Below are 57671 nucleotides of genomic sequence, written 5' to 3'. Positions count from 1 at the left end.
ATCGGCAAGCTCGGCATGACCGAGGAGCGCGAGACGGCCCACCCGGAGTTCGGCCTGCCGCTGCGGATCTACTCGATCGACCTCACCGAGTACGAGGCCTGACGTCCCGGGTCCCGCACCCCTCAGTACCGCTCGGGAAGATCCCGCTCCGCGGGCAGCGACGTCACGTCACCGGCCGAGGGCGAGGCGGCGGCGCGGGAGGCCGCCGCCGCGGGCTTCTTCCCGCAGAACGCCGCCTCCAGCGTCCCGCCGAGCGCGGTGTTCGCGGCTCCGTGGTTCGAGGTGTTCGCCATCGCCGAGAGGCTGCGGCTGCCGTCACGGGTCGAGAAGGTGTACGTGTAGAAACCCTGCACCGTACCGGTGTGGCCGTACACCCGCGTACCGCACGACAGGTCGTAACGGCGCAGACCGAGCCCGTAGAACCGGGTGTTGGTGGTGTCCGTCGGCGTGACCGTCGTCATCGCGTCCATCATCGCCGGGGAGAGCAGCCGGCCCCGCATCAGGGCGGACGTGAACGTGTTCAGATCGGCGGGGCTGGAGATGACGGCCCCGGCGGACTGCGCCCAGGACACCGTCTGCTCCGTGGAGTCCACCAGTGCTCCGCCGTCCTCGTCGGGGTGCAGGTAGCCGCGTACGTGCGCGCCCTTGATACGGGTGTCGGGGTGCACGTACGAGGTCTTGCGCAGCTTCAGCGGCTCGAAGATCCGGCGCTCGTACGCGTCGGACAGCGGCCGACCCGTGGCCTTCTCGATGAGCATGCCGACCACGACGAAGTTGGCGTTCGAGTACTTGTAGGACACCCCGGGCTCGGTGGTCCGGGGTTCGCTCAACGACAGGTCGACGAGCTCCTGATAGCTGAACACCCGGTTCCGCACGGCCTCGAAGCCCGGTACGGTGTGCTCGAACATCGCGTTCGTGTAGTCGGCCAGGCCGCTGCGGTGGGTCAGCAGATGACGGACCGTGATGCGGTCGTCGGGGAGCAGACCCGGCAGATACGTGTTGACCGAAGCGTCCAGCTCCAGCTTGCCCTCCTGCACCAGCTGGAGCAGCACCACCGTGGAGAAGGTCTTGCTGACGCTGCCGATCCGGAAGCGGGAGTGGATGTCCATCGGCGCACCCGAGACACGGTCCTGGACGCCGGCGGTCCGGCTCCGGACCCCTTCGGGCCCGGTGAACCGGGCCATCGCCCCCGGCGCGCCGTTGGCCATGGCCGCGTTCAGGGCGGCGGTCACGCCCTCCATGTCGGGGGAGGGGACGACGGGCGCCTCGGCGGCGGCGCGGGACGCGGCGGTGGCGGTGGCGGGGGCGGGAGTGGCGAACGCGCTCGTGGCGGGGGCGACGCCCGCCACGAGCGCGGTGATCAGGGTGGCGCTCATGGCCAGGCGTCGGTGCGACGACAGGGGCACGGGAATCCTCGACTTCTTCCGGATCGTTCGGCACGGCGCACGACGAGGTGCGCCGGAGCGGGACCACCGGCCGTGACGGCCGGGTCCCGGTACTCATGGATCATGAGTGCCAACGCCCGGCGTCGGTTCCTGTCACGGCCCGCGGGATACGGAGAAGACGGTTCCGGCACGCCCGACCGCTCGGGTGAGGCCATATGCCGGACCGGCCGGCCGAAGGAATCGGCCGGCCGGTCGGTGGTGGATCTGGCGGGGATCAGACCGTGTCGAACCGGTCCAGGCCCATGACCCGGTCCCACGCGGAGACGAAGTCGGTCACGAACTTCTCCTTCGCGTCGTCGCTCGCGTAGACCTCGGCGAGCGCGCGCAGCTCGGAGTTGGAGCCGAAGACCAGGTCGGCCCGCGTGCCGGTCCACTTGACCTCGCCGGTGGCGCTGTCGCGGCCCTCGAAGGTGTTCGCGTCCGAGGACGTGGCCGTCCACGCCGTACCCATGTCGAGCAGGTTGACGAAGAAGTCGTTCGTCAGGGTGCCCGGGTTCGTGGTGAGGACGCCGTGCGCGGACTGCTGGTGGTTCGCGCCCAGGACGCGCAGACCGCCCACGAGGACCGTCATCTCGGGCGCGCTCAGGGTCAGCAGGTTGGCGCGGTCGACGAGCAGGTACTCGGCCGGCAGCCGGACGCCCTTGCCCAGGTAGTTGCGGAAGCCGTCCGCCTGCGGCTCGAGCGCCGCGAAGGACTCCACGTCCGTCTGGTCCTGCGCCGCGTCCACCCGGCCCGGCGTGAACGGCACCTCGACATCGACGCCGCCGTCCTTGGCGGCCTTCTCGACGGCGGCCGCGCCACCGAGCACCACCAGGTCGGCGATGGAGACCTTCTTGGCGCCCTTGGCGTCGAAGGAGGCCTTGACGCCTTCGAGCGTCCGCAGGACCTGCGCCAGCTCGTCCGGGTTGTTGACCTCCCAGTTGCGCTGCGGCTCCAGGCGGACGCGGCCGCCGTTGGCGCCGCCGCGCTTGTCGCTGCCGCGGAAGGACGAGGCCGAGGCCCAGGCCGCGGAGACCAGCTGCGCGACGGTGAGGCCGGAGCCGAGGATCTGCTCCTTGAGGGAGGCGATGTCCGCGGCGTCGACGAGCTCGCCCTCGCGCGCCGGCAGCGGGTCCTGCCACAGCAGGACCTCGGAGGGGACCTCCGGGCCGAGGTAGCGGACGACCGGGCCCATGTCACGGTGCGTCAGCTTGTACCAGGCGCGGGCGAAGGCGTCCGCGAACTCCGCCGGGTTCTCGTAGAAGCGCCGCGAGATCTGCTCGTACGCCGGGTCGAAGCGCAGCGACAGGTCGGTGGTGAGCATCGTCGGAAGGTGCTTCTTCGACGCGTCGTGGGCGTCGGGGATGATCGCCTCGGCGTCCTTCGCCACCCACTGGTTCGCACCGGCCGGGCTCTGGGTCAGCTCGTACTCGTACTCGAAGAGGTGCTTGAAGAAGTCGTGGCCCCACTGCGCGGGCGTGGTCGTCCAGGTGACCTCCAGACCGCTGGTGATCGCGTCGCCGCCCTTGCCGCTGCCGTACGAGTTCGCCCAGCCGAAGCCCTGCGCCTCGAGCGGCGCGGCCTCGGGGTCGGCGCCGACGTTGTCCGCCGGGCCCGCGCCGTGGGCCTTGCCGAAGGTGTGGCCGCCGGCGATGAGGGCGACGGTCTCCTCGTCGTTCATGGCCATGCGCCGGAAGGTCTCGCGGATGTCGCGGGCCGCGGCGATCGGGTCCGGGTTGCCGTTGGGGCCCTCGGGGTTGACGTAGATGAGGCCCATCTGCACGGCGCCGAGCGGGTTCTCCAGCTCGCGGTCGCCGGTGTAGCGCTCGTCGCCGAGCCAGGTGGTCTCGGGGCCCCAGTACACGTCCTCGTCGGCCTCCCAGACGTCCGCGCGACCGCCCGCGAAGCCGAAGGTCTCGAAGCCCATCGTCTCCAGGGCGACGTTGCCGGTGAGGATCATGAGGTCGGCCCAGGAGATGTTCTGGCCGTACTTCTTCTTCACCGGCCACAGCAGACGGCGGGCCTTGTCCAGGTTGCCGTTGTCCGGCCAGCTGTTGAGCGGCGCGAAGCGCTGCTGGCCGGCACCGGCGCCACCGCGGCCGTCGCTGATGCGGTAGGTGCCGGCGCTGTGCCAGGCCATGCGGACCATGAGCGGGCCGTAGTGGCCGAAGTCGGCGGGCCACCAGTCCTGCGAGGTGGTGAGCACCTCGGCGATGTCCCGCTTCACGGCCGCGAGGTCGAGGGAGCCGAAGGCCTCGGCGTAGTCGAAGTCCGCACCGAGCGGGTTCCCCACGGCGGGGTTGGTGGCGAGGATCTTCAGGTTGAGCCGCTCCGGCCACCACTGGCGGTTGCCGCCGCCCTGGGTCGGGTGCGCGGCACGGCCGTGCGCGACCGGGCAGCCGCCCGACTCCTGGGATGCGGAGTCGGTGACGATTGCGTCGTGGTTCTCGGACATGGGAATCCTTCCGGACGGGGCGGATCGTGGTGCTCAGCCGGGGCGGGCACCAGAGGGGTGTGGGCCCGACCGGAGCCGTGGTGTGCCTTGGCTATTGCCGGAAGCGATCCTACGATGGACAGAGTCCAAGTCAAGAACCACGCCAATCATAGGATGAGGTGAGCCGAAAATGAGCGACCTGCTGGAGCGCCTGCGTGCGCGTGGCTGGCGGATGACGTCCCAGCGGCGTGTCGTCGCGGAGGTCCTCGACGGCGAGCACGTCCACCTCACGGCGGACGAGGTGCACGTGCGCGCCGTGGCGCGCCTGCCGGAGATCGCGCGGGCGACGGTCTACAACACCCTGGGCGAACTGGTGGCCCTGGGGGAGGTGGTGGAGCTCTCCACGGACGGACGGGCCAAGCGGTACGACCCCAACGCGCACCGCCCGCACCAGCACCTGGTCTGCTCGAACTGCGGACTCATCCGCGACGTCCGGCCGACCGGGGACCCGCTCGACGTCCTGCCGCCCGCCGAGCGCTTCGGCTTCGCCGTGGCGAAGGCCGACGTGACGTACCGCGGACTCTGCCCGGCCTGCTCCTGAGTCCTCCGCGCACGAAAGGAGCCCCTCCACCGGGTCGGTGGAGGGGCTCCTTCCGGACGGCGCCGCGGTCCGGCGCGCGGCGGCTACTTCAGGACCGAGAGCGCGTCCTCGTAGCTCGGCTCCTCGGCGATCTCGCCCACGAGCTGCGCGTGCAGCACCTTGTCGTTCTCGTCGAGGACGACGACGGCGCGGGCGGTCAGGCCGGCCAGCGGGCCGTCCGCGATCTCCACGCCGTAGTTGGTGTGGAACTCACGGCCGCGCAGGGTCGAGAGGTTCTTCACGTTCTCCAGGCCCTCGGCGCCGCAGAAGCGGGCCTGGGCGAAGGGCAGGTCGGCGGAGATGCAGAGCACCACCGTGTTCTCCAGGTCGCCGGCCTGCTTGTTGAAGGCGCGGACGGAGGACGCGCACGTCGGCGTGTCGACGCTCGGGAAGATGTTGAGGACCTTGCGCTGACCGGCGAAGTCCTTCAGCGACTTGTCCGCCAGGCCCTCGGCGACGAGCGTGAAGTCAGGAGCCTGGCTCCCCGGGGTCGGCAGGGTGCCGTTGACCTGTACCGGGCTGCCCTTCAGCGTGACCTGGGCCATGGGGGATCTCCTTCGGACGAAGTAAGTGACAACGGGGGAATCGTACGGCGTACCGAGGAGCGCACCGGACCGGGCCACGGGTCCGGCGGTGGGGGAGACGGGCCGCGACACGCGACGCGGACGCCCGGGAGGAGCGGCGGCGCGCACGGCGGACCCCGTCGTCGATCCGGCCGGATCTCCATGTGCGGGGCGCGCCAGGCCTCTTGACTCCCCCTTACTTCACTTCTTAAATCATGGACGCGACAAAGGGTGATCCCCCCACACTCGACGGAAGAGAGAGTCATGTCCTCCTCCCGCTCCTCCCGACGCCCGCTGTTCACCGCCCTGGCGGCCCTCGCCCTGGCCGCGGCGGCGCTCGGACTCGGCCCCACCGACACCACCGCCGGCGGAGCCGGGCTCCGGCCGGTGGCCGAAGCCGCCGCCGTGACCTTCTCCGACGACTTCGACGGCGCCGCCGGCTCCGCCGTGAGCGGCGCCCGCTGGCAGACGGAGACCGGCGACAACGTCAGCAACCACGAACGGCAGTACTACACGGCCGGCAACGCCAACGCCGCGCTCGACGGCCAGGGCCATCTGGTCATCACCGCCCGCAAGGAGAACCCGGGCAACTACTCGTGCTGGTACGGCCGGTGCGAGTACACCTCGGCGCGGCTCAACACCGCCGGGAAGTTCACCACCCGGTACGGGCACGTCGAGGCCCGGATGAAGGTGCCGCGCGGCCAGGGCATGTGGCCCGCCTTCTGGATGCTCGGTGACGACCTCGGCCAGGTCGGCTGGCCCGCCTCGGGCGAGATCGACGTCATGGAGAACGTCGGCTTCGAACCCGCCACCGTGCACGGCACCCTGCACGGCCCCGGCTACTCCGGCTCCGGCGGCATCGGCGCCGCCTACACCCTGCCCGGCGGCCAGGCCTTCGCCGACGCCTTCCACACCTTCGCCGTGGACTGGTCGCCGGGCAGGATCAGCTGGTCCGTGGACGGCACCGTCTACCAGACCCGCACCCCCGCCGACCTCGGCGGCCGGACCTGGGCCTTCGACAAGCCCTTCTTCCTCGTCCTCAACCTCGCCGTCGGCGGCTACTGGCCCGGCGACCCGGACGGCTCGACCGCCTTCCCCCGGCAGCTCGTCGTCGACCACGTCCGGGTGACCACCACGGACGGCGCCACCACCGCCGGACCGATCACCGGGATCGGCGGCAAGTGCGTCGACGTCGCCGGCGCGAACAGCGCGAACGGCACCCCCGTACAGCTCTACGACTGCAACGGCACCGGCGCCCAGCAGTGGACCCTCGCGGCGGACGGAACCGTACGCGCGCTCGGCAAGTGCCTCGACGCGGCCTCCGGCGGCACGGCCGACGGCACGCCCGTCCAGCTCTACGAGTGCAACGGCACGGCGGCCCAGCGCTGGACGGCCAACAGCGCGGGGGACATCGTCAACCCGCAGGCCGGCAAGTGCCTGGACGCCACCGGCAACAGCTCCGCCAACGGCACCCGGCTCCAGATCTGGACCTGCGGAGGCACCGCGAACCAGAAGTGGACGGTGACGCGCTGAACCGACGGCGGCGCGGCGGGGCGCGGAAGGGCCGACCGTCCCACCCGGCGGCGGTTCACCGGGCCGCCGCCCCGCCGATCCGACGTCGGTCGGCCGTTTCGAGCAGCCGGTCCACCGACCCGCGTACGCTCTTCCCGTGCCGCCCACCCCCCGCCTCCACCGCGTCGCCGTCCTCGTGCTCGAAGGGGCGAAGCCGCTCGACGTCGGCATCCCCGCGCAGGTCTTCACGACCCGCGCGAGCATGCCGTACGAAGTGAGGGTGTGCGGCGCGGAACCCGGTCTCGTCGCCGGGGGTGACGGCCTCTCCTACGCCGTCGCCGACGGTCTCGACGCCCTCGCCTGGGCCGACATCGTCTTCGTCCCCGGCTACCGCTTCCCCGACCGCGAAGACCCGCCGCAGGCCGTCCTGGACGCCCTCGTCGCCGCCCACGACCGGGGCGCCCGGCTCGCCGCGATCTCCACCGGCGCCTTCGCGCTCGCCGCCACCGGACTCCTCGACGGCAAGCGGGCCACGACCCACTGGCACTACACCCAGGCCCTCGCCGCGAAACGCCCCCTCGTCCGGGTCGACGAGAACGTCCTCTTCGTCGACGAGGGAAGCGTGCTCACCTCCGCGGGCGCGGCCTCCGGCATCGACCTCTGCCTGCACATCCTGCGCGGCGACCTCGGCGTGGCCGCCGCGAACCACGCGGCCCGCCGCCTCGTCGCCGCCCCCTACCGCAGCGGCGGCCAGGCCCAGTACGTACCGCGCAGCCTGCCCGAACCGCTCGGCGAACGGTTCGCCGCCACCCGTGAGTGGGCGCTGCACCGGCTCGGCGAACCCCTCACGCTCGACCTGCTCGCCGAGCACGCGGCCGTGTCGGCGCGCACCTTCTCGCGGCGCTTCGTCGAGGACACCGGATACACGCCGATGCAGTGGGTGATGCGTGCCCGGGTCGACCTCGCCCGTGAACTCCTGGAGCGCTCCGAGCGGAGCGTCGAACAGATCGCCGCCGACGTCGGACTCGGCACCGGAGCCAACCTCCGGCTGCACTTCCAGCGCATCCTCGGCACCACGCCCAGCGACTACCGGCGCACCTTCACCAAGGGCGAATAGCCGTCCCGGACCCGCTCCCCGGGGCTCTTGGCGCGATCCTTGCGGACCGTGGCGATCCCGCCTCTGTCGGGGCGGCTCCCGGCGAGCGAACCTGGAGGCGACGCAGAAGTTGAAGGGACACCAATCATGACTCGCATCGCCATCAACGGATTCGGCCGCATCGGACGCAACGTGCTCCGTGCACTGCTCGAGCGCGACACCGACCTCGAGATCGTGGCCGTCAACGACCTGACGGAGCCGACCGCCCTCGCGCGACTTCTCGCCTTCGACTCGACCTCCGGCCGCCTCGGCCGCCCGGTGAGCGTCGACGGGGACACCCTCGTCGTCGACGGCCGCCGCATCAAGGTCCTCGCCGAGCGCGAGCCGGCGCAGCTTCCCTGGGCCGAGCTCGGCGTCGAGATCGTCCTTGAGGCGACCGGCCGCTTCACCAACGCCAAGGCCGCCCGCGCCCACATCGACGCCGGTGCCAAGCGCGTGCTCGTCAGCGCGCCCGCCGACGGTGCCGACGTCACGCTGGCGTACGGCGTCAACACCGACGCGTACGACGCCGATCTGCACACGATCGTCTCGAACGCCTCCTGCACGACGAACGCGCTCGCGCCCCTCGCCAAGGTCCTCGACGACCTCGCGGGCATCGAGCACGGCTTCATGACGACGGTGCACGCCTACACGCAGGAGCAGAACCTGCAGGACGGCCCGCACCGCGACCCGCGTCGCGCCCGCGCCGCCGGCGTCAACATCGTGCCCACCTCCACGGGCGCCGCCAAGGCGATCGGCCACGTGCTGCCGAACCTCGACGGCAAGCTGTCGGGCGACTCGATCCGCGTGCCCGTCCCGGTCGGCTCCATCGTCGAGCTGAACACCACCGTCGCCCGCGACGTGACCCGCGAGGACGTCCTCGCCGCGTACCGCACCGCGGCCGAGGGCCCGCTCGCCGGTGTCCTGGAGTACTCGGAGGACGCGCTCGTCTCCTCCGACATCACCGGCAACCCGGCCTCGTCGATCTTCGACTCGGAGCTGACCCGCGTCGAGGGCCGCCACATCAAGGTCGTCGCCTGGTACGACAACGAGTGGGGCTTCTCGAACCGCGTGATCGACACCCTCCAGCTGCTGGCCGCCAGCTGACCCGTACGTCCCTTCGCGCCCGCGGCCCCCGCCGAACCACGGATTCGGCGGGGGCCGCGGGCGTTGCCGTACGCGATGGGCAACTGCACAAGCCGGCCGCGCGAGGTCTGGGCTCCTGCGGACAGACACCCGCCCCGGCGCGCTCGATCATGGCTCTGGTCACGCTTGCGAGGACGCGCAACGTGCCGGACCCGTGAAGGAGTTCGTATGCCAGGGAGAACGAGCCGCCTGCTCGGCGGTCTGCTGCTCGCCGCCGTGCTGGCGGTGTGCACCGCGCCGGGAAGCGCGGGAGCGACCGTGGGCGACGCGACGACGGCGGGAGTCGTCCCGTCCGTCGGCACCGACTGGGGCCGGCCGGGCCCGTACGAGGTGAGCGTCGACATCGAGGCGGTGCACACCTTCTACCGCCCCACCGACATGGGCCGCTCGGGCGAGCGGCACCCGGTGATCATCTGGGGCAACGGTACGGGCGCGGTGCCCGGCTTCTACAGCTCGCTGCTGCGGCACTGGGCGAGCCACGGCTTCATCGTCGCCGCCGCCAACACCCCGACGTCGAACTTCGCGATCAGCATGCGCGCGGGGATCGACGTCCTGGAGCAACGGAACGCGGACAGCTCCAGCAGGTACTACGGCAAGGTGGACCTGGAGCACATCGCCTCGGCCGGTCACTCGCAGGGCGGCGCGGCGGCGATCAACGCCGCCGTCGACCCCCGGGTCGACACGGCCCTGCCCATCCAGCCGGGGCCGCTGACGGACCCCGACCTGATGGACGAACCCGTCTTCTATCTGGCGGGCCAGCGCGACCTGACGGTGTGGCCCGCGCTGGTGAAGGCGATGTACCGGGACTCGGACCATGTCCCGGCCGTGTACGGGGAGGTCCGCGGCGCCGGCCACCTCAGCTCCATCGGCGACGGCGGGGACTTCCGCGCGCCGACCACCGCGTGGCTGCGCTACTGGCTGCTCGGTGACGAGAACGCCCGGGGGATGTTCTTCGGCCCGGGATGCGGCTACTGCGTCGACGGCGACCTGTGGTCCGGCTGGGAACGCAACGCCAAGGCCCTCCAGATACCGGGGCCCACGGGCTGACGGCCCCGCCCGGATGACGGCGATCGGCTCCGGGGGAGCCCCTGACGAAGGGGCTCCCCCGGAGCCGATCGTGTTGCCGGAGACAGCGACGTTGCTCTTGTTCCCGGTGTTCCCGGTGTTCCCGGTGTTCCCGGTGTTCTGCGTGTTCTCCGTGCTCAGCGGCGCGCCGCGCGGACGAGCATGGTGGCGCCGGCCACCGGGACGCCGAGCGAGAACACGGCGACCAGCAGGAGTTCCGTCGGGCCGATCCGGCCGGCGGCCCCGAGCAGGGCGCCAAGGAACATCAGGACCGGCACGGCCACGCAGGCGCCGGTGGCGATGACCTTCTCGCGCTTGCCCCACTGGGGTGAGGTCCACAGCAGCACCATGGCCGCGATCAGCGCGATCGTCCCCGGGAGGGAGCCGACCAGGATCAGCAGCCCGGAGACGGAGAGCAGGACCGCGGTCAGCCGGGTGCGACCGCGGGAGCCGGGAGCGGGGGAGGCCGTACCCGCCGCCGGAGCCTCCTCGGCCAGGGCGGACGCGGCCACGGTACGGGGATCGCCGAGTCCGGCGAGGACCGCGCGGACCTGGCCGTCGTCCCGGGCCTCGTTGGCCTCGATGTGCTCACGGAGGTCCGCGAGGAGTTCGGCCCGGCGCTCGGCGGGCAGCATGGCGGTCTCGCGCGCGACGGCGTCGAGGTACGCGGCGACGAGCGGGTGGTCGATGGCGTTCATGCGGAATCCCCCTGTGGGTCGGTGAGGAAGTGGTCGACGGCGTCCCTGAACAGCGGCCACGCCTGGGCGAATTCGGTGAGGGAGGCCCGGCCGACACCGGTGAGCGTGTAGTAGCGGCGCGGCGGCCCGCTGGGCGAGTCGCGCAGCTCGGTGTCGACGAGTCCCTCGCGCCGGAGCCTCGACAGCAAGGGGTAGATCGTGCCCTGGCTGGTGGTCATGACGCTCACGGCGGAGAGCTCGGCGACGAGCTCGACACCGTACTTCGGCTCGTCCCTGAGCAGCGCGAGGACGCAGTACTCCAGCACTCCCTTGCGGAGTTGGCTGGGAACCCTGCCGCCTGTCTCGTTCATTGCGTTACCAGGAACCATGCAATGCAAGATACCTGGAGCAGGGGTCCCCGACAAGCCCGAAACCCCCGGGGTGAGATCCACCCCGGGGGTAGTCCGGCCTCCGTCAGCCCGCGGCCCGATACGCCTCCGTCAGCTTGCCGAGCGCGCCCGCGAGATCACCCGTGAGCAGCAGGTGGTCCGCCTCGGCGAACGGTTCGGCCGTGGCCGCCGTGACGTTCTGGCCGATCCTCTTCTGGACGATCAGCCGCGCCGCCCCGACCAGCTTCCGGGCCTCCGGAGAGGAACCCCGCCCCGCCGATTGGAGGGCCCTGGCAGCGACACCGAGCGCCCGCAGCGCGGGCTCCCCGCCGGACGGCACCGGGGTCAGGGTGGTGAGCCCCCAGCCGTACGGGTACTGCGGGTCGTAGCGCTCGTCACCCACATTGAGCGGCAGCTGCGCCTCCGACCTCGGCCAGCTCACCGGCAGCTGCCCGGTGAACGGCCGCCTGCCGTAGAGGACGTCGGCGACGCCGTCGCCCTCCGTGCCCGGCAGCCAGGACGCCACCAGGGCGTCCACGGCCGCGAGCCGGTCACCGACGAGCTGGGGCCGGCCGGACACGACCAGCACCGCACACGGCATCGCCGCGCACACCTTGTCGACGGCCGCCTTGTCGGCGGCGGTCAGTTCGAGGTCGTTGCCGTTGCCGACGTCCCCGAAGCCCTCGGCGTACGGGGTCTCGCCGACCACCACCACGCCCACGTCGTAGCCCTCGGTCGGGGCGGAGGCCTCCTTGGAGAAGGCGATGTCGGCCCCCGGCGCGGCCCCGCGCATCCCTTCGAGGATCGTCGTGCCCGTCGTGGTCCGACCGGACGAGCCCTGCCAGCTGATGGTCCAGCCACCGGCCTGGTTGCCGAGGTCGTCGGCGTTCGACCCGGCCACGTACACCTTCTGGGAAGGCTTGAGCGGCAGCACCCCGCCCTCGTTCCTCAGCAGCACCTGCGACTTCGCCACGGCCTCGCGCGCCACCGCGCGGTGCTCGGCCGAGCCGATCGACGGCAGGTTCGTCGTGTCCGCGTACGGCTTCTCGAACAGGCCGAGGCGGAACTTCTGGGTCAGGATGCGGGCCACCGCGTCGTCGATCCGCGCGGTCGGGATCCGGCCGGCGCCGACCTCGTCGGTCAGGGTCCGGGCGAACTCCTGGTAGTTCGTCGGCACCATGATCATGTCGAGACCGGCGTTCACCGAGGTGCGCACGTCGCTGGGGTAGTCGCCGGGGATCTGGTCGATGGCCTGCCAGTCGCTGATGACGAAACCCTCGAAGCCCATGCGGTCCTTGAGGACCCCGTTGATCATCTCGGCGTTCGCGTGCATCTTCACCGGCCCCCGCCCGTCGCCCAGGATGTCGAGCGAGGAGTACGAGGGCATGACCGTCCCGGCACCGCGCTTCACGGCCTCGGCGAACGGCGCGAGATGCACCGCCTCCAGCTCCGCGCGGGTGACCTCGGTGACGCCCTGGTCGATCGTGTACGAACCGGTGGCCGAGGAGCCGAACGTGGTGCCGCCGTCCCCGACGAAGTGCTTGGCGCTGGTCAGGACCTTGTCGTCGCGGGCGAGGTCCTTGCCGTTCCGGGCGCCCTGCATGCCGTTGATGACGGTCTCCATGGCCGTGACGAGCGCAGGGTCCTCGCCGAAGGCCTCGTACGAGCGGCCCCAGCGTTCGTCGCGGGTCACGCACAGGCATGGCGCGAAGTCCCAGGGCACGCCGGTGGCCCGTACCTCCTTCGCCGTGACGGCGCCGGTCCGCGCGGCGAGCTCGGGATCGCGACCGGCCCCGATGCCGATGTTGTGCGGCATGACCGTCGCCCCGATGACGTTGTTGTGCCCGTGGACCGCGTCCACGCCGTAGATCAGGGGGATCTGGAAGCGGGTCGCGCGGGTGCGGAGCTGGAACGCGTCGACCATCGCGGCCCAGGCCTCGGGCGTGTTGGGGGTGGGGACCGAACCTCCGCCCGAGAGCAGCGACCCGAGCGCGTATCCGGCGATGTCGCCGGGCGCCCGCAGGGCGTTGCGCTCGGCCTGCGTCATCTGGCCGGCCTTCTCCGCGAGCGACATGCGGGAGAGCAGGTCGGCGACCCGCTTCCGCACCGGCAGCCGGCTGTCGAGGTACGGCAGCCCGTGCGCGTTGACCACGACCAGCGGGGACTCGGCGGGAGCCCTGGCGCCGTCGACGGTCAGCCGGACCGGGATCGTCTCGGCGGACTCCGCGACACCGTCTTCGAGGGTGGGCACGGTGAACGACCGGGTCGTGCCGGACGGCGTCCCGGCGGGGAACACCAGACTGCCCGAGACCGGCCGGTAGTCCTTCCCCGGCTCGGCGCCGCCGCCGCTCTCCGTCGCGTACGTCACCGTGACCGGCGCACCGGTCGGACCGGAGCCGGTGGTGGCCACCGAGACGTCGACACGGGCGCTGCCGCCCTCGTCGACGGGGTGCACCACGGACCTCGTCACCACCGTGGTGGTGAGCGCGGGCTCGGCAGCGCCGTACAGCTCCACCCCGTCGAGGGCGAACGCCCCCGGGCCGGTCGGGAGCGTGACGGCGTACCCCCACATCCGGTCGAGCCCGAGGATCTGGTCGATCCCGCCGACGGGCTGGTAGTCGGTCCGGTAGACGAACCGCGAGAACGGGATCTCGACGAGGTGCCAGCCCTCCCAGTCGTCGGTGAAGGAGGTCGTCCACAGCTCGGACGCCTCGCCGTTCGCGCCGCCGTCCTTGATCTCGAAGGCGATCCGCCTGCCGGAGCCGGGCGGCAGCGGCGCCGTGTTCTGGCCGTACCACCAGAACCGGATGCCCCGGTACGCCGTCCAGTCGTGGGCCGGCCGGTCGAAGGCGAAGTCATGGGTGAAGCCGCCCCAGCCGCCGATGTCGTAGCGGCCTTCGAGGACCGTGCCGCCCTCGGGGGCGTCGGCGCGCTCCCTCAGTTCGAGCTTCGGGTGGGACTCGGCGGCGTTCCCCCAGGTGAAGAGTCCCTCGGCGGGCGGCGCGGCGAACGGGACCTCACCCTCGAAGCGGTCGACGGCGAGGGGCGCGGGCTCCTGGGCGGCGGCACTCGGCGGGCCGCCGGTGAGCAGACCGGTGAGGACGGCGGTCACGGCGACCACGGCCGCGCTCAGCGTTCTTCCGCGACGTACTGAGGGCATGGGGGGCTCCTTCGGACAGGCAGGGACCTGAGAGCGGGGACGGTACGACCGGACCCGGGCGACGTCGGCCGGGTCCGGTCGTACCGGACCCGGGCGACGTCGGCCGTCGAACCGCCGGTGACGGCGAGGCATGTGTGCGCACGCCTTTTATCAAGGCATGAAGTTATGAGGTGGCTGTGTACGCGTCAAGCCTTCGCGCGCCCCGCGGAGTCCGGAGACCGCCCCTGCCGAAATTCGGTGGCGGTCCGGGGCCCTGATGGATCAGCATGCGCCACATGAACGATCAACCTGAGCGATGGACCCGGGCCACCGTCTACGCCGACATGTGGGTCGACCCGGACGACGACCCCCGCGAGCTGGACGGGCCCCCCTCCGAGGGCGAACTCGCCACGCTTCTCGACTTCCTGACGGGCTATCGGCTCACCCTGCGGATGAAGTGCGAGGGCCTGGACGCGGAGCAGCTGGCCCGTCGCTCGGTCCCGCCGTCCACGATGTCGCTGCTCGGCCTGGTCCGGCACCTCGCCGAGGCCGAACGGGACTGGTTCAACTGGATCACCGACGGCGAACCGCTGCCGAAGATCTACGGCCCGAAGGACGCGGACTTCCACGGAGCCCTCGCCGAACAGGCCCTGGTCGACGAGGCGTTCGCCGACCTGGAACGCGAACAGGCCCTGGTGGACACCACGCTGGCCGAGCACCCGGACCTGGGCGAGCGCCTGGGGAAGGAGCGGATCGCGGTGCGCGAGCTGATGGTGCACCGGATCGAGGAGTACGCCCGCCACTGCGGGCACGCCGACCTGCTGCGGGAGTGCGTGGACGGACGGGTCGGCCAGTAGCGGCCCCGCTACGGGAGCCGCGTCGCGTCCACGTCCGCCCCTGTGGCCCGCACGAGCTCCATCACCGCGTCCGCCACCCCGCGCATCCGGGGACGACGCAGGTCCAGGACGGCGCCGTGGACCGAGACGGCCCGGCCGGCGAGCAGGTTCATCAACGGCCAGAGGGCCTCCGAACGGACGGGAAGCGTGAGCTCCCGGCCGTCGGGGGTGACGACCTTCGCCGGGGTGACACCGGCGAGCAGGTTGGTACGCGGCCAGTCGACGTCGTACGAGCGGCCGTTCGGACTCACGCGGAGAACCACGTCCCGGGTGTGGTGGAGCAGCGCCAGGTAGTTCATCGGCACCGTGACCCGCCGCTCCGCGTCGAGCGCGGGAACACCGTCCGCCGGACCGACCCTGATCAGGGTGTCCAGGCACGGACCGTGCGCCTGGAAGGTCGTCGTGCCGCACATCTTCAGGAACCGGGCCCGCACCAGCCGGCCGCCCCGCCGGGACCACCGCCGGCCGACGGAGCCGAACGCGCCCCCGGGACCGGGCAGGAACTCCACGAGCCGACGGTCCTCCTCGCCCGGCTCGGTCACCGGCGCCCGTTCCTCGCCGGGACCGTGCGCCAGGGCCGCGTAACGGGCCGCCGTCTCCGGGCCCAGCCGTCGGAGGTCGACCACGTCGCCGTCCATGTCGACACCGCCGACCGACCACGAGACGCGCATCTGCTCCAGCTGCCGCCGGGACCGCCGGGTCACGTCGGTCAGTTCCCCGTCCAGACCGATCACCCGGCAGGTCCGCGTCCCCGCGAGCAGCAGGCTGCGCGGCCACAGGACGCTGATCTGCGGCGCGGGCCCCCGGCCGGGCGGATCGGTGGCGGCGAGGGGCGCGTCCGCGACGAGCACGGCCAGCCGGCCCGCGGTGACCGCCGACAGACACAGGGGCGGTACGCGCACCTCCTCGGTGATCTCGAAGACCCCGAACTCCGCCCCGTCGTGCCCCCCGTTGTCGTACACCCGGAGCCGCAGCCCGATCGTCGGCTTGACCTCCGAGGGATCGTGGTCGCCGACGTACGTGGTGTACTTGGCCTCCGTGTCCGGGTCGTACCGTACGAACGACGCCTCCAGGACGTCCGCCCGCACCAGCCGCGCGTCCAGCGGCCCCGGCCCGGAGCGCGGGGACCACACCACGAAGCTCTCCGGCCCGTACGCCTCGCCCCGCTCGCTCGCCCGGTCCCCGGAGGCGATCCTCGGGAACCGCTTGCGCGCCGCCTTGACGGCCGAGACGGGGATCATGACCGTACCCACGAGGCCCAGGGCGGCAGCGGACAACACCCAGACCGGGTCGGCGCCCTCCGCCCAGGCGATGTACGCCACGACGAGGAAGGCCGGACCGGCCAGCCCACTGACCAGCGCGAGCAACAGATTGCCGACGAGCACGCCGCCGTAGCCGCGCAATTGGACCCTCCTTCGGTCGGGTACTCCCCGGATCATGGTTCTTGTTGGACCCGCGCCTGAGAAGGGGTTCCGGCGAACTTTCCCGAGACGGTGACGACCGGGGGCCGTCTCCGGGACCCAGGAGGTCCCGGAAACGGCTGACAGGAGCCGGTTGTCCGGAGCCGGCCCGCCCGCTCGCCCCTACTGGCGCGCCACGAGATCCCGGCGCAGCGAGTCGAGAATCCCGGCGGCCTCCGTGAGGTCCGCCTTCCGGCAGCGTTCCGCCGCCGTCGTGAGCCGGGCGACGGCCTCCTGGAACCGCCCCAGGCCGTTGCCCTCGACGAGCGCGGCGAACCGGACCGCCTCGGCGCGCGGAAGCTCCCCCCGCGGCCCGCCGCGCTCGTGGTCGGCGACAGCGGCCTCCGCCTCGGCCAGGGCCTCCTCGAAACGGTCCGCCTCCGCCAGGACCCGGGACCGGCGGTAGTGCACCTCGCCGCTCTCGTACCAGGACGCGAACTCCTCCGTGCCCTCCCCGTCCTCCGGTACGGCCGCGAGGACGGCGTCGGCCTCGTCCAGGTACCGCAGCGCCGCGTCCACACCCTCCGCCTCCCTCGCCATCACGGTGAGACGGGCGAACTCGCGCATCATATGGATGATCAGGGAGGGGTTCGGCGCCTCGGCGTGCGACGCGACGGCACGCGCGTACGCCAGTTCGGCCGCCTCCCAACGGCCGCCCATCGCCAGGGCCGTCGCCGCGTCGGCGGCGACCAGCGTGTGGACCGAGCGGTCGTCCTCCCACGTGGCCACGGTGTCCGCGAGCCGCAGGAACTCCTCGGCGGCCGGCAGGAACTCCTCCAGCTCCCGCAGTCCCCGGGCCAGGTTCAGCCGGGCCTGGGCCAGCATGCGCTCGTCGAGCGAAGGGGCGGCCTCGTCGGAGAGCACGGACTCCAGTACGGCGACCGCGTCCGCCTGCTGCCCCCCGCGCGCCAGCACGTCGGCGAGCTGGAGCCGTACGTCGGTCGCCGCCTCGCGCTCGCCGTCCTGGTCGAACCGCGCGGCGGCCTCGGACAGATGGCGCACCGCGCCGGCGGAGTCCCCGAGGTGCGAGGCGGCGTGGCCGAGCAGCGAGTACGTCGGCGCGAGCGGGAACTCCACGTCGTCGTACCGGACCGCGTCCGCGATCGCCCGGTGCAGCAGCTCCGAGGCCTCCGCCGCCCCGTCCCGGGTGAGCAGGACCTGCGCGAGCAGCGCGCGCGGGCGGGAACCGCGCCAGGGCCGCCCGGAGTCCTCGATGTGCTGGAGCGCCGCTCGCAGTTCGGACTCGGCCAGGACCGTGTCCCCGCGCCGCAGCGCCAGGTCCGCGACGAACTCGCGTGCCCGGGCCGTGTGATGGGGCATGGAGAGGCGCTCCGACTCCGTACGCAACGTACGGGCGGCCTCCTCGAACCGCTCCCACGTGGCCTCGGGGGCGTCGGGCAGCTGCCGGTGCACCTCGTGGTAGGCGGCGAAGGCGGCGGCGTACAGCACGACGAGGTACGCCAGGACGCGTTCCTGCGCCAGATCGGCCCCGGACGACGCCTCCGCCTCGCCGAGCGCGTCACCCGTGAACGGCACCTCGGCCTTGAGCCGTTCGGCCTCGCCCAGAGCCGCGTCGAGGGCGGCCCCGAGCGCCTCCGCGTCCTTCCGCGGGGTGCCGTCGGCGGGCACGGTGTCCGCGCCGTCCGCCGCCGCACGGTCCCCGGCTTCGTCGGACGCCGCCGCCCACGCCAGCGCGCGCGTCCGCGTGGACAGCGCGTGCCACGGCATCGAGAGCCGCTCGAACAGCTCGGTGGCACGGTCGAGTTCGGCGATGCTCTCCGCCTCGCGCTTCTCACCCGAGAGCTGGAACGCGCGCTGCTCGGCGAGCGTCGCACGCAGCCGGTCCTCGGGGCCGAGGCGATCGTCGTAGGCGGTACCGCCGTCGGCGAAACGCTCCGCGACGTGCTTCCAGAGCCGGGTGGACCCGGGATGCCCCAGCAGCGACAGCCGACGCGCCTCCGTCACCAGCTCGAAGAAGTCCTCGGGAACGCTCGTCCCGGCCGGCGCCACCGCCTCGGCCACCGAAGTCACCGAGGCCGCAGGAGCCGCCGAACCCGGCGAGGCGGCCGTACGCAGTCCCAGCGGCAGCGGCTCGTCGAGCAGGGGCCGCCGGGCGAGGCGCGCCCGGCGGCGATCGCCCACGGCCGCCGTCCCGTTGCGCGCGTCGAAGGCGGCGGCGAGCCGGTCGGCCTCGGCCCGGACATGCGCGGTGAGCATCCCCGCGGTCCAGTTCCGGCCGGGCGGGCCGGCCACCGGCGTGTCCGTGTGCCCGTCCTCGACGAGCCGGGCGGCCAGCACCTCGACGCCGGTGAGGAACTCCAGGTGCGCCAGCGGAGCCCCGGTCGCCTCGAACAGCGGACGGTTCTCCGCGAGGATCTCCAGACCCCGGCCCTCGTTCCGCGAGAGCGCGCAGAACTCCAGGTGCAGGCCGACCTCCTCCTGCGTGCCGGTGTTGCCCCGGACCCGCCGGTAGCCGGTGAGATGGTGCGAGCGGGCCTCGTCCAGCCGGCCGAGGCGCAACAGCGGAAGCAGGGCGTACGCCTGGCTCACCTGCGGTTCCTCGGTGCAGCTCTGGGCCCCGCCGAGGACCGGACGCCAGATGTCGAGCGCCCCGGCGTCGTCGCCCGACGCCGTCCGGTGCCGGGCGAGGTGCCGGGTCTCGCAGGCCCCGCAGTCGCTGAGATGCGTACGCGGCCGGGTCACCCACAGGTCGTACGCGTCGGCGACGTCCGTGCCCGTGTGCGACGCGACGTGGTAGCCCATCGCGGCGACCGGCTGCATGCCGTGCCCGGCCGCCGCGTACCGCTCGCGCATCTGCCCGATCCAGCCGCGCACGGCGGTCAGCGGCAGCTCGGGCACCTGGAGCAGCGAGGTCGTCACCCACTTGAAGCGCCAGAAGACCTGCTGCGCTTCCCAGTCGCTGAACGCCTCGGGGGCCGAGTCCCACAGCTTCAGCAGCCGGGCGAAGGCCACGGGCGACTTGCGGTGCTCACCGGTGAACTCGTACGCCGCCATCAGCTCCAGCAGGGCCGTGACCAGGACATCGGGCTTCTCGAAGACCTCGGCGGCCTCGACCAGCTCCTCGGCGGTCACGGTGCGCGGCAGACCGTGGGGGCGCTCGTCGTTCTCGCGCAGCGCCTCGACGACGCCCTCGGGGGTGTCCAGCATCTACAGTTCCTTCCGGGGCTCGGAGCCGGGCGCCGCCGTGCCGGGGTCGTGCATGGCGTGGGTGAGCAGGCCGATGAAGGCCCGGTTGAGCAGGGCGCTCTCGCTCGCCCGGAGCGGGCGGCGGCTGAGCAGCAGGGCCTGGCCGTACAGGGCCTCGGCGGTGGTGACGGCGAGCCCGCGCTCGGAGATCGTGATCGCCTGCCGGACCAGCGGGTTCAGATGGTTCAGGACCAGCTGGGCCCGGGGGGTCTCGTGGCGCAGGGAGCCGAGGATGTCGGCCCAGAGGCCGTCGCTGTCGGCGGCCATGCTCGACCTGGTCCGCTCGTGCCGCGCCTCCCGGTTGTCGAGGAGCAGCGCGGGCGCGGTCACCGGTTGGAAGTCCCGCAGGACGACATCGCAGTCGTGGACGGCGATCGTCTCCCTGGCGAGGGAGAGGAACGCGGCGGCCCGCAGCTCGGCGGCCGGGTCCACGGCGTCGAGATGGGCGGTGACGGTCGCCGGATCGAGGTCCGTGACGGCCGTGCCGGGGCGGATCTCTGGAAGCCGCAGCACCAGGTCGCGGTCGTAGGTGTACCCGCCGTTGACGACGCCCAGGCCGGCTGCCGCCGCGATCGGCGCGACCTGGCGGAACTCCTCCACACTGCGGGTGACCAGCAGCGTCGGGTGCGTCCGGGCGAACTCCTCAAGCGTGACGTTGCCGTCGGTCGTCTCGAACGGCAGCCACGGCAGCACGATGCGCAACAGCTCGTCGTCGTGCCGGGCGAGCGCCTTGACCGCGAGGTGGTGGGTGTCGATGAAGCGGTGCAGCAGCGAAGGATCGCTGGCGGCCAGCCCGGTGAGCCAGTCACGGATCCGCTCGCCCAGGGCGTCCCGTACGGCCGACAGGGTGCCGTCCTCGTACAGCGCCTCCCGCGACGCCGTCGGCCGCAGGCTCGTGGTGTCGACCACGCAGCGTACGAAGAAGGCCCACTCCGGCAGCAGTTCGTGCGCCTGGTCGGTGAGCAGCATGCCCTTGAGGTGGACGCGGTGCCCCCTGCGCTGCGCCGGGCTCACGGCCGTGGGGAGGACGTAGGCGACGCCGTGCAGTCCCGCCGCCGGCAGGTCCAGCTCGATCGCGTCGAGCGGGGTGAAGTCGAAGAGCTCGCGGCAGTACGCGGTCATCGCCTCGCGCCGGGCCAGCGGGGAGCGGTGGGTACGGTCCCACGGCGGCGCCTCGTTGACGCGGTGTCCGGTGCCACGCTGGTCGACGACGGTGACCTCGTGCCGCAGAAGGCCGCCGTAGTGCCGGGCCAGGGACACGACACGGTCCGGGTGCGTCCACTCGGCGTTGTCGGCGCGCGGGGTCAGCCGGACGGTGGTGCCCGGCTCGGGGACGGCGGAGGCGGGCAGGGCCCGGATCGTGTAGCGGCCGTCGGAGTGGCCGCGCCACTCCACGGCGGGGGCCGAGGGGTCCTTGGCGGACCGGCTGAGCACCGTGATCTCGTCGGCCACGACGAAGCAGGCGAGCAGCCCGATGCCGAACTGGCCGATGAAGTCGCCCCGGGCGGCGTCGAGCCCGGCGCCGTCGAGCACGCCGTCGGGGGTGCGCTTCGAACTGCGTCCGATGGTGGCGAGGAAGCGGTGGACATCGGCCTCGGTCAGGCCGACGCCGCTGTCCGTGACGGTCAGGGTGTCACCGGTGCGCACGGTGATGGTGCCGGGCGCGGAGGGGTCGAGGGCCTGCCGTGCGGTGATGGCGTCCACGGCGTTCTGCAGCAGTTCGCGCAGATAGACGCGAGGGCTGGAGTAGAGGTGGTGGGAGAGCAGGTCGACCAGACCGCGCAGGTCGACCTGGAAGGTGTGAGCGGATTCGGAGTGGGGCACCTGGCGGAGTCTTTCGGTGGTCGCGCCGGCGCGATGAGGGCGCCGGCGACGGGACGGACGGGAGTGGTCGGGCGTGGTGCGCGGGAGCGCGCCGACGACGGGGGCCGGGCGGGAGCCGCGCGTGCCCCGCCCGGCGGGCGCCTCAGCGCGCGGCCGCGGACCGGAGCATTCGGTAGGCCGCGGCGGGGTCGGACCCGTCCAGGTAGTACCAGGGGAACTCGGTGACACGGCCCTCGGTGGCCCGGAAGCACTCGCGGGCGGCGGAGGGCTCGCCCGCGAGGGAGAAGGCCATGGCGAAGGTGTTGAGGACCTGGGTCCAGCCGTCGCCGCGGACGAAGTCGGGATGCCGGTAGGAGTGCTCGGCGGCCCGGTGCAGGGAGGCCTTCACGTCGTCGCGACGGATGTACGCGGCGTCCGGCCCCGAGTCGAGCGAGAGCCACTCCTCGATGTGGGCGACGGCGACGAGCTGGCCGAGCAGCGTGCCGCCGGGGGCGCCGAAGGCGGCGTCGCGGGCGAAGGCGTGCATCTCCTCGTGCGAACCGCCCCACTTGTCGCAGACCTGCTGCAACTGCTGCTGGTGCGCCCGCAGATGCTGGGGGTCGCGCCGCACGGTCGCCTCGAAACGGCGCCGTGCCATGACCTGGCCCACTTCGAGACCGCGTCCGGTCACCTGGAGGGCGTACCAGGGGGAGACCCACCCGGGCTCGCGCTCGGCGACCTCGTACAGCCATTCCTCCGCGGTGCGCAGACGGGAATGGAACACCTCGAACTGCTCGCGCGAGACCTGCGAGGCGCGGGCCGAGGTACGTGCCTCCCAGCCCCAGTTGATCTGACGGATTCCGGCCACGAGCCGGGGGAGCGGCGCTTCCGGTTCCGCTTCGACGACGTGCGAGAGCCAGCGCTCCGCCCCGGCGGTCTCCCCGACGGCCCACAGCAGACCCACGCGGCCCTCGCTCTCGGGACGTGCTTCCAGCACCTCCCGCACCGTCGCCCAGTCCGCCGCCTCGGCTGCCTCCCGCACCTGTCGTACGGCGGGATCGCCGGAGTCCTTCTCCACGCGCGCGGGGGGCCGTCCGGCCCATTTCCCCAGCGTGACCCCCCAGTCACCCAGCAACGCCATGTGCCCACCCCTTGCCGTGTCCGAACGGGGAGGCCAGTGATCACCCTCTCCGTGGAGGTAGTGACTATCACGCGCGACCGACAATCGCACACCTGTTTACTCGTCGCTCCCGCCGGCGCGGATTCACTCGGTGCGCCGGGCGAACAGGACCTTCGCCAACAGGTCGCGGGTGAGGGCGAGGTGGGACTCCTCGGGGTGGGTGGTCAGCCGAATCCTGATCCAGGCCTCGTCGAGGCTCACTCCGGAGACCCGGGAAAGTCTCCTGGCCTGCCAGGAGGTGATGGGAGACCAGATCCAGCGACGTTGTCTGAGCGGCTTCAGGCGCTGATCAATGAGGCGGCGGCACAGACGGCACCGAGCAAATCGGATGATACCGGCACAGGGCGGACATGGGCCGGGTCCGATCGGCGCCGCCCCGCCTCGATCTCCCCGGCGGGCCCCGATCCCCGCCGCCCCGCCCCGGCCGCTCCCGCCCCGATCGGCCCGGTCAGCGCCGCCCCGCCCCGCCCGCCCGGCTCTCCGACAGCGGGGGAGCGCCGGGCGGCACGTCCGGATTCGGGCCGATCGGCTGGTCCGGGTCGAGCCGGAGCCCCAGCCGTGGCGTGGCCGCCGAGAGGATGCCCCACAGTGCGTCGCTCAGAAAGTGCGTCAGGTCGTCGAGGGAGCTTCGCGTCCCGGGATGGGCGGCCCAGTGGTTGACGACCCCGTCCACCAGCCCGACCATGCCGAACGCCAGGTTGAGGCTGAAACCCGCCGGCGCCCGCCTTCCGTCGAGCAACTGGACGGCGTACGAGTCCAGGAGCCGCGCCAGGTCGCGGGCGACGGCGGTGCGCGTTCCCGTCACGGCGGGGGAGCCGGTGACAGGAAGCCCCTGCGGGCCCGTGCCGAGGAACTGATGGAGCCGCGGGTGCTCCGCCACCCAGCCCACGTACGTGCTCGCCGCGAGCTCGATCGCGCCCCGGATCGTGCCCTTCGGGTCGAGTGCGGGGGACAGCGCGGCCATCAGGTCGTCGAGGATCCGGGCCCGGATCCGCTCGTCCAGATCCTCGCGGCCGGGGAAGATCCGGTAGACGACGGAGCGGGGCATCCCGGCCTCGGCGCCGATCGCCGCGACGCTGACCGACGTGCCCTCGCGGGAGATGACGGTGAGTGCGGCCGTGAGGAGCTGCTCGCGCCGCTCGGCGCGGTGGCCGGTCCAGCGGGTGTCCCGGCCGTCCGGCCTGCCGTCGTTGCGCATGTGTCTCTCCGCCACGGCGTGGATCGTACCCGGCGGGCCCGGCGCGCCCCTGGCCTCCCCGCTTCGCAAGGGGTGGCGCAGATCGCGTTACCGTCGGTACCCTGGACGCGGTGACACAGGTAAATTCCCGTTACCGGCCCGGGAGTTCCCACCGGCCCGGGGCCGGCCGTTCCACCTCCGTACCGTAGGAACGCACCCGGAGGCCGTGGCGCCGGTCCCGCGCCGCACCGCCCGCCACGAGACACGTGCGGGTCGGCGACAGAGGGGGATGGACATGGAGTACGAGCACGTCGACGTGCTGATCATCGGCGCGGGCCTCTCCGGTGTCGGCGCCGCCTGCCACCTGGAGTCCGGCAACCCCGGCACCACCTACGCCATCCTCGAACGGCGCGCCGCGATCGGCGGCACCTGGGACCTGTTCCGCTACCCGGGCATCCGCTCCGACTCGGACATGTACACCTTCGGCTACGGCTTCCGCGCCTGGCACGGCACCAAGGTGCTCGCCGACGGCTCGGACATCCGCCGCTACGTCCGGGCGACGGCCGAGGAACACGGCGTCGGCGACCGCGTCCTCTTCGGCCGCAGGGCCGTCCGGGCGGACTGGTCGAGCGATGAGGGGCGCTGGACCGTCGAGACCGTGGACGAGACCACCGGCGCGACCGAGGTCCGCACCGCCCGCTTCCTCGTCGGTGCCACCGGCTACTACGACTACGACGCGGGCCACCGCCCGCGGTTCCCCGGCGAAGAACGCTTCGGCGGCACGTTCCTGCACCCCCAGCACTGGCCCGAGGACCTCGACCACACCGGCAGGCGCGTGGTCGTCATCGGCAGCGGCGCCACCGCCATCACCCTCGTACCCGCGATGGCCGGCGCCGCCGCCCACGTCACCATGCTCCAGCGCTCACCCACGTACATCATGGCGCTGCCCGCCGACGACCCGGTCTCGGTCGTCCTGCGCCGGCTGCGCGTCCCCGCGCGGCTCGTCCACCGGATCGGGCGCGCCCGCAACATCGCGCTCCAGCGCGGCCTGTACGCGCTCTGCCGCAAGGCGCCCCGGACCATGCGCCGGATCCTCCTCGCCGGGGTGCGCGCCCGCCTCGGCAAGAGCGTCGACATGCGCCACTTCACCCCTGCGTACAAGCCCTGGGACCAACGGCTCTGCGTCGTGCCGGGCGGCGACCTCTTCACGACGCTCAGGAGCGGCAGGGCGTCCGTCGTCACCGACCACATCGAGACGTTCACGGAGACCGGCGTCAAGGTCGGGTCCGGCGAGGAGATCCCCGCCGACATCGTCGTCACGGCCACCGGCCTGCGGATGCAGCTCGCCGGCGGCATGGAGATGGCGGTCGACGGGAAACCCGTCGTCACCCGCGACCACCTCCTCTACAAGGGGGTGATGCTCGACGGCGTGCCCAACCTGGCGATGATCATCGGCTATACCAACGCGTCCTGGACCCTCAAGGCCGATCTCGCCAGCGGCTACGTCAGCAGGCTGATCGCACACATGGACCGGCACGGACACACCAGCGTCACCCCCGTCGCCGCCGAGGCCGACCGCTCCTCGGTGTCCGTCATGGGGGAGTCGCTGACCTCCGGCTACATCGCGCGCGGCGACACGATCATGCCCCGCCAGGGCACCCGCGACCCGTGGCGGATCCGGAACAACTACTACCGCGACCGCCGCGCCCTGAGCCGCTCCCCGATCGAGGACCGGGCGCTCCGCTTCGACCGTACGACCCCGGAAACAGCACAGGCACAGGCACAGGCACAGGGACGATCACCGGCACGAGGGTGACGAGGGTGAGGACAAGGACGATGACGACCGGCCGAGAGACCTACCACGAGAGGCTTCAGACCCTGTCCGAAGCCTCGGTGCACATCCACTTCGACGCGTTCACCGACATCGACTGGGACAACCCCGACCACGCCATCGACCCGACGGACCCCCGCTGGGTACTCCCCGCCGCCGACCCCCTGGGCGGACACCCGTGGTACCGGGAACAGCCCCTGGAGGTCCGGGCGAGGATCGGCCTCTGGCGGTACGCCAACATCGTCAAGGTGGGCATGCAGTTCGAGAACGTCCTGATCCGCGGAGTGATGGACTACCTCTTCGCGCTACGGAACCAGAACCCGGAGTTCCGCTACCTCACCCACGAGGTCACCGAGGAGTGCCACCACACCCAGATGTTCCAGGAGTTCGTGAACCGCTCGGGCGCCGACGTGCCCGGCGGCCGGCGTTCCTTCCGCGTACTGAGCCGCTTCCTGCCGCTCGCCGGATCCCTCGTTCCCGAGTCGTTCTTCACCGGCGTCCTCGCCGGCGAGGAGCCCATCGACCACCTCCAGAAGGCGATCCTGCGCGGCGGCGAGGACATGCACCCGCTCATGCGACGCCTCATGCAGATCCACGTGGCCGAGGAGGCCCGTCACATCTCCTTCGCCCACGAGTTCCTGCGCGCGAAGGTCCCCGGCTTCGGCAAGGCGCGCAAGGGCGCCCTGTCGATCGCCTTCCCGGTGATCATGCGCGTCCTGGGGGACGTCATCGTGGTCCCCGACCGGAAGACCGCCGAGGCGATCGGCGTACCCCACTGGGTGATCAAGGACATCTTCTGGAAGTCACCCGAGGGCGAGAAGCTGCTGCGCGACCTCTTCGCCGACGTCCGGACGCTCGCCGAGGACATCGGCCTGATGAACAAGGCGTCACGCCGGGTCTGGAAGGCGCTCCGCATCGACGGCCGCCCGTCCCGTTACCGGGGCGAACCCTCCCGGCTGACCGCCTAGGGGGTGTCTTGACGATCGGGCCGGGCTCGCGGGGCCCTCATCCGGCCCGATCGACAAGACACCCCTGGGCAGCGCCCGGAAAGTCCCGACCGACGCGCCGACGACACCGGCCACCCATGAACGGAGAACCACTCCCCATGCCCTATGTCGTCACCCGCTCGTGCTGCGCCGACGCCTCGTGCGTCCTGGCCTGCCCGGTCAACTGCATCCACCCCGCCCCCGGCGAACCCGGTTTCGGACAGACCGAGATGCTGTACGTCGATCCCCGCACCTGCGTCGACTGCGGGGCCTGCACGACGGCCTGCCCGGTGGACGCGCTGAAGCCGCACACCCGGCTCACCGAGGCGGAACTGCCCTTCCTGGAACTGAACCGCGCGTACTACGCCTCCGACCCGCACCCCGACCGCACTCCCATGGCCCTCGTACCGCCCCAACGCCGGGTGGAGGCACGCGGGTTACGGGTCGCCGTGGTCGGTGCGGGACCCGCGGGCCTGTTCGCCGCCGACGAGCTGCTACGGCACCCGGGGGTGAGCGTGACCGTCCACGACCGGCTGCCCACCCCGTACGGGCTCGCCCGAGCCGGGGTGGCACCCGACCACCAGGACACCAAGCGCGTCGCCGGGCTCTTCCGCGCCATCGAGGACCAGCCCGGATTCACCTACCGTCTCGACACGGAGATAGGCCGTGACCTCCACCACGAGGACCTGGTCCGCGACCACCACGCCGTGGTCTACGCCGTGGGCGCGGCCAGGGACCGGCGGCTCGGCATCGAGGGCGAGGAGCTGCCCGGCAGCGCCTCCGCCACCGACTTCGTCGCCTGGTACAACGGCCACCCCGACCACAGCGCCACCACCTACCCGCTGGACGGCGAACGGGCCGTCGTCGTCGGCAACGGCAACGTGGCCCTGGACGTGGCGCGGGTGCTCACCGCCGATCCCGAGACGCTCGCGCACACCGACATCTCCGACCGCGCCCTCGCGGCGCTGCGCGCGAGCCGCGTCAGGGAAGTCGTCGTACTCGGACGCCGTGGACCGGCGCAGGCCGCGTTCACCCTGCCGGAGCTGCTGGCCGTCGCCGCCCTCGACGGCATCGACGTCGTGGTCGAGGGCTGGCCGGCGGACGTCCCCGCCGACGCCACGCCCAAGACGAAGGTGCTGGCCGAACTAGCGGCCCGCCCCCGTGTGCCGGGACGGCGCCGCATGGTCCTCCGCTTCCTGACCACGCCGACGCGGATCGTCGGCGACGACCGGGTGACCGGTCTGACCGTGGCACGCACCGAACTGCGCACCGAGGCCGGCACCGTACGCGCGGTACCCACCCAGGACACCGAGACCCTCGGGGCGTCACTCGTCCTGCGCGCGATCGGTTACCGCGCCGAACCCGTCCCGGGGCTCCCGTTCGACGGGACGACCGGCACGGTGCCCCACGAGCGGGGCCGCGTCGAACCCGGCGTCTACGTGGCCGGTTGGATCAAACGGGGCCCCACGGGCTTCATCGGCACCAACAAGTCCTGCGCGGAGGAGACGGTCGCCGGGCTCCTCGACGACTGGGCGGCCGGCCGGCTCACCGCCCCGGCGGCGGCCCCCTCGGACCTCGGGGACGCCGTCGGCCTCGACGGCTGGCGGGCGATCGACGAGGCCGAACGCGCGGCGGGCCGCCTCCAGGGCCGCCCCCGCGTCAAACTCGTCGACAGGGAAGCGCTGCGCGAGGCCGCCCGCACCTCCGCTCTGGGGCGTACGACCGGCTGACCCGGGCCGCCGGGGACGCGCGTCCACGAATCGGTGCGCGGGCCGGTCCGTCGAGTGGTCCCGACGACCGGTCCCGTCGAGTGGTCCGTCCGATGGGGAAGGAGGACGCTGGAAGGGAGCGCGTCCGGGTCTTGTGGGCGTACCGCACGGAGCGCCTGCCCGGTCGGGAAAGGCCGCGTCATGCGCATGCTGCTGAAGGTTGAAATGGACACCAAGGCCTCCAACGAGGCCATCCGGCAGGGGACCCTGCAGAAGGCGATGGAGAGCTCCATGGAGGCGCTCAAGCCCGAGGCCGCGTACTTCACGGTGGAGAACGGCTGTAGGACGGCGTACATCTTCTTCGACCTGGTCGAGCCCTCCCAGCTGCCGAAGGTCTCGGAGCCCTTCTTCCTCGGGCTGAACGCCAAGATCCACTACTCGCCGGTCATGAACCCCGAGGACTTGGCCAAGGGCCTCTCGGCACTGGCGGACGAGGGCTGACGAACAGGGGCCGAAGGGCGCGTCGGCGGGGGCGGCACGGTGTTCCCCGGCCCCGAGGAATCACACGTCCCGCCGCCCGATGAGTTCGGGTGCCGTCGCCGGTCCACCCTCCGGAACCGTCACACTCCAAGGAGCGGCAGATGACCGACACGGCGACCTTCGACCTCGGACCGCAGGCCAGGATCGTGGCCCGCCTTGCGGCGGGCGTCAGGGACGCGCGCCTCTCCGACCGAACGCCCTGCCCGGACTACGAGGTCGGTGAACTGCTGGGCCATCTGACGGGCCTGGCCGCCGCGTTCCGCGACGCGGCGCGCAAGGATCTGGGCACGACGACGAACTCGGCCCCCGGCTCCGCCAGGTCGGCGCTGCCCGCCGACTGGCGTGAAGAACTGCCCCGGGTCCTGGACGAACTGGCGGACGCCTGGCGGGACCCGGCCGCATGGACGGGCATGACCCGTGCGGGCGGCGTGGACCTGCCAGGAGAGATCGCGGGAGTGGTGGCCGTCGACGAACTGGTGGTCCACGGCTGGGACCTGGCCAGGGCCACCGGCCAGGAGTACGCACCCGACCTGACGGCCCTGCGCGCCTCGCACGCGTTCCTGACGGCGGCGGCGGAGGAAGGGGACCGAGGAGGCGGCATCTTCGGCCCCGTCGTCCCGGTCCCGGCCGCCGCCCCCCTCCTGGACCGCACGGTGGGCCTGAGCGGCCGCAACCCGTCCTGGACACCGCCGCCGGCGCCGTAGGGCGACCCGTACGAGCTCGTCGACGCCGGCGGGGGGAGTCTGTTCCGTCCGACCTCTTGTCGGCTCGCTCCCTCCGCCCTAATGTGAACCTTCAAATCCGGAGACAGCTGCTGGAAACCTTCTGTTAAGGCCAATTTTGAACGATCAAATTCATGCTCTCCAGGCCCCCCAGGGACCCGCGGAGGGCTACCTCGACCATGCGCGCGTCGGCCCGCTGTCGCGGCCGGCCGCCGCCGCGCTGGCCGCCACGACCGCGCTGGCCACCCGTGCGGCCCCCGCGGACCTGGACCGGATGTTCGCGCTGAGCGACGCCGCACGGGACGTCGCGGGCCGCCTGCTCGACGCCCGCCCCCACGAGATCGCCTTCGCGCCGTCGACCAGCAACGGCCTCTTCACCGTCGCCGCCGCACTGCGCGGCCCCGGCACCCTCCTGGTGCCCCGCGGCGAGTTCCCCGCCAACCTCTACCCGTGGCTGCGCTTCTCCGGCCGCGGCGGCCCGGACGTCCGCATCATCGACCCGACCGACCACCTCGGCGCCCCCTCCCGGCCGAGCCCCGCCGACGCCGCCCCCGACTTCGTACGGCACCGCCACATCACCCCCGACCTCCTGCGCCACCACCTCACCCCCGACGTCACCGCACTCGCGGTCAGCGCCGTCGACTCCCTCACCGGGCACGTCGCCCCGCTCGGCGCCCTCAAAGAGGTCCTCGGGCCCGACCGCCTGCTGATCGTCGACGCCATCCAGGGACTCGGCGCCGTACCGCTCGAAACCGATGCCGCCGACATCCTCGTCAGCGGCGCCCAGAAGTGGCTGCGGGCAGGCTGGGGCGCCGCACTCCTGATGATCCGCGACCGCTGCGCCGACCATCTGTCGCCCGGCATCGGCGGCTGGGCCGGCGTCACGGACCCCTTCGCCCCGCGGCACCCGGCGCCACCCCTGCCCGGGGCCGCCGCCCACCTCGCCACGAACCCCGACTTCCCGGCCGCCGCGGCCCTCGGCGCGGCCGTCGTCGACCTGTTCGCCCAGGGCGGCCCGCCCGCCGTCGGAGCCCGTATCCGCACCACCCTCGCCGAACTGCTCGACCGCGCCCGGCGGGCCGGCGCCGAGGTCCTCCTCGACGGGCTCGACCCCGGGGAACGGGCCGGCATCGGGGCGTTCCGACTCCCGGGCCACGACCCCGCCATCGTCCACCGGTCGCTCGAAGCAGCCGGTGTGATCACCACCCGCCGAGGCGAGTGGATCCGCATGTCCCCCCATGTCACCACCCCCGGCGCCGCGGCCGACCTGCTCGCCGACGCGCTGCGCACCCTCACCCACCGCACGACCCCTCTCCAGGAGCCGACATGTCCCACCATCTGAGCCGCCGCCACCTCCTCCAGCTCGCCACCGCCTCCGCCGCCGGACTCGGCCTCGCCGCCTGCGGCAGCGGAGGATCAGGCGGCACCGCCTCCGGCGCCGACGGTGACAGCGGGAAGATCACCGTCTGGAGCTGGACCTCCGCGGCGGAGGCCCTGCGCGGCGTCGTGCCCTCCTTCGAGCGGGCCAACCCGGGCATCACGGTGGAGATCCAGGACGTCGGCGAACCGGCCATCTGGGACAAGATCACGGTCGGCCTCGCCTCGGGCGGCAAGGGCCTCGCCGACGTCCTCCACATCGGCGTCGACTACCTGCCCGGCTACCTGGACAAGTTCCCGGAGGGCATCGCCGACCTGTCCCGGCTCGGCGCCGACAAGTACAAGGACGCTTTCGCCGACGGCCTGTGGCCGACCGTCATAGGGAAGGACAGAGCCGTCCACGCCCTGCCGTGGGAGGTCAACCCCCTCGGCCTGTTCTACCGCCACGACTTCTTCGAGAAGGCCGACGTCGACCCCGCTTCCCTCACCAGCTGGGACGACCTGATCGCCGCCGGACCGAAGATCCGCGCCGCCACCGGCGCCCAGCTGATCGGGCTGGACAAGCCCGGCACCACCCAGGACATGGACTTCTTCCAGAACCTGATGCAGCTCCAGGGCGCCTTCTACTTCGACCACGAGGGCAAGGTCACCCTCGCTTCCCCGGAGGCCGTCAAGGCCCTCACCGTCATCAAGCGGCTCAACGACGGCGGCTTGCTCGCCGACACCGCGGGCCAGGGCACCTGGAAGCGGCTGATCAGCCAGGGCAAGCTCGCCACCGCCTCGGAGGCCGCCTGGGCCGTGGGGTACATGGCCGAGAAGTTCCCCGCCCAGAGCGGCAAGTGGCGCGTCATGCAGCCGCCGGCCGCCGTCCCCGGGGGAGGACGCAGCGCCATCGTCAACTCCACCTACCTCACGGTCTCCGCCACCAGCAAGCGCCGCAAGGCCGCCTGGCGCTTCATCGAGCACGCGCTGACCAAGCCGGCCGAGATCAACCGCATGTACACCTCCGGCAGCGTCTTCCCCGCCCTCAAGGCGGCCTACGCGGACCCGATGTTCCAAGCGCCCCACCCCTTCTACGGCGGCCAGCGCGTGCTGAAGTCGCTCGTCGATTCGCTCTCCTCCGGATCCGAGGCGACCAACTTCACCAGCGACTACAGCCGAGCCCTCAAGCTCGCGAGCGACGCCCAGAGCCAGGTGCTCCTCAAGGGCGCCGACCCGGCCGGCGCCCTCCAGGCCGCCGCCGCGCAGCTCGCCCAGCAGACCGGCCGTCAGCAGGCGGCCTGACCATGTCCGTCACCCCTTTCGAGCGCGCCCCCGACAACCCCCCGACCGCGGCCGGCACCACCACGGGCACCGGGACGGCACCCGTCCCCGCGAAGACCGCAGGATCCACCGGCACGGCCGACCAGCCCGCCGGATCCTCCCTCGGTCACCGCCGTCACCACCGCCCCGGCCGTCGCCGCCTGACCCGCAGCTCCGTGCCGTACCTGCTGATCATGCCCGCGGTCCTGGGGTTCGCCACATTCAAGGCGTACCCCATCGCGGCCTCGTTCTGGATCAGCCTCACCACCGGCAACGGCAACGACCGCCGGTTCACCGGCCTCGCCAACTACAAGCGCCTCCTGGACGACCCCCTCTTCTGGACCGCGCTCAAGAACACCGCGCTGATCCTCGTCGTCCAGGTGCCGCTGATGCTCGGCCTCGCCCTGCTCGTTGCCCTCGCCCTGAACTCCGCCAAGGTCTGGCTGCGCCCGCTCTGGCGGCTCGGCGTCTTCGTCCCGTCACTGACCGGCCTGGTCGCCGCCGGCGTGATGTTCTCCGTCATCCTCAACCGTGACGCCGGACTGATGAACTGGGCCCTCTCCCTGGTCGGCATCGACCGGGTGAACTGGCTCGGCAGCCCCTTCTGGGCCCGCGTCGGCGTCGTCCTCGTCCTCACCTGGCACTACACCGGCTACAACGCGGTGATGTACCTCGCCGGACTCCAGGGCGTGCCCAAGGAACTGTACGAGGCCGCCATGGTCGACGGAGCCGGCCCGATCCGCCGCTTCTTCTCCATCACACTGCCCCAGCTGCGGCCGATCCTCCTGCTCACCGTGGTGCTCTCCACCATCGGCACCCTCCAGCTCTTCGACGAGCCGTACGTCCTCACCGGCGGCGGTCCCGACAACGCCACCCTCACGGTCACCATGTACCTCTACGACAACGGCTTCAAGTACTTCGACTTCGGCTACGCCTCCGCCCTCGCCTACGCCCTCGCGCTGATCGTCTCCGTGCTCGGCATCGTGCAGGTCCGCCTGATGGGAGAGCGCCGATGAAGTCCCGAGGCCCGCTCCTCACCCTGCTGCTCGCGGGCGCCTTCGGGCTCTGCGTCGGCCCGTTCTACTGGCTCGCCATGGCCGCCACCCAGGACGACAAGGACGTCTTCGCATGGCCGCCGAAGCTGCTCCCGGGCGGCCACCTCATGGAGAACCTCCAGGGCCTCCAGGACTCGATCGGACTCGGCCGCGTCCTGTTCAACACCGTGCTCGTGGCGGGTCTCCAGACCCTCGGCGCCGTCACCGTGTCCGTCCTGGCGGGGTACGCCTTCGCCAAGTTCGACTTCCGCGGACGCAACCTGTTCTTCGTCCTCCTGCTCAGCACCCTGGTCATCCCCGACACGGTCATGCTGATCCCGATCTTCCAGATGATGATGGACCTGGGCCTGATCGACTCGTACCAGTCCGTCATCCTGCCCGGACTCGTCACCCCGTTCGGCATCTTCCTGATGCGGCAGGCACTGCGCTCCATGCCCGACGAACTCCTCGACGCGGCCCGCGTCGACGGCGCGGGGGAGCTGCGCGTCCTGTGGCGGATCGTCATCCCCGTCAACCGCCCGATCATCGCCGCGCTCTCGCTGTTCGTCTTCCTCGGCGGCTGGAACCAGTTCGTCTGGCCGCTGATCGCGCTGCGCAGCCCCGAGATGTACACGCTGCCCGTGGCCACGGCCACCCTGCAGGGCCTCTCGACCACCAACTACGCGCAGGTGCTGCTGGCCAGCGCCATCGCGGCCATCCCCGTGATGGCCCTCTTCCTCGTACTGCAACGCCAGTTCATCTCCGGCCTGCTGGCCGGAGCCACCAAGGAGTGACCCCCGTGACCACCGCACCGCGCCACCCCGCCGGCGCGCCCACCGAAGCGACGCCCACGGATCCGGCGCTCACCGAGCCGACTCAGTCTGTCGAGCCCCAGCTCGACCCTTCCCAGCCCGTCCCTGCCCAGCCCGTCCCGGCCTGGCGCCCGAACACCCCCGCCGACGAGACCCCCGAGACCGTCGCCCACCACCCGGTAACCACCGGCCTGTCCGACACCACCGGCACCCCGGTCACCGTCCACCTCACCGTGCTCGGCTGCGACCGCCCGAACGCCGTCGTCACCACGCCCGAGGAGGGCGTCGCGCTCGTCGAGGTCACGGTGGCGACCGCGGCCACCGTCCGCGCCGAATGGCGGATCGCCTGTGTCGACGCCACCGCCTACTGGACCCCGGCCACCAACGCCTCCCGCTGGCTGCCGCCGTCCTGGACCGCGCCCCGGACCGTCTCGCTCGCCCTGGGCGCACCCGTCGCGGCCCTGATCGGCACCGGCGACCGGTCCCTGTGCACCGCCGCGGCGGGGGAGACGGCCGCGCCGGTACGCGTGGGCGCCGGAGTGGTGGAGGAGAGCGGCGAGTTCGCCTTCACCGTCGAGCAGGACCTCACCCCGGACGGCCCGCCGCTGCGGCTCCGGATCGACCTCGGCGACCGCCACTTCGCGAGAGCGCTGGAGGCCGTGACCACCTGGTGGGGAGAGGAAGCACGGGGACCGGGCCACGAAGACCGGCCCGCACACGACACGAACCCCACGGGCGGACCCGACCCCACCCACCCCGGCGTGGCTCCGGCCGCCCGCATGCCCGCCTACTCCACCTGGTACAGCCTCCACCAGAACCTCGACGCAGCCGTCGTGGAGCGCCAGGCAGCCCTCGCCGCGGACCTCGGCTGCGACAGCATCATCGTCGACGACGGCTGGCAGACCGCCGACCGCACCCGCGGCTACGGCCACTGCGGAGACTGGGAGCCCAACTCCGAGGCCTTCCCCGACCCGGCGGCCCACGTCGCCGAGGTCCACCGGCTCGGCCTCGCCTACCTCCTCTGGTACGCGGTGCCTTACATCGGCCGCCACAACGACGCCTGGGACCGCTTCAAGGGGATGATCCTGCGTGAGGTGCCCCAGCTGGAAGCGGCCGTCCTCGACCCCCGCCACCCCGAGGTCCGCGCGTACCTGATCGACAAGATCTCCCGCGCGGTCGAGGAGTGGGACATGGACGGCGTGAAGCTCGACTTCATCGACCAGTTCGCCGTCGCGGACCCGCCGCCCGCGCCGTCCGGCGCCGACTACACGGCCGTCCACGAGGGCGTGAGCCGGCTGCTCGCCGACCTCGACGCCCGGCTCCGCCGGACCCGGCCGGACGTGATCGTCGAGCACCGCCAGCCGTACGTCAGCCCCGGCCTCTGGCCGTACGCCACCATGATCCGTACCGTCGACTGCCCACTCAGCCCCGCCCAGAACCGGCAGGGCACCCTCGACTGCCGGCTCATCGCGGGACCGCTCGCGGTCCACGCCGACATGATCATGTGGCACGCGGCCGAGCGGCCCGAGGCCGTCGCCGTCCACCTGATCAATGCCCTGTTCTCCGTACCGCAGATCTCGGTCGACCTGGCGGCCCAGACCCCGGAGCAGCTCGCGACCCTGCGCTTCTGGCTCGGAGTCTTCCGCGGCCACGCGGGCGTACTCCAGCTCGGCGAGCTGACACCCACACGCCCCGACCTCGGCTACCCGCAGGTGCGCGCGAGCGACGGACACACCACGGTGGTTGCCCGCTACGCACCCCTGCCGGTAGCCCTCCCGGACGGAAGCGACGTGGACGTGGCCGACCGGGACGGGAACGCCGAAGGCACCCAGCCCCCCGGCCCCGGCGCCGACGGCAACCAGCCCCCCGAAAGTGACGCCGCCAACACCGGCGCGCGACGGCAGTGGACCCTGCTCGTAGCCAACGCGGACAGCGACCCCGTCGTACTCCTCACCGCCCGCCGCCCGGAAAGGGCCCTCGCCCGCGTCCAGGACTGCCGTGGTGAGATCCTGTCCGAGACCGTGCTCGACCTCGTCGCCGGAGTGAACCCGGTGACCGTGCCGACCGGTGGCCTGCTCACCCTGACCCGCGAGCACTGACGACCGGGGGCTGGGGGTGGTCACCGCCCCCAGCTCGCCGACCACCGCCCCAGAGGAACGATGACCGCTCGACAGGTGACCATCGAGGACGTCGCACGCACGGCCGGGGTCTCCCGCCAGACCGTCTCGAACGCCCTCAACGCCCCCCACCGGCTGCGCGACACGACCCTCGCCCGGGTCACCGCCGCGATCGAGGAGCTGGGATACCAGCCCGACCAGTCCGCCCGCAGCCTGCGCACCGGAACCCGCAAGGTCATCGGCTACCCCGCCCCCGCCGACAACCCGGCCGACCCCAACCCCCTGATGGGCGGCTTCCTCCAGGCGCTGGTCACGGCGGCGGACGCGGTCGGCCACCGCATCCTGCTGTTCCGCTGCGACCCCCGGCAGGGCGCCCAGGCGGTCGCCCGCTCCTTCAACGGACTGATCGCCGCCCGCCAGATCGACGGGTTCGTCCTCTCCGACGTCGTCCACGACGACCCGCGCGTCGACGTGCTCGCCGAGGCGGGCTTCCCGTTCGCCGTCTTCGGCCGTACCGCCCCCGGCCGGCCGCAGAACTGGGTGGACATCGACTCCGCCGCCGCCACCGCCGACCTCGTCGGCCGTCTCGTCGAGCAGGGGCACCGCAGGATCTGCTACGTGAACTCCGCGGCCTCGCTGCCCTGGCTCGCCGACCGTCGGGCGGGCTTCCTCCAGGCCGTGGCAGCGGCGCCCGACGGCGGCTTCGAGGTCAGCGTCCCCGACGACGAACCGACAGCCCTCGCCCGAGCGGTCCAGCGCCTGCTGGCGGGGCCCGACCGTCCCACCGCTCTGGTCTGCGCGGGCGACTGGCTCGCGCTGACCGCCTATCAGGCCGTCCGTTCGGCGGGCCTCGGCGTCGGCTCCGACATCGCCGTCACCGGCTTCAACGACCTCCCGCTCGGCACCCTCCTGCAACCGGCCCTGACCACCGTGCGGCTGCCCCTGGCGACCATCGCCGACGCGCTCGTCGACCGGCTCATCACCGCGGTCGAGAACCCGGCCGAAACCCCGGCGCAGGGCCTGCTCCTCCCGGCCGAAGCCGTCGTACGCGCGAGTACACCGGACATCCCCTAGGAGTGCCCGGAAAGTCCCGCTTTGCCCGCCTCGCAATTCGCTCCGCGAGGGCGGGCACCTGCGGGGATACGGTCGGCGGCATGGATGGTGAACGTCAGGGCTGGCTCCGCTGTCTGCTGGCCGGGGCCGTGTTCGTCGTATGCATGATCGGCACCACGTTGCCGACCCCGCTCTACCCCCTCTACCAGGAGAAGTTCGGGTTCTCCGAGCTGACCGTGACCGTCGTCTACGCGGTGTACGCCTTCGGGGTCATCGCCGTCCTGCTCCTCGCGGGCAATGCCTCGGACACCATCGGCAGACGGCCGACCCTGCTCTGGGGCCTGGGCTTCTCCGCCGCGAGCGCCGTCTGCTTCCTCTCGGCGGACGGCGTGGGCTGGCTCTACGGGGGACGGCTGCTCTCGGGCGTGTCGGTCGGCCTGTTCACCGGCGCCGCCACCGTGTACGTGTTGGAGCTCGCCCCGCGCGGCGGCGGGAGCCGGGCGACCTTCGTGGCGACGGCCGCCAACATGGGCGGCCTCGGATGCGGCCCCCTCCTCGCCGGACTGCTCGCGGAGTACGCTCCCGAGCCCCTGGTGCTCCCGTTCGCCGTCCATCTCGGCCTCGTACTCCTCTCCGCCGCGGTCCTGCTGCGCCTCCCCGAGACCGTCCGGGAGCGCCGGCCGATGACAGCCGTACGATCGCAGCTCCCCGCCCTGCCGGCCCAGGTGAGGAAGGTGTTCGTCCCGGCGGCCATCGCCTCCTTCGTGGGGTTCGCGCTCTTCGGGGTGTTCACCTCCGTCAGCCCCGCGTTCCTCGCCCGCTACCTCCACGTCGACAATCACGCGGTGAGCGGCCTGATCGTCGCCCTGGCCTTCTTCGCCTCCGTCGCGGGGCAACTGGCCGTCGGCCGCGTCGGCGTCGAGCGGTCGCTCTCCCTGGGCTGCGCGGTCCTCTTCGTCGGCCTCGCGTTCCTCGGGGGCGCGCTGTACACCGACCTCCTGGTGTTCGTCGTCCTCGCCGCCGCCATCGGCGGCGCGGGCCAGGGCCTGGCCTTCCGCGCGGCACTGAGCTCCGTCGCGGCGGCGGCTCCGGCGGACCGCCGCGCCGCGGTGATCTCGGCCCTGTTCGTGGTGGCGTACGCGGGCATCTCGATCCCGGTCATCGGAGTCGGCCTCCTGGCCGACCCCATGGGCCTGGAAGGCGCGGGCCTGGTCTTCATCGCCTGCATGCTGGCCCTGGTCGCCGCCGCGGCGACATACCTGCTCCGACAGCGCCCGACACCGGTGAAGAGCCGATGAGCCGGGGCTTGAAGTTGCCACTGCGGCAACTTCTACCGTCGCCACCAGGACCGGAACCTCCGGCCCGGTGGCGCTTTCGTGAGGGAGCCGGCTTCGCCCGGACGAAATCCCGTGTGTACCCCGCCGCCCGACGGGATCACGAGCTGCCGCCGTGCCGCGCCCGGGACGGCGGTCGTTCATTGCCACTGCTGGCCGTTGGTACGGGGCGCTTCGACGGCGGCTGCTCCTTCGAAGGCGAGCTGCTGCTGATTCAGCGATGGCGCACATTGGCGCCCCCAGGACGCAAGATGGCGCCATAGGGGTTGCGGTGGCGCCAATGTGGCGCCACTCTTGCTTCATGGACCTCACTCCGTATGTTGACCGTCTTCGTCATGAGCTGGGCGTGGCCGCCGAAGCGGGCGGGGACGAAGCCCGCGCCCTGGCCGATCGCCTCACCGGTCCGCTCGAATCGGCAGCCCGCCTGACACTGCTCAGCGCGCTGTCCGACGCGATGGGCGAGGTGACGCGGGACCTGGCGCCCGGCTCGGTCGACCTGCGGCTGCGCGGTCTCGACCCCGAGTTCGTGGTGACCGCACCGCCGGCGGCGGACTCCTTCGGGGCGGTCGCCGCCACCCAGGCCCCGGTACCCCAGGCGCTCCCGGCGACGGCCGTCGCGGAGGTCGAGGAGGGCGCCACCGCACGCATCAACTTCCGGCCGCCCGCCCAGCTCAAGCTCCGCGTCGAGGAGGCCGCGAGCCGCGAGGGCCTGTCGGTCAACGCCTGGCTGGTACGGGCCGTCGCCGCCGCACTGGAACCCGCGGCGGACCGCGGCCGACGCGGCCAGGCAGGCTCGGCGGTCGGGCAGGGCTTCACCGGCTGGGTCCGCTAGCCACCACCCGGAACCACTGCCGGGGCCGGCGCCCGCACCACCGGACACGCGCACAGCACGCACCACCAGGCACGCACACCCCGCACCACCGCACCCGCCCGCACCTCCACCCACCGCACGTACCTCCACTCACCCAAGGGACGGCAGAGTCATGCCCACTTTCGACACCCCCGAGCCCCTCTCCGCCACCGTAGAGATCGAGGTCGGGCGAATCCGGATCATCGCGGGCAAGCGCACCGACACCGTGGTCGAGGTGGCGCCGAGCGAGCCCGGCAACACCCATGACATGCAGGTCGCAGAAGAGACCAAGGTCAGCTGCGTGGGCGGCGAACTCGTCGTCAAGGGCCCGAAGAAGCGTTCACCGTTCGGCAAGTACGGCGTGATCGACGTGACCGTCGAGCTGCCCGCGGGCTCCGACGTCACCGGGAGCACGGGGATGGGCGACATCGTCGCCGAGGGACGCTTCGGCAACTGCCGCCTGAGGACCTCCACCGGGGACATCCGGCTGGAGGAGGCCGAGACCGTGCGGCTGAAGACGCCGCACGGCGACATCCAGGTGGACCTGGTGAAGGGCGTCGCCGACATCCAGGGCTCGGGCCGGGTACGGGCCGGCCGGATCGGCGGCGACGCGACCGTCAAGAACCTCAACGGCGAGACCATGATCGGGGAGACCGACGGCGAGCTGCGCGTGAACTCGTCCAACGGCTCCATCAGCGTCGTCCGCGCGGCGAACTCGGTCACCGCGAAGACGGCGAGCGGCTCCATCCGCCTCGACGAGGTGGTGCGGGGGCAGATCACCCTGGAGACCTCCGCGGGAGTCCTGGAGGTCGGCATCGCCGAGGGCACGGCGGCCTGGCTCGACGTGCGGTCCAAGGCGGGACGGGTCCGCAACGAACTGGGAGTGGCGCAGGGCCCGGGGGAGTCGGCCGAGACCGTCGAGGTCCGGGGCCGCACGAGCGTGGGCGACATCGTGATCCGCCGAGCCTGACCCTCGTAGAGCCCGAAAGTCCGAAAGTCCGAAAGTCCGAGCAGGACCGACGTACGACGGGCACGGGCGGGCCTCCGTCGCCCGCGCCGGTGGGACGGCGATCTCCACCGCCGTCCCCACCCTCCACCGTCACCAGCAGCACCCTCCACCGCCGCCGCGCCCCGCCGGCCCTCCACCGCCGACGGCGCCCCCTGCGAGCAGCCCGGTCCGCCTTCGCGGCGGCCGGGCAGGCGCCCTGGGCAGGCGCCACCGAAGCGCCATGCGGGAAAGCCTTCCCAGCCCCTCGGGCACACCTCTGACTGAATGGCGCCATGAGCGCGCCCGATGGCGCCAAGCGCGCCCCGCTCCGCCGCAGCAGACGCGATCCGCAGCCCCGATTCGGGGCCACGAGAGACGCACCCCGAGACATGCCGGTGCTCCGCCCGCCCGCGGATCCTGCGCAACCTCCACGCCGACCACCGGCGGCACGCACGCGTACCCCACTCGCACGCACGCGCACCTGGGGCCCGGAAAGCTCCCACCCCAGCCCCACCCCACCTCAGCCCAGAACCCCCGAACTTCCGAACCACCGAACAGAAGGGACCGCTCCCATGAATTCCGCGACCACAGCGGCCACCGCCACCCGCGCCGCCGCGATCTCCGCGCTCGGTCTGCGCAAGTCGTACGGCGACAAGGTGGTGCTCGACGGCATCGACCTCCGGATTCCCGAGGGCACGATCTTCGCGCTGCTCGGCCCGAACGGGGCGGGCAAGACCACCACGGTGGAGATTCTCTCCACGCTGATCAAGGCCGACTCGGGCGAGGCGCGGATCGTCGGTCACGACGTGACCTCCGCCGCCGCCGCGGTACGGCGCCAGATCGGCGTGACCGGACAGTTCGCCGCTGTCGACGGGCTGCTGACCGCCGAGGAGAACCTGCTCCTCATGGCCGACCTGCACCATCTGAGCCGCGCCGAGGGCCGGCGCCGTGCAGCCGAACTCCTGGACCGGTTCGAGCTGACGGAAGCGGCCCGCAAGAACGTCGCGACCTTCTCCGGAGGCATGCGCCGCAAGCTCGACCTGGCGATGACGCTGGTCGGCCGGCCGAGGATCATCTTCCTCGACGAGCCGACCACCGGCCTCGACCCACGCAGCCGTCGCGTGATGTGGGAACTCATCCGCGACCTGGTCACGGACCAGGGCGTGACCATCTTCCTCACCACGCAGTACCTCGATGAGGCCGACCACCTGGCCGACCACATCGCGGTGCTCGACCGCGGCAAGTTCGTGGCGGAGGGCACAGCGCAGGAGCTGAAGCGGCTGATCCCGGGCGGGCACGTCCGCGTCCAGTTCACCGACGAGGCGCACTTCGACACGGCGGCCTCGATCTTCGGCGTCGCCACCCGCGACGAGGAGTCGCTCACCCTGCAGATTCCCAGCGACGGCTCCCTCGCCAACCTCCGCTCGGTCATCGACGTGCTCGACACCACGGGCGTGCGGGCCGAATCGCTGACGGTGCACACCCCGGACCTCGACGACGTCTTCCTGGCCCTCACGGGCCGACAGAACGCCCCCGCCCTCCCCACCGTCCCGGCCCCCACCACCGAGTCCACCACCCAGAAGGAGTCGAACCGATGAGCACCGCCACCCTCGCCCCGGCCGCGCCCGCCGAGGACACCCGCTCGTACGCGCTGCGCGACTCCCTGACGATGCTGCGCCGCAACATCAAGCACATGCAGCGCTACCCGTCGATGACGATCTCGATCGTCATCATGCCGATCCTGATGCTCCTGCTGTTCGTGTACGTCTTCGGCGGCGCGATCGGCACCGGCATCGGAGCGGGCACCGACCGCGGCGACTACATCAACTACGTCGTACCCGGCATCATTCTGATGTCCGCGACCTCGGGGGCCGTGGCGACGGCCGTGTCCGTCTGCACCGACATGACGGAAGGCATCGTCAAGCGCTTCCGTACGATGTCGATCTCCCGGGGATCCATCCTCACCGGCCATGTCCTCGGCAGCGTCATCCAGGTCTTCGCGGTCCTCCTCCTGGTCACCGGAGTCTCGCTCGCCATCGGATTCCGGCCCGACGCGTCGGCGACCGAGTGGGTGGCGGCCCTGGCGCTGCTCCTCTTCCTCGCCTTCGGCATGGCCTGGCTCTCCGCCGCGATGGGCATGGGTGCCAAGACCGTCGAGGCCGCGAGCAACGCCCCGCTGCCGCTGACCTTCCTGCCCTTCCTCGGCAGCGCCGTCGTCACCCCCGAATCGATGCCGACCGCTCTGCGCTGGTTCGCCGAGTACCAGCCCTTCACCCCGATCAACGAGACCCTGCGAGGCCTGCTCCTCGGCACGGAGATCGGCAACGCCGGCTGGATCGCCATGGCCTGGTGCACGGGCATCGCCCTGCTCGGCTACTTCTGGGCGCGCGCCGCCTTCAACCGCGAGGTCACGGTCTGACCCGGGGACGGACGAACGGACGAACACGGCGCAGGGGCGGCCCCCGGAACCACCGGGAGCCGCCCCTGCGCCGTCTGCACCACCGTCAGGCAGTCCCGCGCCCGTGCTGCTGCTCCTCCTCGGAGGAACGCCCGCCCTGTCTGTTCCACGGCACGGTGTTGGCGATCACGTCCCCCACGGCGCCGACGACGTGAAAGGTGATCCAGCCGACACCCTTCAGTACGCGTACGACAGCGGAACCAGCGATGTCTTCCATCTTCCGACCCTTTCGCGTCCGCCCCCGTGGCGTACTTCGATCATGAAGACGCCCCGATCTCCCCCGGGGTTGCTCGCCGCACGACGCACGCGTCCGGACCATCTGGGGCACTCAGGCGCGGCAGCGCAGCGTCTCCAGCGGCAGGCTCGCGAGAACGTCCGCCCAGAAGTCCTCGCCCACCTCACGGACGCCGGCGTCGGACACCTGGAGCGGAATCCACTCCACGTCACTGAACCCGGCGGCCCGCAGGGAATCCTCGCTGGGCCTCGCGGCGCGGGGCCATGCCGACGATGCTGAATCGGCTGGGGTTCGAGGACGGTGGTGATACGCACCCGCGGACCGGTCTCGGTCTCCTCCCCGGTCGGCTCGCAGAGGAACCCGTACTCGTGCTCCGCGTACGGACGACGGCTGTACTGGCGAATGGCACGAAGAACACGCCCGGGCAGGGCCCGCATCGCCCAAAGGCGCTCGTACGCGCAGCAGGCCGGCCGACGAGGAACGGCACCCTCACAGAAGCAGGGGGAAACTCACTACGATCTTCCCGCCCACAAATGAAAGACTCAGGACCGTGGATGCGACAACGCGGTTCCGTCAGGCGGTAATCGAATGGGCGGCAGGCGGTACGAGGGCTCCGGAAGCCGCCGTGGCCGCACGAGAACTGACCGCCGAAGCGGGCCTTCGTACGGCCGTGCTGGTGGAAGGAGTCAGCGACCAGGTCGCCTTCGAAGCCCTGGCCGCACGGCACGGCCGCGCGCTCGACATGGAGGGGATCGCCGTCATCCCGCTCGGAGGCGTGACGAACATCGGCAGATTCCTGAACCTGCTCGGACCGCAGGGGCTCGGCATGGGACTGGCCGGCCTGTGCGACGCGGGAGAGGAAAGCCACTTCTCACGAGCCCTGGAACGAACGGGCCTCGGCCACGACCTCACGCGCGCCGAAATGGAACCGCTCGGCTTCTACGTCTGCGTCGCCGACCTGGAGGAGGAACTGATCCGCTCCCTCGGCGCCGCCCGCGTACAACAGGTGGTCGAAGCCCAGGGCGATCTACGGGCCTGGGGCATCTTCCAGAAACAACCGGCCCAGCGGGAACGAACCGTCGAACGACAACTACGGCGCTTCATGGGCACGATCAGCGGCCGAAAGAGCCAGTACGCACGATCCCTCATCGAGGACCTCGACCTCGAAGAGGTCCCACGCCCACTGGACCGCCTTCTCGCCCACCTGGACGGCTGAGAAGCGCGGCCGACCGAGTCCGCCCGGAGCGCCGGCGCATTCCACATGAGGTGTACGAGGATGCCAAGGCGGCTTGGCCTAGGCTGAGCAGATGTCCGAATCCGGAGTACCCCCGAGCAGCACGGGCAGTGAAGAGCCCGGTGATGATGTGGAGTTGCCGACGACCCTCCACATCGCGGGGCTTGAGCTGAGCCGTACGGAGAGCCCCCCGTCGCTGGCCTGCTGGACCGGCTACCTGCCGAGGCGGGCAGGCACGGACCCGGCCGGAATGAGCGTGGTGACCGAGCCGGCCGCCCCGCCGGAAGAGTCCGTCCTCCGGCTCGCTCACGACATGGTGAGCCGTTTCGACGCCTTCGTGGACCAGGCCCTGGAGTACTGCCGTATCCGACTCCGGGAGCCACAGTTCGAACTCGCAGCCGAGGAACTGGCCTGGCTGGACCTTCCAGAGCTCCCCTTGGCACTTCCTGAAGCAACGGTATGGGCCGACCAGACCTGGGCGATCCGCTTCGCCGAAAGCCGGTTCGACCTGGCGGACCCCTACGGACTCCTGGTGACCTTCAACGGAACCCAGCCCGTCGACGTCCAGGGCCTCGACGACGAGGAGGAATGAGCCGCGAAAGAATCCTCCGGACTCCGGCCTACGGCGGCTGCCCACGAAACGGTCCGCCCGCCAAGATCGCCCGGCAGAACGACACCACCGGGAGTTCCCCGATCACGTACGCCCTCTCCGACCCCCTGCCGCGCCGGGCGGCCAGCGGCTACCGTGGACGCATGGCACGAGAAATCCGCATCGAGATCAGCGACGAGGCGTACGAGGCTCTGGAGCGCGCCGCAGCGGAGAAGCACGTGCCCGCCGAGGACTACGCGGGCCGGGTGCTGGACGCCGATCTGACCCGCACCCGGTTCGTCGAAGGCGCCCGTACCTTCGTCACCCAGCACGGCCAGGCCTTCGCCAAGCGGTACGGCCGCCCCGCCGACGCCGACGCCGCCTGATCCCGGCCGTAGCGTGCTGCTCCAGATAGATCTGTCCTGGCTGCTCGACATCGCCCAGCAGGAGATCCCCAGCGACCCGGAGATCTCCGACTGGGGAGCACTCGAAGCCGCCCGCGCCCGCCACGCCTTCCGCGTGATGGACATCCCCGTGTACGAACACCCCCACCACCGCGCGGCGGCGCTCCTGGAGCAGTTCGTACGCGTCCCGGCCCTGGAGCACTCGAACGAGCTGTACGGCGTGGTCGTAGCCGCGGCCTACCTCCATGCCTGCGGGCAACCGGTCAGCGTCACGTCCGACGAGGCCATCGACCTGGTCGAGCGGGTGGCGGAAGGCCGGGTCGACGTCCGGCAGGTGGCGGCGATCCTCAAGGAGTGGACCCGCTGACGAACGGCGGCGACACCTGACGGAACGGACGTGTTCCTCAGAACCGGGCCGGCTTGCGGCGGACGTGCAGATGACCCTCGGTCGGAAACGTGGGCGGCTGGGCAGGCAGAACGGCTTCGAACCCGAAGCCGCACCTCTCGGCCACCCGGCAGGAGGCGTGGTTGCCCACCGCATGGAACAGATCCAGCCGCACCACCGGCACGGGAAGCTCCTTGGCGAAGACCCACTCCACGGCCGCTTCCAGAGCCCGGGAGGCAAGCCCCCGTCCCCGGACCTCGGCGGCTGCCCAGTAGCCCACCTCGGCGGAGCCCTCCTCCCGAAGCCTCACGGACACATGGCCGACGGCCGCACCGAACCCTCCACCGCCGTCCTCCAGCACGGCGAAACCGAACCGGGATCCGTCGGCCCACCCCTGCCGCTGGCCATCGATCCAACGACGAGCGTCAACTTCGCCACTGACCTGGGTCGTCAGCCAACGACGCAGGTCGGAATCCCGATGAGCGGCCACAAGAGCGCCGACGTCATCGACATCCCAGGGCCGCAGTACCAGGGCGGGCAGGACGCCGGTCGCCCCCACGGACAGTCGGACACTCACACGGTTCTCCGATCAACTCGACTCCGGATCAACAACCTAACCGCCTGGCCACACAGGAGGCCCGTGTTGTCACGGACTCCCTCGGCGCCCCGGCGACCACGGCCGACGAACCGGATGGCGCAGGCCTCCGCGGGGCAGAAGTACGGACAACGGCAGAACGAAGCGAAGAGGACAGCCGCAGAACCGAGCGAGGGCTTCCGGACGCCGAGGCCGACGCCCGAGACCGCCCACGGGGTCGGTCTCGCAGAGAGGGACGAGGATGCGCCGCTTCGAGGCAGGAGAGTCGATCGCACGAAGGGACGTGCACCGCCAAGGCAAGGTATGGCGCGAGCACGCGCTGCGCGTGATCTCCGACACCGGCGAAGCACTGGTGACCGCCTGCGCTCCGGGCACGCAGGTCCGCTGGGCCGACCTGTATGCGAAAGCGCGACACGCCGGGGACGACCCCGTCGTACGGCAGACGGCGATCGACGCGCTCGCGATGGGTCGCTGGGACCTCGCGGACGCGGTGTGGCAGGACACCGTCCTGCTGCTGTGGACGCCCCCGAGCGCCTGGTTCAGCATCAACGCCTTCTACCTCCCCGACGGTATAGGAGGGCAGCGGCTGCGGAACTGGTACGTCAACTTCGAGCGCCCCACCACCAGGACGGCAGCGGGGTACGACACCTTCGACCTGGCGGTCGACCTCGTCATCACCCCCGACCTCACCGACTGGCGATGGAAGGACGAAGACGAGTACGCCCACCTGCGTCACCTCGGCGTCATCACCGCCACCGAGCACCGGGCCGTCGAATCCGCCCGCGCCCAGGCACTCACGATGCTCACCGACAGGACGGGCCCGTTCGCGACGGCGGAGGCATGGGCGACATGGCGCTGGTCCCCGGACTGGGCGCTGCCGGAGCTGTGACGGGTGTATCTGGAAAGCCCCGCCTGGCCACCCGATCGGCCCTTGCCGCCACACGTCCCGCAGCCGTCCCCGGCAGGCTCTGAGTCCGACGTACGCCCCGGAGTGCGTCAGCCCCGCAACCCCGCCTCCGGCGGACACCTCGCCTGGAGGCCGGCAGCGACTCCAGCCGCTGCCGTCCTCAGCCGTTCACCGCAGTTCCCGCGCAGCCGTATTCGGGCCGTCAGTCACTCAGCCACGGGGTACGCACGGGGCGCAGCACGCCGGTGCGGGTTCGACGCAGATGGTGACGGAGTCGGTGTTGTCGGCCGGGTCGGGGTCCTTCTCGACGGCGGTGACGGTGGCCGTGTTGGTGAGACGGGCGGCCTTGGTGGCCTTCGCCCGCAGGGTGAGCGTGGCGCGGGCGCCGACGGCCAGTTCACCGACGGACCACTGTCCGGTCTCGGGTACGTAGGAGCCGGTGTCGGTGTCGGCGGACAGGAAGGCGAGTCCGTTCGGGAGGCGGTCGGCGACGGTGACACCGGTCGCGGGGCTGGGGCCGGCGTTGTGGACGGTCAGACGGTACGTCACGGTCTGTCCGACCGTCACGGTGGTCGCGTCGGCTGCCTTGGTCACGTCGAGATCGGCGGCCGGCCTGACCTGGGTCACGGCTTCGTCGGACGTGGAGGTCAGTGGTTCGGGGGTGGAACCGAGCCGGTTCTCGTACGTGGCGACGGCGGTGTTGGTCACCCGGGTGCCCGCCGTCTGCAGACCGAGGGTGACCCGGTACTCGACGGTGGTGCCCTCGGGCAGGGCGGCGGTGTTGGCCAGACTGCCGCCCTGGGAGGCGGAGGCTCCGGTGCCGAGCCGGAAGACCACGGTGTTGGCCGCGGGATCGTACGCGGCCTGGTCGTCGCCCGCCTGATCGGTCTTGACACCCGCGTTGGGGCCGTCGATGACCCGCAGGGAACCGGGCACGTACGTCGTCCCTGGCGGCAGGACGTCGGTGAGAGTGAGCCGCTCGGCGGCTCCGCCTCCCTCGTTCCTGGCGGTGATCCGGTAGGTGACGACATCGCCGACGTCCAGCGGACCCGCCGGTACGGCGGCCTTGGTGAGCACCACATACGGGGCGGTGCCGAAGAAGATGCCGTCGAGGAAGTTGCCGATGCCACGGTTGCCGCCGGCCGCCGAGACGGACCGGAAGGCGAAGCGGGTGGTGGTCTGCCCGGCCGGGACGGTGTAGGTGCCGGTGTAGTACCCCCATGCGGTGTTGCCGTCGGTGAAGGAGCGCTGCTCGACCACGCCGCCCGGGGCACCGATGTCCAGGGCCATGGTGTCCTGCCCTTGCCGGCCGCGGTGGTAGAGCCGCCAGTACAGCTTGGTACCGGGGGTGGTCGGCAGATCCTGGTAGAGGGTGGAGACCTGGTTGGCGTTGAGCTCGGCGAACTGCTCGCCCTCCGCCGAGGGGACGCCGTTGAAGCCGGAGTGCCACACCTCGACCATGTGGTCGGTGGCGGTGGTGAGCCAGCCCGGGACGTGCCGCGGGGCCTGGGTCTGGGAGGCGTCCGGCAGGAAGGCCATGTCGGTGACGGACGGCTGCTCGAAACTTCCGTTGACGAGGGCGACCCGGAGCGGAACGGAAGGAGGTGTGCTCATGGTGACGTCTCCGATCGGTCGACGGTACGCGATGGACCCCACCAGCCTCGGACGCGGGGCAAGGGGCAGGAACGCTCGGTAGCTCAGCGGACCCGCAGCACCGGGTACAGCCGGGTCAGAGGGGTCCCGGCCACCACCGACCGGCGGGTTTACCCGCACGAACACCGCGAGTTACGGCGCGACCGCCCTCGGCGGCCCACTTCCGGAGACCCCGCCGACCACCCGTGAAACACCGCCCACGCGCACACCTCCTGCCCTGACCGGATGACACTGCCCTCTGGCGTCCACACGCCACCCGAACGAACGAATCAAAGGGTGCCGAGTTGACGCACAGCTCGGCCCTGAGCTGGACCGTCTCCTGACGAACGGAGAGTGCGCTGGATGCACGCCGAGTATCAGCTGAGGTCGCCTGGGCGGCTCAGGAAGTCACCTCAGATTGAGCGACGGCCAGTCGGGGCTGTGGGAGAAGCCGAGCCCATGTGAAGGAGCTGCGTCCGATTACACGCTGTTGTGCGGTAAAAGAGCAGGTCAGAGGAGTGATTCTCTGGTTGAACGAAATTCCGGGACGGATGATAGTGACGGTCGCAGCCGAGTTCTTCCGGCTAGCTGTACCAGGGGCGGGGACTCTTGAACGACAACACTGACCATGCGCGTGACGACATACCAGGGCGGGTCGACGCGCTTGTCGCCGCCGGCCGGCCGGCCGAGGCGCGGGCCAGTGTGCGGGGGTGCGCTTGACGCGGACGGGCCCGACGCTGGCGTGCTGGGCTGTGAGATGGCGTGGAGCTACGAGATGCCTCTGGAGCCCGTCCCCAGCGAGCCCGCCGTTCCTAGCGAGCCTGCTGTGGCCGGCGTGCTCGCCTGGTCGGCCGCAGCCCGACTGATACCCGACGAGGGAACAATCCGGCCGATCCTCGCGGAGCCGGCTCTGTTCGCGGAAGTACTCTCCGTAGCCCTCCTGGCAGCCCTGGGGCTGCCAGGAGTAACCCAGGGCCTGTCTTTAAGGGTCTGCCGATCATCAAGGTGTTGCTTCCAGAGCTGGGGCTCGTTGGTGTCGTATGCGCATCCCGGACGAGACTCGTGATCAACTTGCCGTGAAGTTCGCGGTGTTGTTCCCACACCTGGACGAACGACAGCGGCGGCTGCTGATGGCCGCGGAGGCCCGAGGACTGGGCCATGGCGGCATTCGGGCCGTGGCCCGGGCGGCCGGGGTGAGCGGGACGACGGTTCGCAAGGGCATGTCCGACCTGGAGACAGGCCAGTTCCTGGCCGGGCGGGTGCGGCGGCCGGGCGGCGGACGCAAACGCGTCGCGGACCTCGACCCTGGACTGCGGGGTGCCCTGCTGAGCCTGGTCGAGCCGGACGAACGTGGTGATCCGATGTCGCCGTTGCGGTGGACGACGAAGTCGACCCGCACGCTGGCGGCCGAGCTGACCCGTCAGGGTCACCGGGTCGGTGCGGACACCGTTGCCGGTCTGCTGCGGCAGGAGGGGTTCCGGCTGCAGGCCAATGCCAAGACGCTCGAGGGCAGCCAGCATGCCGACCGGGATGCCCAGTTCCGGTATCTCAGCGAGCAGGCACGTGATCACCAGGATGCCGGCCAGCCGGTGATCAGCGTGGACACCAAGAAGAAAGAGCTGGTCGGCGACTTCCACAACCATGGCCGTTCCTGGCGGCCCACAGGCGATCCGGTGCCGGTCCGCGTCCACGACTTCGCCGATCCGCTGCTGGGCAAGGCCATCCCTTATGGCGTCTACGACCTGGCGGCCAACACCGGCTGGGTCAATGTCGGCACCGACCACGACACCGCCGCGTTCGCGGTGGAGTCGATCCGACGCTGGTGGAACGGTCAGGGCCGGGCCGACTACCCGCAAGCTTCCCGGCTGCTGATCACCGCCGATGCGGGCGGGTCCAACGGCTATCGCACCCGGGCCTGGAAACTCCACCTCGCCCGCCTGGCCGCGGAAACCGGGCTGGTCATCACGGTCTGCCACCTGCCGCCGGGCACGTCGAAGTGGAACAAGATCGAGCACCGGCTCTTCTCCCACATCACGATGAACTGGCGCGGTCGCCCGCTGACCAGCCACGAAGTCATCCTCGAGTCGATCGCCGCGACCACCACCCGCACCGGACTGCGGGTGAAGGCCGAGCTGGACACCAACACCTACCCCACCGGCGTCGGTGTCGGCGACGCGGAGATGGCGGCCCTGCCGCTGACCCGGCACACCTTCCACGGCGAGTGGAACTATGCCCTGCACCCCCAGCCGAGCCTGGCCGTCCCGGCAGCCCGCAACGGCCGGCCACCGACACCGCCGTGGCACTCGGCGCTGCTGTCCGACCCCGAACTGACGGGCCTGACTCCACACCAGTTGCAGAACCTCATCCACACCCTGGCCGTGGAAGGCGACAGCCGCCGCGGACGCCCACCCCGCCTCACCTTCGCCGACCAGGTCCTGGCCACCGTGCTCCACCTGCGCGTCAACCTGGCCGCGGAACCTCTTGCCGTTCTGTTCAACAGCAGCCGCACCGCAATGCACCGCACCCTGCTGAAGATCAGGAAACTGCTTGAAGCACAGGGCGTCATCATCTCGCCGGCCATCATCCCACCGACCGCCCTGACAGCCCTTCGAGCCCGAGTGGCCGCCCAAAGCAACAGCCCCAACAGCAAGATCAAAGCGGCAGGTTAATGATCGGCAGACCCTTTAAGGGCTGTCCCGTAAATGCTCTCCGAGCCGCCGCGGGGAGTGGGCCGCCGTGCGGCCCGCTTGCCTACCCGACGAGGGCGAGGTTGTGCATCCGTGCGATGCCGAGCATGGCGCGATGGACGCCGTCGCCTTTGAGGCGGCAGCCGCGGAGGATCTTCCAGGTCTTCATGCGGGCGAAGACGTGCTCGACGCGGGCCCGGACCTGCTTGTGGGACATATTGTGTTCCTCTTTCCAGTCCGGGAGTTCGGTCTGGCCGCGTTCGCGGCGGTGGGGGATGACGAGCCCGGTGCCCGGATAGCTGCCGTCGGCGATCGTGAGCGTCCTGCCCACAACGGATTTGGCGCCGGATTCCTCCCATGCCTTGCAGTCGTTGCGGTTCCCGGCGAGCGGCCGGCCGACCACGACGACCAGGCGGGTGTCGGCGTCGATGACGACCTGGTGGTTGGTGGAGTACCGGTAGTTCTTTGACCGCTCGGCCACGGTGTGGTCGCGGGTGGGGACCAGAGTGCCGTCCACGATGAGCACGGCGTCCTTGGCGAACCGCTCGGGGCTGGAGCGCGAGCATCGGCCCGAGGCGGTCGATGATCCGGTCCGCCGCCGACTTCGACACCCCGAACAGCGGGGCAAGCTGCCGCATCGTGAGGTTCGTTCGCCAGTACGCAGCAACCAGCAATGCCCGGTCCTCCAGTGGAAGGCTCCACGGCCCGCCCTTGCGGACCAAGTCCGCACCTCGGCGCCGCAGAACCGTCACCAGCTTCCCGAAGGCACGCGGGCTCAGCCCGGAGAACGGGGCTATCCAGACACCTCAGGCGTCAAACTCGTCAAGTTGGAGAGTTCGTTGTTCGAGCGCGTGTCGGTAGCATCATGAACATATCCGATATGTGCATCGGTCTCAGCGAGGCCGAGCAGCGGAGGAACTGGTGGTGGACCGGTTTCCTGACGCTGGTCTTTGCCGGTGGGGCTGTAGCGGTGGGCCTGGCCGAGCTGACATCAGACCGATGGTGGTGGGTCGGTGGCTTCGGTGTTGCGTGGTTGGCCTCGGTCTTCTACGTGATCAACCGTGGATACGGTCGGACGCGCTTGACTGCGGATGGAATGGAGTTCCGCAGCTTCGTGAGCCGGCGCTCGGTTCTCTGGAGCGAGATCACCCGAATCGAGAAGCGACGGCACCTCACGCGTAGTGGGTCCTGGTGGGACTTGCAGGTCGTACGGGTCCGTGGGCGTTCGCTCGCGATTCCCGGGGCTTTCACCAACCGGATGTGGGATGCCGAGTTCGAGCGGAAGTTGTCCGTCATCCATGAGCGTTGGTCGCGCGCGATCGGCGGCTGACGGCACTCATGCCGCGAGAACCTCGGTGGCCGTGGGGAACGCGACGGCTTCGTCGAAGCGGGTCCCGTGTTGGAGGCAGCGGTAGAGCGGTCCGATCATGCGGTTGAACAGGTTGCGCTGGGCTGATGCGTGCCAGTCTCCGTGGTCGCGGCGGCGTCGGTAGTGGGCTTTGGCGCCGGGTGAGGCGGTGATTGAGGAGAAGGCCCAGAGGTAGCCGGCGTGGTTGAGGCGGTCGTTCTTGACCCAGCGGCGGGTGATGGATGTTTTCTTGCCGGAGGCTCTGGTGATGGGTGACGAGCCGGCGTATGCCTTGAGGCCGCAGGCGTCAGCGAAACGGTTGCGGTCGTCTCCGATCTCGGCGAGCAGCCGGGCGCCGAGCTGGGTGCCGAGGCCGGGGAAGCTGAGGATGCTCTCAGCGTCCGGGTGCTGGGGGAACGCTTCCTCCACTGCCTCGGCGAGCTGGTCGGCGGCGGTGCAGGCGGCCTCCAGCTGGACAAGGAGGGCCAACATCTGCTTGCCAAGAGCGTCCTCGACCAGCGCGGGCTGGTGGGCCCACTCGGATCGGAAGACCTCGCGGAGGCGGTCAGCTTCCGCCTCGATTCCGCGCTGACGGCCAGCCCTCTTGAGGGCGGCCTGGAGTTGGGTCCGAGTGAGTCGGGCGGCGCGGGTGGGCGTCGGGGCTGCCCGCATCAGTTCCCGGATCTCGGGCCGGCACAGACCGTTCTTCCAGGCATCGGCCGCCGCCAGAACGGCGGGGTAATACTCGCGCAGCAGGGAGCGGAGCTGGTTGGCGAGCTGCTGGCGGTTCCAGGTGGCGTCCTGCTGGGCGCGGGCCAGGACGGCGACGGCTCGGGCGAGGTCGGAGTCGTCGGGCAGGGGCCGGTGGGCGTGCATGTCGGTGCGGAGGATGTTGGCCAGGACCAGGGCGTCGCCGGGGTCGGATTTCTTGCGGGAGACGGAGTAGCGGTCGCGGTAGCGGGCGGCGGCCACCGGGTTGATCGCGAACACTGGCCGGCTGCCCGTCCGCAGCACGGCGACGAGTAGTCCGCGGGAAGTCTCGATGGCGACCGGGATCGGGTTCTCGCTGGTGTCGCCGTACTCGGCGAGCAGGTCGAGGAGGATCTTGTAGCCGGTGGCGTCGTCGGTGATGTGGCGCTTGGCGAGGAGCTGGCCGGTCTCGTCGACGAGGGCGACGTCGTGTGTCTTCTCTGCCCAGTCGATGCCGCAGTAGATCAAGGTTCCCTCCCGGTACTGCTGTGTGTTTGTGCTGGTCACGAGCTCGTGCGGAACCACGTAGCGACCTAATCCCAGGACTCGGCCAACCGGCCGGTCCGCCACCTCAGTAGCTGTTCGTGGCCCAGCTCACCCCACGGGCCTCGGTCTGCGTTGGAGCTCAAGCGGCTCGGGCATGTCGAGAGGTCGCCGTGCGGCGGGCTCGCACCCAGCACCAACGAGTGCTCAGGCAGGTGGTGTTGACGATGGTGGCGATCGCGAGGGAGCCGGGCACCGCCGCTCTGGATAGAGGAATCAAGCGCCCGGACGGCTCAAGGCGTCAGCCCGGCGCCCACGTGACCGCCACCGCGACCATCGTTCAGTGCTCGAACAGCCAGTTGAGGGACTCCCTCGCGGCTGTCGCTATCACCGGAATAGGACGGCTCCGACGCCGTGGTCACACCAGCCGCACCAAGATCGTTCCATGGGGTGACTGGCGACCGTCCCGCCTCTCAGCTGCCGCTCAGCGGAGACGCCCACGTGGGGTCGTGTCGAGATCTCCTCGTGAGGTGGGCCAGCAGATGCTCCGCCGTGATGGAGGCGGTGTCTTGCGGCGCGCCGGCTACGGCCAGGGCGGCCGTAAGCCTCGCCGATGCTGTTTCCGGCACGTCCGGGTCGGTGAGGAGGGGAAGTAGCAGCAGGAAGCGGATGGCCGTGTCCTGGACGCCTTCGGCCGCAAAGGACGGGCTGTCGGCGATCCGGATCAGTTCGCGCCATGTCAGCCCAGTGCCGGAGAAGTCTCCGTCCCAGCTGGCGATCTGCTCGACGTAGCTTCTGCCTGGATGGGTGAGGAGGTAGTCGGTGCCGTAGTCGCCATCCAGGTTGCGGTAGATCACCACGGCTCCGGGGCCGTCTTCTGCCGGCACCCTGAACACCGGCCAGCGTTCAGGATCGAAGAGAACCTCGGACAGGGCATCGACATCGGCGCCATCCTCACCAAACCACTCCGGAACCGGCCGCTCAGCACACCCCCCGTCGCTACACATCGCCAGAAGGTAGTTCGACCAGAAGCCCGGGTGGACCAGCAGTGACTCGCCTGCCACCAACGGGCCGACGTCATATCCCTTGATCAGCACCCCGCGATCCTGTCACCAGCCACCGACACGGTCCGATCCGGGATCGACAAGGCAGCACCGCCCAGTTACGGGACAGGCCCTTAGCTTGCCGTTTAATGTCTGCCGTCGAACGGGGCTCGAACTTGTCCGGGTTTCCCCAGTTCACGGGATGTACGCGCGGCCGGAGCCTGATCCTGTGGGGAAGGGTTGCTGCGGCGCGGAGGCCGGGATCGTGGAACTGGTCAAGCACGAAGTTCGACAAGACGCGTTCGTGGCGGTGACAGGGTTCCGGTCGGAGCTGTACAAGTGCCTTGTATCCCGGAGCGACGCCCTGTTCGAGCTTTGCGACGCCTTGCTCTGTACCGAAGGACCGGTCCGCACGCTCGTGGACCTGGCTCTCGCCCCCGAGCATCGACGCGGGCACGGTGCCCTGTATCTCGGACTCAACCAAGGCCGGATGGACGTCGCCCGGCTGCGCCGGACTCTGGCCGGCGTGCCGCTGCCCCGGGCCCGTGACGGCCGGTTGGTGCTGGCGGTGGACGTCTCCCCGTGGCTGCGGCCGGACGCGGACACCTGCTCGGACCGCTCGTTCTGCCACACCTTCGGCCGCGGTCTGGGCAAGCACCAGATGGTGCCCGGCTGGCCGTACTCGATCGTCGCCGCGCTGGAGACCGGCCGGACCTCGTGGACCGCGCTGTTGGACGCGATCCGGCTGGAGCCCGGCGCGGACCTGGCCGCGGTCACCGCCGACCAGGTCCGTGAGGTCATCGAACGCCTCGTGGCAGCCAGCCAGTGGCAGGCCGGTGACCCGGACGTCTTGGTCGTGCTGGACGCCGGCTATGACGCTCCCCGCATCGCCCACCTCCTGGCTGACCTGCCGGTCGAAGTGCTGGGGCGGCTCCGGTCGGACCGGGTGATGCGCAAGTCGGTCCCTGTGCCGTGGATCTGCCCGCCCTGCGGCGGGCGCCCGCCCAAGCACGGCGGCGAGTTCGTGTTCGGGCGGCCCGACACCTGGGGCGAGGTGGCGGTGGTGACCGCGACCGATACCGACAGGTACGGCACAGCGACCGCCCAGGCGTGGGACCGGCTGCATCCCCGGCTGACCCGGCGGGCGGCGTGGCTCGATCACGAGGGCCCCTTGCCGATCATCGAAGGCACGGTGATCCGGTTGACGGTCGCGAAACTGCCCAGCGGTGGGGTGAACAAGCCCGTGTGGCTGTGGTGGTCCCGGACCGGTGCCCGCCCCGAGGACGTGGATCGATGCTGGCAGGCATTCCTGCGACGGTTCGACGTGGAGCACACCTTCCGCTTCCTGAAGCAGACTCTCGGGTGGACTCGACCCAGGCTCCGGGACTCCGGCGCGGCCGACCGCTGGACCTGGCTCGTCCTGGCCGCACACGCCCAACTTCGCCTCGCCCGACCCCTCGCACGGGACCTGCGCCGGCCATGGGAACGACCAGCGGAACCGAACAGACTCACCCCTGCCCGGGTCCGCCGGGGGTTCAGGAACCTCCACGCGAAGACGGGCACGCCAGCCGGTGCACCGAAACCGACACGGCCCGGCCCCGGCCGCCCGCCCGGCTCGAAGAACAGGCGGCCCGCCACCCGCTACGACGTCGGTCGGGTCCTCGCCACCGGCGAGTCCTATACCCGACCCGCACACCACAAGAAGGGGACGAAGCCCCGGCGAACAGGATGAACAGCGAGAACGGCAGACTAGGGCCCATGGACTCAGGACTTGCCGCACTGCTGGGCGCCGCCGTCGGCTCCGCCACCACACTCGGGGCCGCAATCGTCAACGGCCGTGCTCAGGCACGGTCCCAGCACGCGCAATGGAGTCGCCAGCATCGCCGCGACGCATACGCCGGCTACCTCAGCGCTCTCCACGACCGTGACATTGCCATGGACGCCGTCCTTGACGCCCTGCGTTCAGACCAACCCGACCCGCCGGACATCGACGAGAAGATAAGCCGCTTCATCACCCTGGCCCGAGAGGTCCACCGCGCCTGCGAAATCGTCATCCTCGAAGGGCCGGCACTTCTCGCGGAAGTCGCGGAACGCGTCACCGTCGCCTCCGGCAACCTCTCACACATCATGCGACGGATGGCCGAGAACGCCCACGCGGGAAACACCACCCACAAGGCCGAAGACCTCGACCTTGCCGCCGAACGAGAGCGGAACCTCTACGAAGCCGTCAAGGAATTCCGCCTCGCGGCCCGCAGCACCATCGGCAAAACCAACTGATCCAGGGATTCCGAGCCCCGGCCCCCAGACCGTCGGGAGATTGAGGCGTTGTTCAGCCTGAAACGTTAAACGTCAAGCTTAGCTCGCCCGCGACGTGTGCCACGGCAAGCGCGGCACCATCCACCAGGCATACCGCGACGGG

At 71.3% G+C, this 57671-nt stretch carries 48 protein-coding genes and 1 pseudogene (1 of these 49 running past the window's edge); 32 read left to right on the top strand and 17 right to left on the bottom strand.

All coding sequences use genetic code 11. The features are described 5' to 3' along the window. On the top strand, positions 1-102 hold the 3' end of the coding sequence (locus V4Y03_RS00245) for a GNAT family N-acetyltransferase (RefSeq protein ID WP_332433454.1). Its footprint begins 432 nt before the window's first position; only the last 102 of its 534 coding nucleotides appear in the window; the start codon falls outside the window, past its left edge; its stop codon occupies positions 100-102. A 20-nt stretch (positions 103-122) separates the two neighbouring features. On the opposite strand, the gene V4Y03_RS00240 is transcribed toward V4Y03_RS00245, so the two are convergent. Both V4Y03_RS00240 and katG read right to left on the bottom strand, forming a co-directional pair. Then, complete coding sequence (locus V4Y03_RS00240) at positions 123-1376, bottom strand: serine hydrolase domain-containing protein (RefSeq protein ID WP_332433453.1); 1254 nt, start codon at positions 1374-1376, stop codon at positions 123-125. Positions 1377-1659: 283 nt separating this feature from the next. Next, on the bottom strand, positions 1660-3879 hold the full coding sequence (gene katG / locus V4Y03_RS00235; protein WP_317873440.1) for a catalase/peroxidase HPI: 2220 nt from the start codon (positions 3877-3879) through the stop codon (positions 1660-1662). A gap of 169 nt (positions 3880-4048) precedes the next feature. Between katG and V4Y03_RS00230 the strand changes: the two genes are divergently transcribed. Next, positions 4049-4459, top strand: a complete 411-nt coding sequence (locus V4Y03_RS00230; RefSeq protein ID WP_056568334.1) for a Fur family transcriptional regulator — start codon at positions 4049-4051, stop codon at positions 4457-4459. A gap of 83 nt (positions 4460-4542) precedes the next feature. Here V4Y03_RS00230 and tpx read toward each other — a convergent pair whose 3' ends face one another. Then, positions 4543-5043, bottom strand: coding sequence for a thiol peroxidase (tpx, locus tag V4Y03_RS00225; protein WP_317873441.1), 501 nt, complete (start codon positions 5041-5043; stop codon positions 4543-4545). A gap of 282 nt (positions 5044-5325) precedes the next feature. Here tpx and V4Y03_RS00220 point away from each other — a divergent pair, with 282 nt between their 5' ends. From V4Y03_RS00220 to V4Y03_RS00205, 4 genes are all read left to right on the top strand, one after another. After that, a complete protein-coding gene (locus V4Y03_RS00220) occupies positions 5326-6594 on the top strand; it encodes a ricin-type beta-trefoil lectin domain protein (protein WP_332433452.1) in 1269 nt (422 codons plus the stop codon). A 136-nt stretch (positions 6595-6730) separates the two neighbouring features. Further along, the gene (locus tag V4Y03_RS00215) at positions 6731-7690 is read left to right on the top strand and encodes a GlxA family transcriptional regulator (RefSeq protein WP_317873443.1); all 960 of its coding nucleotides are present in this window, start codon (positions 6731-6733) and stop codon (positions 7688-7690) included. 126 nt (positions 7691-7816) lie between these two features. Further along, positions 7817-8815 (top strand): type I glyceraldehyde-3-phosphate dehydrogenase, encoded by a 999-nt coding sequence (gene gap, locus V4Y03_RS00210; RefSeq protein ID WP_317873444.1) that lies wholly within the window; start codon positions 7817-7819, stop codon positions 8813-8815. Between the two features lie 207 nt (positions 8816-9022). After that, a complete protein-coding gene (locus V4Y03_RS00205; protein ID WP_332433451.1) occupies positions 9023-9901 on the top strand; it encodes an alpha/beta hydrolase family protein in 879 nt (292 codons plus the stop codon). 155 nt (positions 9902-10056) lie between these two features. Here the strand turns inward: V4Y03_RS00205 and V4Y03_RS00200 are convergent, their stop codons facing one another. The 3 genes from V4Y03_RS00200 to V4Y03_RS00190 all read right to left on the bottom strand — a co-directional run bounded on the left by V4Y03_RS00200 (position 10057) and on the right by V4Y03_RS00190 (position 14145). Beyond that, entirely contained in the window at positions 10057-10617 is a 561-nt protein-coding gene (locus tag V4Y03_RS00200) for a DUF1700 domain-containing protein (RefSeq protein ID WP_332433450.1), read from the bottom strand. Further along, complete coding sequence (locus V4Y03_RS00195; RefSeq protein ID WP_056568310.1) at positions 10614-10985, bottom strand: PadR family transcriptional regulator; 372 nt, start codon at positions 10983-10985, stop codon at positions 10614-10616. Before V4Y03_RS00195 ends, V4Y03_RS00200 begins: the two co-directional genes overlap by 4 nt. 85 nt (positions 10986-11070) lie before the next feature. Then, positions 11071-14145 (bottom strand): glycoside hydrolase family 3 protein, encoded by a 3075-nt coding sequence (locus tag V4Y03_RS00190; RefSeq protein ID WP_332433449.1) that lies wholly within the window; start codon positions 14143-14145, stop codon positions 11071-11073. A gap of 266 nt (positions 14146-14411) precedes the next feature. Between V4Y03_RS00190 and V4Y03_RS00185 the strand changes: the two genes are divergently transcribed. Continuing rightward, positions 14412-14981, top strand: coding sequence for a DinB family protein (locus V4Y03_RS00185; RefSeq protein WP_317873448.1), 570 nt, complete (start codon positions 14412-14414; stop codon positions 14979-14981). 8 nt (positions 14982-14989) lie between these two features. On the opposite strand, the gene V4Y03_RS00180 is transcribed toward V4Y03_RS00185, so the two are convergent. The 5 genes from V4Y03_RS00180 to V4Y03_RS00160 form a co-directional block, all read right to left on the bottom strand. Then, positions 14990-16423, bottom strand: coding sequence for a hypothetical protein (locus V4Y03_RS00180; RefSeq protein ID WP_332433448.1), 1434 nt, complete (start codon positions 16421-16423; stop codon positions 14990-14992). A gap of 180 nt (positions 16424-16603) precedes the next feature. Beyond that, on the bottom strand, positions 16604-19648 hold the full coding sequence (locus V4Y03_RS00175; RefSeq protein WP_332433447.1) for a hypothetical protein: 3045 nt from the start codon (positions 19646-19648) through the stop codon (positions 16604-16606). Further along, positions 19649-21511 carry an HSP90 family protein gene (locus V4Y03_RS00170; RefSeq protein WP_332433446.1) on the bottom strand — a complete coding sequence of 621 codons (1863 nt, stop codon included), beginning with the start codon at positions 21509-21511 and terminating at the stop codon, positions 19649-19651. It lies immediately after the preceding gene. A 142-nt stretch (positions 21512-21653) separates the two neighbouring features. Then, the gene (locus tag V4Y03_RS00165) at positions 21654-22631 is read right to left on the bottom strand and encodes a hypothetical protein (protein ID WP_332433445.1); all 978 of its coding nucleotides are present in this window, start codon (positions 22629-22631) and stop codon (positions 21654-21656) included. A 487-nt stretch (positions 22632-23118) separates the two neighbouring features. After that, the gene (locus tag V4Y03_RS00160; protein ID WP_332433444.1) at positions 23119-23883 is read right to left on the bottom strand and encodes a TetR/AcrR family transcriptional regulator; all 765 of its coding nucleotides are present in this window, start codon (positions 23881-23883) and stop codon (positions 23119-23121) included. Between the two features lie 259 nt (positions 23884-24142). Here V4Y03_RS00160 and V4Y03_RS00155 point away from each other — a divergent pair, with 259 nt between their 5' ends. The 16 genes from V4Y03_RS00155 to V4Y03_RS00080 all read left to right on the top strand — a co-directional run bounded on the left by V4Y03_RS00155 (position 24143) and on the right by V4Y03_RS00080 (position 42921). Next, positions 24143-25663, top strand: a complete 1521-nt coding sequence (locus V4Y03_RS00155; RefSeq protein ID WP_332433443.1) for a flavin-containing monooxygenase — start codon at positions 24143-24145, stop codon at positions 25661-25663. A 20-nt stretch (positions 25664-25683) separates the two neighbouring features. Next, complete coding sequence (locus tag V4Y03_RS00150; RefSeq protein WP_317873455.1) at positions 25684-26646, top strand: AurF N-oxygenase family protein; 963 nt, start codon at positions 25684-25686, stop codon at positions 26644-26646. A gap of 137 nt (positions 26647-26783) precedes the next feature. After that, the gene (locus V4Y03_RS00145) at positions 26784-28394 is read left to right on the top strand and encodes an FAD-dependent oxidoreductase (protein ID WP_332433442.1); all 1611 of its coding nucleotides are present in this window, start codon (positions 26784-26786) and stop codon (positions 28392-28394) included. Between the two features lie 180 nt (positions 28395-28574). Next, entirely contained in the window at positions 28575-28874 is a 300-nt protein-coding gene (locus tag V4Y03_RS00140) for a hypothetical protein (protein WP_332433441.1), read from the top strand. Between the two features lie 140 nt (positions 28875-29014). Then, positions 29015-29617, top strand: a complete 603-nt coding sequence (locus V4Y03_RS00135) for a TIGR03086 family metal-binding protein (RefSeq protein WP_332433440.1) — start codon at positions 29015-29017, stop codon at positions 29615-29617. A gap of 136 nt (positions 29618-29753) precedes the next feature. Further along, positions 29754-30977, top strand: a complete 1224-nt coding sequence (locus V4Y03_RS00130) for an aminotransferase class V-fold PLP-dependent enzyme (protein WP_332433439.1) — start codon at positions 29754-29756, stop codon at positions 30975-30977. After that, entirely contained in the window at positions 30962-32296 is a 1335-nt protein-coding gene (locus V4Y03_RS00125; RefSeq protein WP_332433438.1) for an extracellular solute-binding protein, read from the top strand. Before V4Y03_RS00130 ends, V4Y03_RS00125 begins: the two co-directional genes overlap by 16 nt. 2 nt (positions 32297-32298) lie before the next feature. Further along, a complete protein-coding gene (locus V4Y03_RS00120; protein ID WP_332433437.1) occupies positions 32299-33330 on the top strand; it encodes a carbohydrate ABC transporter permease in 1032 nt (343 codons plus the stop codon). Beyond that, positions 33327-34142 carry a carbohydrate ABC transporter permease gene (locus V4Y03_RS00115; protein ID WP_332433436.1) on the top strand — a complete coding sequence of 272 codons (816 nt, stop codon included), beginning with the start codon at positions 33327-33329 and terminating at the stop codon, positions 34140-34142. The genes V4Y03_RS00120 and V4Y03_RS00115 overlap by 4 nt, the downstream gene beginning before the upstream one ends. A gap of 5 nt (positions 34143-34147) precedes the next feature. Then, positions 34148-36259: an alpha-galactosidase gene (locus V4Y03_RS00110; RefSeq protein ID WP_332433435.1), complete on the top strand. Its 2112-nt coding sequence runs from the start codon at positions 34148-34150 to the stop codon at positions 36257-36259. Between the two features lie 60 nt (positions 36260-36319). Next, positions 36320-37351 carry a LacI family DNA-binding transcriptional regulator gene (locus tag V4Y03_RS00105; protein WP_317874791.1) on the top strand — a complete coding sequence of 344 codons (1032 nt, stop codon included), beginning with the start codon at positions 36320-36322 and terminating at the stop codon, positions 37349-37351. A gap of 80 nt (positions 37352-37431) precedes the next feature. Beyond that, positions 37432-38628, top strand: a complete 1197-nt coding sequence (locus V4Y03_RS00100; RefSeq protein WP_332433434.1) for an MFS transporter — start codon at positions 37432-37434, stop codon at positions 38626-38628. A 337-nt stretch (positions 38629-38965) separates the two neighbouring features. Next, on the top strand, positions 38966-39496 hold the full coding sequence (locus V4Y03_RS00095) for a hypothetical protein (RefSeq protein ID WP_332433433.1): 531 nt from the start codon (positions 38966-38968) through the stop codon (positions 39494-39496). A gap of 151 nt (positions 39497-39647) precedes the next feature. Further along, a complete protein-coding gene (locus V4Y03_RS00090) occupies positions 39648-40484 on the top strand; it encodes a DUF4097 family beta strand repeat-containing protein (protein WP_332433432.1) in 837 nt (278 codons plus the stop codon). 590 nt (positions 40485-41074) lie between these two features. Continuing rightward, positions 41075-42100: an ATP-binding cassette domain-containing protein gene (locus V4Y03_RS00085; protein WP_332433431.1), complete on the top strand. Its 1026-nt coding sequence runs from the start codon at positions 41075-41077 to the stop codon at positions 42098-42100. Further along, entirely contained in the window at positions 42097-42921 is an 825-nt protein-coding gene (locus V4Y03_RS00080) for an ABC transporter permease (RefSeq protein ID WP_317874796.1), read from the top strand. Before V4Y03_RS00085 ends, V4Y03_RS00080 begins: the two co-directional genes overlap by 4 nt. An 85-nt stretch (positions 42922-43006) precedes the next feature. On the opposite strand, the gene V4Y03_RS00075 is transcribed toward V4Y03_RS00080, so the two are convergent. Next, positions 43007-43177 carry a hypothetical protein gene (locus V4Y03_RS00075; protein WP_332433430.1) on the bottom strand — a complete coding sequence of 57 codons (171 nt, stop codon included), beginning with the start codon at positions 43175-43177 and terminating at the stop codon, positions 43007-43009. A 568-nt stretch (positions 43178-43745) separates the two neighbouring features. On the opposite strand from V4Y03_RS00075, the gene V4Y03_RS00070 reads away from it, so the two are divergent. The 4 genes from V4Y03_RS00070 to V4Y03_RS00055 all read left to right on the top strand — a co-directional run bounded on the left by V4Y03_RS00070 (position 43746) and on the right by V4Y03_RS00055 (position 45789). Beyond that, a complete protein-coding gene (locus V4Y03_RS00070) occupies positions 43746-44411 on the top strand; it encodes an ATP-dependent endonuclease (RefSeq protein ID WP_332433429.1) in 666 nt (221 codons plus the stop codon). A gap of 154 nt (positions 44412-44565) precedes the next feature. After that, positions 44566-45021 (top strand): hypothetical protein, encoded by a 456-nt coding sequence (locus V4Y03_RS00065; RefSeq protein WP_332433428.1) that lies wholly within the window; start codon positions 44566-44568, stop codon positions 45019-45021. Between the two features lie 161 nt (positions 45022-45182). After that, the gene (locus V4Y03_RS00060) at positions 45183-45404 is read left to right on the top strand and encodes a hypothetical protein (RefSeq protein ID WP_332433427.1); all 222 of its coding nucleotides are present in this window, start codon (positions 45183-45185) and stop codon (positions 45402-45404) included. Between the two features lie 13 nt (positions 45405-45417). Next, positions 45418-45789, top strand: coding sequence for a fic family toxin-antitoxin system, toxin component (locus V4Y03_RS00055; protein ID WP_332433426.1), 372 nt, complete (start codon positions 45418-45420; stop codon positions 45787-45789). A 37-nt stretch (positions 45790-45826) separates the two neighbouring features. On the opposite strand, the gene V4Y03_RS00050 is transcribed toward V4Y03_RS00055, so the two are convergent. Then, positions 45827-46384, bottom strand: coding sequence for a GNAT family N-acetyltransferase (locus tag V4Y03_RS00050; RefSeq protein ID WP_332433425.1), 558 nt, complete (start codon positions 46382-46384; stop codon positions 45827-45829). A 301-nt stretch (positions 46385-46685) separates the two neighbouring features. On the opposite strand from V4Y03_RS00050, the gene V4Y03_RS00045 reads away from it, so the two are divergent. Further along, positions 46686-47291: a DUF402 domain-containing protein gene (locus V4Y03_RS00045; protein WP_332433424.1), complete on the top strand. Its 606-nt coding sequence runs from the start codon at positions 46686-46688 to the stop codon at positions 47289-47291. A 228-nt stretch (positions 47292-47519) separates the two neighbouring features. Here V4Y03_RS00045 and V4Y03_RS00040 read toward each other — a convergent pair whose 3' ends face one another. Further along, positions 47520-48923: a DUF7507 domain-containing protein gene (locus V4Y03_RS00040; protein ID WP_332433423.1), complete on the bottom strand. Its 1404-nt coding sequence runs from the start codon at positions 48921-48923 to the stop codon at positions 47520-47522. Positions 48924-49981: 1058 nt separating this feature from the next. Here V4Y03_RS00040 and V4Y03_RS00035 point away from each other — a divergent pair. Beyond that, positions 49982-51610 carry an ISAzo13 family transposase gene (locus tag V4Y03_RS00035; protein ID WP_332433422.1) on the top strand — a complete coding sequence of 543 codons (1629 nt, stop codon included), beginning with the start codon at positions 49982-49984 and terminating at the stop codon, positions 51608-51610. Between the two features lie 82 nt (positions 51611-51692). Here the strand turns inward: V4Y03_RS00035 and V4Y03_RS00030 are convergent. Continuing rightward, a pseudogene (locus tag V4Y03_RS00030) lies at positions 51693-52425 on the bottom strand (transposase). A 68-nt stretch (positions 52426-52493) separates the two neighbouring features. Between V4Y03_RS00030 and V4Y03_RS00025 the strand changes: the two are divergent. Next, positions 52494-52958, top strand: a complete 465-nt coding sequence (locus V4Y03_RS00025) for a hypothetical protein (protein ID WP_332433421.1) — start codon at positions 52494-52496, stop codon at positions 52956-52958. A gap of 6 nt (positions 52959-52964) precedes the next feature. Here the strand turns inward: V4Y03_RS00025 and V4Y03_RS00020 are convergent, their stop codons facing one another. After that, positions 52965-54194 carry an IS110 family transposase gene (locus V4Y03_RS00020; RefSeq protein WP_332437074.1) on the bottom strand — a complete coding sequence of 410 codons (1230 nt, stop codon included), beginning with the start codon at positions 54192-54194 and terminating at the stop codon, positions 52965-52967. A 488-nt stretch (positions 54195-54682) separates the two neighbouring features. After that, complete coding sequence (locus tag V4Y03_RS00015) at positions 54683-55306, bottom strand: hypothetical protein (RefSeq protein WP_332433420.1); 624 nt, start codon at positions 55304-55306, stop codon at positions 54683-54685. A gap of 211 nt (positions 55307-55517) precedes the next feature. On the opposite strand from V4Y03_RS00015, the gene V4Y03_RS00010 reads away from it, so the two are divergent. Both V4Y03_RS00010 and V4Y03_RS00005 read left to right on the top strand, forming a co-directional pair. Further along, entirely contained in the window at positions 55518-56984 is a 1467-nt protein-coding gene (locus tag V4Y03_RS00010) for an NF041680 family putative transposase (RefSeq protein WP_332433419.1), read from the top strand. A gap of 26 nt (positions 56985-57010) precedes the next feature. After that, entirely contained in the window at positions 57011-57529 is a 519-nt protein-coding gene (locus tag V4Y03_RS00005; RefSeq protein WP_332433418.1) for a proline dehydrogenase, read from the top strand. The last annotated feature ends 142 nt before the right edge of the window (positions 57530-57671 follow it).

Origin of the sequence: Streptomyces sp. P9-A4 (genome assembly GCF_036634195.1) — a bacterium.
Classification (GTDB): Bacteria; Actinomycetota; Actinomycetes; order Streptomycetales; family Streptomycetaceae; genus Streptomyces.
This window is presented reverse-complemented; position numbering and strand designations above follow the sequence as displayed.

Bases quoted from the DNA above. Each gene is read 5' to 3' on its own strand.
- V4Y03_RS00240 (WP_332433453.1), bottom strand. From the start codon at position 1,376: ATGAGCGCCACCCTGATCACCGCGCTCGTGGCGGGCGTCGCCCCCGCC.
- katG (WP_317873440.1), bottom strand. From the start codon at position 3,879: ATGTCCGAGAACCACGACGCAATCGTCACCGACTCCGCATCCCAGGAG.
- V4Y03_RS00230 (WP_056568334.1), top strand. From the start codon at position 4,049: ATGAGCGACCTGCTGGAGCGCCTGCGTGCGCGTGGCTGGCGGATGACG.
- tpx (WP_317873441.1), bottom strand. From the start codon at position 5,043: ATGGCCCAGGTCACGCTGAAGGGCAGCCCGGTACAGGTCAACGGCACC.
- V4Y03_RS00220 (WP_332433452.1), top strand. From the start codon at position 5,326: ATGTCCTCCTCCCGCTCCTCCCGACGCCCGCTGTTCACCGCCCTGGCG.
- gap (WP_317873444.1), top strand. From the start codon at position 7,817: ATGACTCGCATCGCCATCAACGGATTCGGCCGCATCGGACGCAACGTG.
- V4Y03_RS00205 (WP_332433451.1), top strand. From the start codon at position 9,023: ATGCCAGGGAGAACGAGCCGCCTGCTCGGCGGTCTGCTGCTCGCCGCC.
- V4Y03_RS00200 (WP_332433450.1), bottom strand. From the start codon at position 10,617: ATGAACGCCATCGACCACCCGCTCGTCGCCGCGTACCTCGACGCCGTC.
- V4Y03_RS00195 (WP_056568310.1), bottom strand. From the start codon at position 10,985: ATGGTTCCTGGTAACGCAATGAACGAGACAGGCGGCAGGGTTCCCAGC.
- V4Y03_RS00190 (WP_332433449.1), bottom strand. From the start codon at position 14,145: ATGCCCTCAGTACGTCGCGGAAGAACGCTGAGCGCGGCCGTGGTCGCC.
- V4Y03_RS00185 (WP_317873448.1), top strand. From the start codon at position 14,412: ATGCGCCACATGAACGATCAACCTGAGCGATGGACCCGGGCCACCGTC.
- V4Y03_RS00175 (WP_332433447.1), bottom strand. From the start codon at position 19,648: ATGCTGGACACCCCCGAGGGCGTCGTCGAGGCGCTGCGCGAGAACGAC.
- V4Y03_RS00165 (WP_332433445.1), bottom strand. From the start codon at position 22,631: ATGGCGTTGCTGGGTGACTGGGGGGTCACGCTGGGGAAATGGGCCGGA.
- V4Y03_RS00155 (WP_332433443.1), top strand. From the start codon at position 24,143: ATGGAGTACGAGCACGTCGACGTGCTGATCATCGGCGCGGGCCTCTCC.
- V4Y03_RS00150 (WP_317873455.1), top strand. From the start codon at position 25,684: ATGACGACCGGCCGAGAGACCTACCACGAGAGGCTTCAGACCCTGTCC.
- V4Y03_RS00145 (WP_332433442.1), top strand. From the start codon at position 26,784: ATGCCCTATGTCGTCACCCGCTCGTGCTGCGCCGACGCCTCGTGCGTC.
- V4Y03_RS00140 (WP_332433441.1), top strand. From the start codon at position 28,575: ATGCGCATGCTGCTGAAGGTTGAAATGGACACCAAGGCCTCCAACGAG.
- V4Y03_RS00135 (WP_332433440.1), top strand. From the start codon at position 29,015: ATGACCGACACGGCGACCTTCGACCTCGGACCGCAGGCCAGGATCGTG.
- V4Y03_RS00125 (WP_332433438.1), top strand. From the start codon at position 30,962: ATGTCCCACCATCTGAGCCGCCGCCACCTCCTCCAGCTCGCCACCGCC.
- V4Y03_RS00120 (WP_332433437.1), top strand. From the start codon at position 32,299: ATGTCCGTCACCCCTTTCGAGCGCGCCCCCGACAACCCCCCGACCGCG.
- V4Y03_RS00115 (WP_332433436.1), top strand. From the start codon at position 33,327: ATGAAGTCCCGAGGCCCGCTCCTCACCCTGCTGCTCGCGGGCGCCTTC.
- V4Y03_RS00105 (WP_317874791.1), top strand. From the start codon at position 36,320: ATGACCGCTCGACAGGTGACCATCGAGGACGTCGCACGCACGGCCGGG.
- V4Y03_RS00100 (WP_332433434.1), top strand. From the start codon at position 37,432: ATGGATGGTGAACGTCAGGGCTGGCTCCGCTGTCTGCTGGCCGGGGCC.
- V4Y03_RS00095 (WP_332433433.1), top strand. From the start codon at position 38,966: ATGGACCTCACTCCGTATGTTGACCGTCTTCGTCATGAGCTGGGCGTG.
- V4Y03_RS00090 (WP_332433432.1), top strand. From the start codon at position 39,648: ATGCCCACTTTCGACACCCCCGAGCCCCTCTCCGCCACCGTAGAGATC.
- V4Y03_RS00085 (WP_332433431.1), top strand. From the start codon at position 41,075: ATGAATTCCGCGACCACAGCGGCCACCGCCACCCGCGCCGCCGCGATC.
- V4Y03_RS00080 (WP_317874796.1), top strand. From the start codon at position 42,097: ATGAGCACCGCCACCCTCGCCCCGGCCGCGCCCGCCGAGGACACCCGC.
- V4Y03_RS00075 (WP_332433430.1), bottom strand. From the start codon at position 43,177: ATGGAAGACATCGCTGGTTCCGCTGTCGTACGCGTACTGAAGGGTGTC.
- V4Y03_RS00060 (WP_332433427.1), top strand. From the start codon at position 45,183: ATGGCACGAGAAATCCGCATCGAGATCAGCGACGAGGCGTACGAGGCT.
- V4Y03_RS00040 (WP_332433423.1), bottom strand. From the start codon at position 48,923: ATGAGCACACCTCCTTCCGTTCCGCTCCGGGTCGCCCTCGTCAACGGA.
- V4Y03_RS00035 (WP_332433422.1), top strand. From the start codon at position 49,982: ATGCGCATCCCGGACGAGACTCGTGATCAACTTGCCGTGAAGTTCGCG.
- V4Y03_RS00025 (WP_332433421.1), top strand. From the start codon at position 52,494: ATGAACATATCCGATATGTGCATCGGTCTCAGCGAGGCCGAGCAGCGG.
- V4Y03_RS00005 (WP_332433418.1), top strand. From the start codon at position 57,011: ATGGACTCAGGACTTGCCGCACTGCTGGGCGCCGCCGTCGGCTCCGCC.